We start from the raw sequence: 55,979 nt of genomic DNA on the forward strand, positions 1-55,979 counted from the left end.
CAGGCAATAAAAAGCCCCGCCGACCCCCCCCTGGTCGTCGGGGCTTTTTATTGCCTGCGTCTTTGCCGGCGCACAAGTGCGGCTAAGTGAAACCTTCTGCCCAGAGCCAGATCCGGCCATGAAAAACGCCGCGCTGGGCGCGGCGTCTGCTGATGGCGTGCGGTTGGGTGGCAATCAACCCAGCCAGTCCTGCGGGACCAGGTAACGGGCCAGGCGGGCCTCGTCGCTGCCGTCGGCCGGCTGGAAGCCGTATTCCCAGCGCACCCGCGGCGGCAGGCTCATCAGGATCGACTCGCTGCGGCCACCACTCTGCAGGCCGAACAGGGTGCCGCGGTCGTAGACCAGGTTGAACTCGACGTAGCGGCCGCGGCGGTAGAGCTGGAACTCGCGTTCACGTTCACCGTAGGGCGTGTCCTTGCGGCGCGCGACGATGGGCAGATAGGCGTCCAGGAAGCCCTGGCCGACCGCCTGCAGGTAGGCAAAGTCGGTGTCGAAGTCGCCGTGCAGGTCATCGAAGAACAGCCCGCCCACGCCACGGGTCTCGTTGCGGTGCTTGAGGAAGAAGTACTCGTCACACCAGCGCTTGTGTTCGGCGTAACGGGTCGGGCCGAACGGGGCGCAGAGGTCGGCGGCGACCTGGTGCCAGTGCTGGACGTCCTCGTCGAACGGGTAGAACGGGGTCAGGTCGAAGCCGCCGCCGAACCAGGACGCCACGATCTGGCCGTCACGCTCGGCCTGGAAGTAGCGCACGTTGGCGTGGGTGGTGGGCAGGTAGGGGTTGTGCGGGTGGAAGACCAGCGACACTCCGCAGGCGCGCCAGGTGGCGCCGGCCAGCTCGGGGCGGTGGGCCGAGGCCGAGGGCGGCAGGCGGGTACCGGCCACATCGGAAAAACCGATGCCGGCCTGCTCGAACACGCCGCCGTCGCGCAGGATGCGGGTACGCCCGCCGCCACCTTCGGCCCGCTGCCACAGGTCCTCGACGAAACGGGCCTTGCCGTCGGCGGTTTCGATGGCGGCGCAGATACGGTCCTGCAGGCCGGTCAGGTAGTCGCGTACGCGTTCAAATTCGTTCATGGCGCCACTTTAGCCGATGCACGGCCATTGGCCAGTAGGCGTTGCCGATCAGCCGAACAGGGCGCGCATATCGGCCTTGCGGTAACGCTGTGCGAGCCAGACATGGATGGCCGACAGGGCCAGGATCGGCAGTGAGGAGCTGACCCAGAGCATGATCCGGGTATCACGCAGCTCGCTTTTGATCTGGGCCAGATCGTCCTGGCTGCTGAACTCGCTGCTCTGCGCCAGCAGCATGTCGAGCATGCCCATCAGCAGGCGGTCCAGCAGCGGCACGGCGGCCAGGTTCAACAGTGCGGTAAGCAGCAGCAGGACGATGAAGCCGCGCCGGGCCCAGTTGCGCCCACGCAGCATGCCGGCGGCAATGGCCAGGCAGGGAATGCAGCTGAGCAGCTGCAGTGCGCTCAGGCCGGTGGCATGGGCGGCAATCCAGCCCAGCAGGCCGCTGGGCACCAGGTTGTAGGTGGCAAACCAGCTGCGCACATCCCAGGCTTCCAGCGCCAGTACCCCGACCAGCTGGAACACGCTCCAGACCAGGGTCAGCACGCTCAGCACCAGCAGGGTCCAGGCACAGATGCGGTTCAATTGCCCGGCCTGGGCGGAGTGGGTGAGCAGGGACATGGGCGATCCGGAATCAGGCCAGGCCGAGGACGGCGCGGGCGGCGGGCAGGATGTGCTGGCGGCTCAGCGGCGCCAAGGGGAAACCGGCTGGCGGGTCGATCGCAATCCAGGCCAGTTCGGCAATCTCGGCGGCGGCCAGCGGCATGCCGGTCACGCTGACCATGAAGGCTTCACCGCTGACGGTGAAGCCTGGCTCGTTGACCGCGCCGGCCTGGAATTCTCCCAGCCGGCGCGCACTGCCGGCATCCAGCGCCACGCCCAGTTCCTCGTCCAGCTCGCGGGCCAGGGTGGTCAGCGAATCCTCGCCGGCGGCACGCTTGCCACCGGGTTGGATGAAGGTGGACGAGCCGTGTTTGCGCACGACCAGCACCCGCTGTTGGTCATCAAGGATGACCGCGGCCACGGTGCGGATCGTGCGCGTGGTCTGGCTCACGGCTTCAGGGTCTGCTCGAACAGCTTGTGGATGCGGCGGTACTGGTCATACCAGGAGTCGGCACGGGTATAGCCGTGGCGCTCCAGCGGGTAGGCGGTCATGTACCAGTTGTCCTTGCGCAGCTCGATCAGGCGCTGGCTCAGGTTGACCGAGTCCTGGAAGAACACGTTGTCATCCATCATGCCGTGGCCGATGAACAGGTTGTCCTGCAGACCTTCGGCGTACCAGATCGGCGAGGAGGTGCGGTAGGCCTGCGGGTCGATTTCCGGGGTGTTGAGGATGTTGGAGGTGTAGGCGTGGTTGTACTGCATCCAGTCGCCGACCGGACGCAGGGCGGCGCCGGCCTTGAACGCACCCGGGGCACGGAACAGGGCCATGAAGGTCATGAAGCCGCCGTAGGAGCCGCCGTAGATGCCGGCCCGCTCGCGGTCACCCTGCTTGTTTTCCACCAGCCAGTCCAGGCCGTCCAGATAGTCTTCCAGCTCCGGGTGGCCCATGTTGCGGTAGATCGCGGTACGCCAGTTGCGGCCATAGCCTTCGCTGGCGCGGAAGTCCATGTCCAGCACGATGTAACCCTGCTGCACCAGCAGGTTGTGGAACATCTGCTCGCGGAAGTAGTTCGGGTAGCGCGCGTGCACGTTCTGCAGGTAACCGGCGCCGTGGACGAACATCACGATCGGGTACTGCTTGCCCGGCTCCATCACTTCCGGGCCGTAGTACTTGGCCCAGACCACGCCGGCACCGTGCTTTGAGGGCACCTGCACCATCTGCGGTTCGATCCAGTTGCGGGCCTTGAATTCGGCGCTGCGGGTGTCGGTGAGCTTGAGCGCCTGGCCGCCGGCGGCCGGGACCACGGCAATCTGCGGCGGGATATAGCTGTCAGACCAGCGCACCAGGACCTGCTCGCCATTGGGCGAGAGGCTGAAATCCTCGACCCCGTCCAGCGCGGTCACTTCGCGCACGGCACCGCCGTTGACGGAGACATTGCAGACCTCGTAATCCCCCGGCCAGGCCTGGTTGCACAGGAAGTAGAAGCTGCTTCCATCGTGGGACAGCACCGGCATCGAGGCTTCCCAGTTGCCGCCGGTCAGGGCCTTGGGGCGGGCGTTGCCGGCCTGGGTGTACAGGTGCGAGTAGCCGGACTGCTCGGACAGCATCCACAGCGTGCGGCCATCGGCCAGCCAGCCGAAATCGTTGTAGTTCCAGTTGATCCAGGCTGGATCGGTCAGGCGGTGGCGTGGAGACAGGGTGTCGCTGCCCGGGGTCAGGGTGGCGATCCAGCGGTCCTTGTTGTCCACCGAGCGCAGCATCACGGCGGCCTGGCTGCCATCGGCGTTCCAGACCATCGACGGGGCGCCGAAGCCGGCACCGACCTGGACATCACGGTTGCCCTTCAGTGCGTCCTTGCCGGCGGCCTTGCGCAGTTCGGCCAGCGGGTCGCTGGCGATGCCGGGCAGGGCGTCGAGGCTGACCTTGCTGGCCTTGCCACTGGCCAGGTCCACCTGCCACAGGGTCTGCGGGGCCGGGTCGTTGCGGCCGACACGGGTGCGCACGTTTTCAAATTCCTCGTAACCGGATTCGGTCACGTACAGCGGCATCTTGCCGCCCTGGCCGGTCTCGGCCTTCTTGCTGCGGGTGGAGACCAGCAGGTGGTTGGCATCGGGCGACAGGGCGCTGTCCACGATCACCACGTCATCGCCGAGGTAGACCGGCGCGGCCGCGCGGGTGGGGTCGGTGGCCCGCCACTGCTCGGCCTGCTCACGCAGCGCGTCGCGCTGCTCGCGGTCGCGGCGCAGGGTCTGCAGGGTGGCCATCTGCTGCTCGCGCAGGCCATCGGCCGCCGGTGCGGCATTGGGGTCCTTTTCCGCACGCAGGTTGGCCACCTGGCGGGTGCCGGCGGCCTGGGTCCAGTGGAACCAGGTGTGGTTGACGTGCCAGATCACCCCACCGTTGTGCGAGAAGCCCAGGCCGCGCGCGCGCTCGTTGCCGTGGCTGAGCTGGGTCAGGCTGCCGTTGCGCAGGTCGCGCAGGAACACGTTGCCATCGCGGACAAAAACGGCCTGGGTGTTGCTGGCGTTGTGGATGCGGCTGGCGGTATCCAGGTCGCCACGGGCGGCGCCCTCGATCCGGCTGGCCGGGCCGCCGCTGCTGGCGATCTGGAAGGTGTCGCGCACCGGGCTGGCATCACGCTTCTGGGTGTACTGCACCTGCTGGCCATTCCAGCTCCACCAGGCCGATTCGACCGGGTTGCCGATCCAGTCCGGCTCGGCCATCGCCTGTTCCAGGGTGATCGGGGTCGGGGCCGCCTGGGCGGCGCTGCCCAGGGCCAGCAGCAGGGACAGGGACAACAGTCGGGTCATGATGGTTTCCAGCAAGTTGATCCGTTCAAGCGTAGCAGCCTGCTGCCGTCCAGGGCCGGGCCACAGGTCATGGGCAGGCCCAGCGCCTACAATGGAGCCCCGCCGGGCGGCTTGCCCGCCTCTGTCGCTTTGCCGGTCTGTTGCCATGCCTGCTGCTGTTGCTGCCTCTTCCGCTGTTGCCTACCCGCTGCTGGCCGGGCCGTTGACCCGCCTGCTGGCGCTGGACGGTGAGCGCCGGATCGATGTAGCCGGGTTCCTGCGCCATGTGCACGGGGTGGCCGCGTGGCTACCCGAATCGGCCCATGTGGTGAACCTGTGCGAGGACCGTTACCACTTCCTGGTCCTGCTCTGCGCCGCGGCGGTGCGCGGCAAGGTGACCCTGCTGCCGCCCTCGCGTGCGCCGCAGGTGGTGGCCGACATCCAGGCCAGCCATGGTGGCTGCCCGGCCATCGGTGATCAGGCCCAGGAGGCCTGCGTTGCCGATTACCGCCTGCCCACACCGCTGCCCGAAGCGGACGGGCCGATGCCGCAGTTGCCGGCGCAGCAGCTGCTGCTGATTGGCTTCACCTCCGGCAGCACCGGCAAGCCCTCGGCCAATGCCAAGACCTGGGGCAGTTTCCAGGCCAGTACCGCGCAGAACATGGCGGCACTGCGGCCATGGTTCGGCCAGGCCAGCGCGTCGGTGGTGGCCACGGTGCCGGCCCAGCACATGTACGGCATCGAGATGTCGGTGATGCTGCCGCTGCTCGGCCCGGCCCTGGTCCATGCCGGGCGCCCGTTCTTTGCCGAGGACGTGGCCCGTGCGCTGGCCCAGGCCCCGGAACCGCGCCTGCTGGTGACCACCCCGTTGCATCTGGATGCCCTGCTGCGCTCGGGTGTGGCCATACCGTCAATGCAGGCCATCGTCACCGCCACCGCACCGTTGCCGGCCGAGCTGGCGCTGGCGGCCGAGCAGCAGCTGGGCTGTGCGGTGCAGGAAATGTTCGGTTCCACCGAGACCTGCATCATTGCCAGCCGGCGCACCGCGCACGAGTCGGCATGGACGCCCCTGCCCGGGGTGAAGCTGTTGCCGCAGCCCGATGGCACCACCGTGATGGCGCCGCACCTGGCCCAGCCGGTGGTGCTGGCCGACCTGGTCGAATGCGCTGACGATGGCCGCTTCCTGCTGCGTGGCCGGCGGGCTGACCTGCTGGAAATTGCCGGCAAGCGGGCCTCGCTGGGCGATCTGACCCGCCGCCTGCTGGCCATCGAGGGCGTGCAGGACGGGGTGATGCTGCAGCTGCCGGCCGAGCCCGGGCGTCGGGTCGGGCGCATTGCCGCCCTGGTGGTGGCACCGCAGCTGGACGAGGCAGCGCTGATGGCTGCATTGCGCCCGTTGATGGACCCGGTGTTCCTGCCGCGGCCGCTGCGTCTGGTCGGTGCGCTGCCGCGCAACGAGACCGGCAAGCTGCCGCGCGATGCCCTGCTGGCCATGCTGCAGCCCGCCGCCGGCTGAGCCGGGCAGGGCAGGCATCCGGGTCGGGCTCACTGCAGCTGCGGGATGTGGCTCAGCGGTGCCAGCCGTCGATTTCCACGTGCAGGTCGGGCCGGCAGACGCGGGCATGCAGGACCATGCGCGGCACCGCATCGGGCAGGTACTGGGGCAGGGCCTGCTGGATCAGGTCCAGTTCGCTGGCGTTTTCCAGGTAGACCTTGAGCAGGCTGCTGTCGTTGAAACGGGCCGGCAGCCGGGCCTGTTGCCGACGTGCGCTGTCGATCAGGGCATCGAAGTTGGCGAAGGTTTCCTGCAGCTGGCGCAGGGTCTGGCCGGCATGCAGGCTCTGGTGGCCGACCACGCTGGCGGTGCCGGAGAGCATCAGCGGCAGTGCGGAGTTGGGCGCCGGCAGCATCGCGCGGGCGAAGCTGGGCGGCTGCGGGCCGTACTGGCGCGGATAGTTGTAGGCGCTGACCTGGCGCGGGTTCTCCACCGGCTGGCCGGGTTCGCGCGCTGCCAGCCAGTACAGCTGCAGCACGCGTACCCCGTCGATGCGGCCGATCGCCGTGGCCGCCGGCAGGCGGGCATTGTCCAGGCTGCCCCAGCCTTGGGCCCGGCCCAGGCAGAACTGGCGGTAGCGTTCCTGGTCACCATCGCCGTCGACGATGCCGTCCAGGTAGTTCCAGATCCGTAACAGGTGCGGGTAGCCATGCCGGCCCAGGCTGTCCTGCATCAGGCGGTAGGCATGGGTGGCGGCCAGGGCGATGTCGCCATCGAAATCGGCCTCGTCCACCTGCAGCACGCCCAGTTGATGGGTGCCGTCACAGGCCCAGGCCAGGCCATCGGCATCCACCCCGTGCTGTACCGGGGCCGAGCTGCGCCACACTTCCAGTACCGGGCCATCCAGCGGTTGCAGGCCGACCTGCAGCCAGCGCGGGTCATCCTGTGGGCCGGGGCGGGCGCCGGCCGCAAAGCCGATCACGGCCAGGGTATGCGGGTCGTCGAGCAGGGCCTGGCGTTGTTGCGGCGGGGCAAAACCGATCTGCAGGGTGGTCGGTGCGGCTGCCACCATCACGCCAGCACCGCCGGCAGGGCAAGGCTGGATCGATGATGCGGGCAAAGGCAGGCAACAGACATGGCGCACAGATCTAGGTAAGCAGGCTGGCATGATAGCGTGCAGGCCGTCGCGCGGTTGTTGTGCCAGTTGCACTGGCGGCGCGAATGGCTGACTGTTGCGCCCATCGTGTTGTCCTGTCGGAAACCTACTTCTATGTCTACTGCGTCGCCTGCCGAACTTGAACTTGCCCAGCTGTTGATCGAAAGCCTGAACCTGGAAGACATCCAGGCAAGCGAGATCGATCCGGAAGCCCCGCTGTTCAATGACGGCCTGGGCCTGGATTCGATCGATGCGCTGGAACTGTCGCTGGCCATCGGCAAGCGTTATGGCTTCCAGCTGCGTTCGGACAACGAGGAAAACCGCCGCATCTTCGCTTCGCTGCGCGCCCTGAGCGCCCACGTCCAAGCCAACAAGACCCTGTAAGTATGGCCAGCGCGGCGCTGCCTGACGCGCCGGTGTCGCTGCGTCTGGGCCTGGTGGTGGCCTATCCCCTGTTGTGTCACGTGGCCAGCGTGGCCGCACCGGCCACGGCCGGGTTGTGGTCGGCGCTGACCCTGGCCAGCCTGCTGTTGTGGTGCCTGCTCGATGGCCTGTGGCAACGCCGGCTGTCGGCCTGGCTGTGGCTGCTGGCCAGTGTGGCGGGGCTGGTGCTGCTGGCCGGCAGCGCCTGGGCCTGGATGCTGTTGCTGGCGCCGCCGGTGGTGTTCCCGCTGTGGGTGGCCTGGCTGTTCGCGCGCACCCTGGCGGCGCGGCGCACGCCCTTGATCGCCCGCATCGTCGATGCGGTGCATGCGCGTGCCGGCATGCCGGTGGAACCTGCCCTGCAGGGCTATGTGCGGCGTCTGACCGCGGCCTGGGCACTGGTGCTGGTGCTGCTGGCGGCCATCAACCTGGTCCTGGCCTTGTCGGTGGTGCCCGGCGGGCTGTTGTCCGGCCTGGGCCTGCAGCCGTGGTGGCCGGTCAGTGCGGTGCAGTGGTCCTGGCTGGCCAATGTGGCCAACTGGGGCCTGCTCGGTGGTTTCGGCCTGCTTGAGTACGCCTGGCGCAGCTGGCGCTTTCCGGTGCGGCCGGACCGCAACCTGTGGCACTTCGCCCGCCTGATGGCCGGCCTGGGCCCGGCCTTCTGGCGTGACCTGCTGCGCTGAAGGCCGCATCATTGCCGTACTCGTTGCCCGATCGCCGTGCCCATGCATTTTTCCATCCCTGCCGACCATCCCTGCCTGCCCGGGCACTTCCCCGGTCACCCGCTGGTTCCCGGCGTGGTGGTGCTGGAGCAGGTGATCGCCGCAGTGGCCCGCCAGCACGGCCTGCCGGCCGGGCGTCTGCGCCTGCCCCAGGTCAAGTTCCTGGCCCCGCTGTACCCGCAGCAGCGCGCCGAAGTGGTGTTGCAGGGCCAGGCACCGCGCTGGAAGTTCCAGGTGCTCGGCCCGGCCGGCACCCTGGTGCGTGGCGAACTGGTCATCGATGCCGCAGATGTCTGAGCATCCGGAGCAATGGAAGCAGCGCCCGGAAGGCGGCGGCCGCTGGCCGATCCGCCTGATCGGCTGGATCAGCCGGCACTGCCCGCGTGCATTGACCGGGCTGCTGCTGTACCCGATCACCCTGTATTTCGTGATCGTGCGCGGTGCCGAGCGCCGTGCCTCGCGTGATTACCTGGGGCGGGTGTTCGGCCGGCCTGCCACGCTGTGGCAGGTGGCGCGGCATGTGCACACCTTCGCTGCCACCATTCTGGACCGGATCTACCTGCTCGGTGGCCGTGACCGGGGCTATGCCATCGACAGCCAGGGCACCGAGGTGCTGCTGCAGGCACTGGACCAGGGCCGCGGGGCACTGCTGTTCGGGGCCCACATCGGCAGCTTCGATGCCCTGCGTGCGTTTGGCCGGCAACGCCCGGACATCAGCATCCGGGTCTTGCTGGACATCTCCCACAACCCCTCCATCAGCGAGCTGATGGCCGAGCTGGACCCACAACTGGCCGCCGGCATCATCGATGCCGGGCAGGATGGGCCGGCCATCGTGCTGGCGGTGGCCCAGGCGCTGGAACAGGGGGCCCTGGTGGCCCTGCTGGTGGACCGTGCCGGGCCTGCCGAGGCCGGCGTGCAGGCCCCGTTGCTGGGCAGCCCGGCGCGCTTTGCGGCGATGCCGTGGCTGCTGGCGGCCAGCCTGAAGGTGCCGGTGGTACTGGGTTTTGGCCTGTACACCGGCTACTGTCGCTACCGCATGGTGTTCGAGCCGTTTGCCGATACCCTGCACATCCCGCGGCGCGAACGCAGCCAGCTGCTGCCGCAGCTCATCGCCCGTTATGCCGCCCGGCTGGAACATCAGCTGCGTCAACAGCCCTACAACTGGTTCAACTTCTATGAGTTCTGGCATGACCCGGTCAACCTTCCTGCTTCCGTGGCTGAGCACGATCGCGCTGATCAGCGGCCTGCTCGGCACTGACACCGCCCGCGCCGCTGCCCCGAGCCCGGCCCGGCTGGTGGCCAGGCTGGCCCAGCCGGTGCCCAGCCAGACCCCGTTTGTCGAGGTGCGCCAGTCGCCGATGCTCAAGCAGGCCTTGCAGGTCAGCGGTACCTACCGGCGTCCGGATACGGCCACCCTGGTCCGCCAGGTGCAGCAGCCCTACCAGGAGACCTCGACCATCGCCGCCGGCCAGGTGCGGGTGCAGCGTGCAGGGCGCAGCGAGCGGGTGTTTGCGATCAGCCGTGCGCCCGAACTGGCCAGCCTGCAGGACAGTTTTGCCGCCCTGCTGGCTGGTGACCTGGCTACCCTGGAAAAAGCCTTCACCCTGCGCAGCCTGGGCAATGACGGGCAATGGCAGCTGCAGCTGACCCCGCGTGCCCCGGCCGTGGCCGCACGCCTGCGCCAGCTGGTGCTGCATGGCAGTGGCGGTGACCTGCGCTGCATCGAAACCCAGCCGGTGCAGGGCCAGGTGCAGCGCACCCTGGTCGGTGGCACCGCCCAGGCGGCGCTGGCCGAGGGCGTGGTCGATGGCCAGGCGCTGCAGGCGCTGTGCCAGGGGGCCGCGTCCTGAACCTGTCATCGACCCAGCGCACGGCGCTGGCCCTGGCCTGGCTGGCCCTGCTGGCCGTGGCCGGTTGGCTGCTGGCCAGCCAGCTGCAGGTCAGTGGTGACCTGCGCAAGTTCATGCCCGAACCCCGCACCGCCGAGCAGAAGCTGTTGATCGAGGAGCTCGGTGACGGCCCCGGCTCGCGCCTGCTGATGCTGGCCATCCACGGCGGGGATGTGCCCGTGCTGGCCGCGCAGTCGCGCCAGCTGGCCAGCCAGTTGCGTGGCGATGAACGTTTCGAATGGGTGCTCAACGGCGACAGCCCGATGGCACTGGAAGACCTGCCTGATGCGCTGCTGCCGTACCGCTACCTGCTGGCACCGGTGGCGCCGGGGCAGCTGCAGGCCGATGGCCTGCGCCAGGCCCTGGACGAGCGCGTGGCCGACCTGGCCTCACCGGTGGGGGGGCAGCTGGAGGCCTTGCTGCCGCGTGATCCGACCCTGCAGCTGCTGACCCTGCTGGAGCAGCAACCGCGCACCCCGCCGGTGATCGAAGGCGTGTGGTTCACCGAGCAGGCCGACCAGGCCCTGCTGTTGCTGCAGACCCACAGCGCAGGGTTTGATCCGTCCGGCCAGCAACAGGCGGTGGATGCGGTCAATGCGGCCTTCGCGGCGGTCAGTGCCGGCACCGGTACCCAGCTGGAGATGACCGGCCCGGGCGCCTTTGCGGTGAAGATCGGCAACCAGACCAGCCGTGAGGCCAGCACCATCGGCAGCATCGATTCGCTGGGCCTGGTGCTGTTGCTGCTGCTGGCCTACCGCGGCTGGAAATATCCTTTGTTGGGCTTCCTGCCGCTGGCCAGTGCCGGCCTGGCCGGCCTGTGTGCGGTGGCCATCGGTTTTGAAGGCGTGCACGGCATCACCATCGCCTTCGGCTTCACCCTGATCGGGGTGGTGCAGGATTACCCGATCCACTTCTTCAGCCACCAGCGCCCGGGCCTGTCGCCGTGGGCCAACGTGCGCGCCCTGTGGCCGACCCTGGGCACCGGTGTGGTGGCCACCTGCATCGCCTACCTGACCTTCCTGTTCTCCGGCGTGGACGGCCTGCGCCAGCTGTCGGTGTTCACCATCACCGCGCTGCTCACCGCGGCCCTGGCCACCCGCTACCTGTTGCCGGCCCTGGTCGACCCGGCCCGCCGTGACATGGCCGACCAGGCCTGGCTGCAGCGCCTGTGGCTGGGCATCGAGCGCCTGCCGCGTCCACGCCACAGCCTGTGGCTGCTGGCCGTGCTGGCCGTGGCGGTGAGCGCACTGGCCCCCGGCGCGTTCTGGCAGAACGACCTGTCGCGCCTGACCCCGGTGGACCCGGTCGACCTGGCCCGTGATGCGCAGCTGCGCAATGCCCTGGGCGCGGCCGATACCCGTTACCTGATCAGCGTGGATGGCACCGATGCCGAGCAGGCCCTGGCCCGCTCGCAGGCGCTGCTGCCCCTGCTGCAGGCCCAGGTCCAGCAGGGCAACCTGGTCAATTTCGACATGGCCGCGCGCTGGCTGCCCAGCGCCGCGCTGCAGCGTGAGCGCCAGGCCGCACTGCCCGAGGCTCCGGCCCTGGCTGCGGCCCTGGCCGAGGCGGTGGCGGATTCGCCGTTCCGTGCCGATGCCTTTGCCCCGTTCCTGGCCGATGTGGAACGCGCGCGTACCGCGCCACCGCTGGGCGTGGCGGATATCCAGGGCACCCCCTTGGCCGGGGCGGTGCAATCACTGCTGATCCAGCGCCCGCAGCACACGCTGGCCCTGATCACCCTGACCGGGGTCGAGCAGCCCGATGCGCTGGCCGCCGCGGTGGCCGCCCACGGCGGCACCTGGGTGGACCTGAAACAGGCCAGTGAATCGCTGGTTGCCGCCTGGCGCGTGCGGGTACTGCTGGCCCTGGGCGTGGCGATGCTGCTGCTCACCGCCACCGTGTGGCTGGCCCTGCGCGACCGGCGCCGGGTCTGGCGGGTGCTGCTGCCGATGCTGCTGACCACCCTGGTGGTGCTGGCAGTGCTGCGTGGGCTGGGCATCGAGTTGAACCTGTTCCACCTGATCGGCCTGATCCTGGCCGCCGGCCTGGGCCTGGATTACGGCCTGTTCTTCGAGCATGCCGGCGACCAGCGCGCCGCCCAGCTGCGTACCCTGCACGGCCTGCTGGTGTGCAGTGCGATGACCCTGCTGGTGTTCTGCCTGCTGGCCACCTCGTCGATCCCGGTGTTGCGGGCAATCGGCAGCACGGTGGCCCTGGGCGTAGCCTGCAATTTCTTGCTGGCCCTGCTGGTATCGCGCCATCTGCACAAGGAAGTCGCCCATGCGCATTGAACGCGAACAACTGCAACAGCTGGTGCCGCACCAGGGCAACATGTGCCTGTGGGATGCGGTGCTGGCCTGGGATAACGAGAGCATCACCCTGCAGGCCGGCAACCATACCGATCCGCGCCACCCTCTGCGTCTGGGTGATGCGCTGCATGCGGTGCACCTGTGCGAGTACGGTGCCCAGGCCATGGCCGTGCACGGCGGCCTGCTGGCCGATGGCCAGCCCAGTGCGGCCGGCATGCTGGTGGCCCTGCGCGATGTGCAGCTGCACTGCGCACGCATCGATGACCTGGACGGCCCGCTGCTTGGGCGCGCCACCTTGCTGGCCGCCGGCGCAGGCAGCCAGCAGTACCAGTTTGAAATCCACCATGGCCAGCAGTTGCTGGCCCAGGGCAGGGCGGCGGTGATGCTGCAGCTGCCCAACGCGCAAGCCTGAGGAAACGCACATGCAAAAACAACGACGCGCCCTGGTCACCGGGGGCAGTGGCGATATCGGTGGAGCGATCTGCGTGGCCCTGGCAGCGGCGGGCATGGAGGTGATCGTGCATGCCAACGGCAACCTGGCCCGGGCGCAGACGGTGGCGGATGCGATCACCGCTGCCGGCGGCCAGGCCCAGGCGCTGGCCTTTGATGTCACCGATGCACAGGCCTGCGATCAGGCCCTGGCCGCGTTGCTGGAACATGGCCCGGTGCAGGTGGTGGTCAACAATGCCGGCATTCATGATGACGCACCGATGGCCGGCCTGGACGCCGCGCGCTGGGGCCGGGTCATCGATGTCTCGCTCAACGGCTTCTTCAATGTGACCCAGCCGCTGCTGCTGCCGATGGCGCGCACGCGCTGGGGCCGGGTAGTCAATATCTCCTCGGTGGCGGCGGTGCTCGGCAACCGTGGCCAGACCAGCTATGCCGCGGCCAAGGCCGGCCTGCACGGGGCGTCCAAGTCGCTGGCCCGGGAGATGGCCAGCCGTGGCATCACCGTCAACGTGGTGGCCCCGGGGGTGATTACCGGGCAGATGGCGGCCGAGGCCTTCCCGCCGGAGATGATCAAGCAGACCGTGCCGGCCGGGCGTGCCGGCAAGCCGGAAGAAGTGGCCGCACTGGTGGCATTTTTGTGCAGCGATGCGGCCGGCTACATCAACGGCCAGGTGATCGGGATCAACGGCGGCATGGCCTGAAGGCACGGCCGGCCCCGCGCCATCAGTTTTCGTTTGCGCTGCTGCGCCGGGCAGGCTCGGCCGCTGGTTGAGGGGCAGCCGGGCGGGCAGAGAACAGGCTCAGCAGCGGGCCGGTCATCACCGTGGTGGCAATGGCCATCACCAGCAGCAGGGTAAACAGCTCCTGGCCGATCAAGCCGGCATCCAGGCCCACCTTGATGACGATCAGCTCCATCAAGGCGCGGGCATTCATCAGCGAGCCCACGGCCAATGAATCGCGCCAGCCGAAGCCACTGATGCGGGCACCGGCCGCACCACCCAGCACCTTGCCCAGCACGGCGGCGGCCATGATCAGCGCCAAGGCGCCAAGGCCCGCACCGACAAAGGCATCGCCGGTGGTATTGAGCCCGGCCAGGGCGAAGAAGATCGGCATCAGCACGATGATCGCCACATGCTCCAGCCGCTCGATCAGGCTCTTGAGCAGGCGGTCATCGCGCGGCAGGCAGGCACCGAACAGGAACGCGCCGAACACCGGGTGCAGGTGCAACCACTGGGTGGTTGCCGCGCAGGCAAACACACCGATCAGCAAGGCCGCCAGCACCATGCCCGAGGGCTGCCCATCGCCGGCGTAGCGCCGCAGCAACCAGGCAAAGGCCGGGCGCAGGGCGCCGAACACCACCGCGCACAGCACCACCAGGCCGAGCGTGGTCTTGGCAAAGCCGGCATAGCCGTCACCCGAGCCGATCAGGGCCACCACCAGGGCGAGCATGATCCAGGCAAAGACATCGGCAATGGCGGCCGCCGACAAGGACAGCTGGCCGATGCGGCTGTGGGTCATGCCGCGTTCCTTGAGGATCCGCGCCATGATCGGGAAGGCCGTTATCGACATGGCCGCAGCCATGAACAGCGCAAAGGGCCAGAAACCCACCCCTTCGGGTGCCAGGGTGGGATGCAGCCACGGGGCGATGCCGATGCCCAGCGCCATCGGCGCCAGCACGCTGAGGATGCCGACCCAGCCGGCGCTCTTGAACTGCGCCCGCACACCCTGGGGGGCGCGTAGCTCCACCCCGACGATGAACATGAAAAGCACCAGCCCCAGCATCGACAGCGATGACAGTGCCGGCAGCGAGTCGGCCGTGAACAGCTCGGCATGGAACTGCGGGAACACGCTGCCCAGGATGATCGGCCCGAGCACGATGCCGGCGGCCATCTCGCCGATCACCGGCGGTTGGCCCACATGGCGCAGCAGCAGGCCGCACAGGCGTGCGGTTGCCAGGATCACCACCAGTTGCAGCAGGAGCGGGGAGTGCGACATGCAGGCCTCGGGGCAGCGGGTCAATCAGTGGCCGTACCAGTGCGGTTGCAGCAAGGGCGGTTGTGGCGGCGCATCGCTGCCGGCCAGACAGGTGTCCAGGCCGTGGCTGTCGATATCCGGGTGATGCAGTCGCGCCGCGGCCAGCAGTTCGGCTGCCAGTCGGCCCATGTGTTGCACGTTGCCGGTGATGCGTGTGCGCAGGGCATCGTCTGGATCATTGGCATTGAGCGCCTGGTTGAGCTGGTGAAACCAATCAATGCGGTACTGGTCCAGCAGGCGCTGGTCCGGCGGCCGTGGGCTGCCATTGCACCGGCCCCAGTCGCGCAGCAGGGCCTGCATGCTCCGGTTCAGCGTGTTGGCCTGCTCCAGTGCCGGGCGCAGCCTGCCCAGCAGGGCGATGTCGGTGAGCTTGTCGGCAAAAAACAGCGGTGCCAGCACGGACCAGTAATAGGTGTAATCCCAGATCACCTTCAACGGCATCACCAGGGCATCGCCGAACAGCGGGTACTGGTCCTGGTACAGCGTCAGCGTGTTTGCGTAGAAGGAAAAGTACAGCTGCTGGTAGATGTCGGCATAGGGCGCGAAGGACTTTCCGGCCCGGTCCTTGTCGATCAGGTCGCAGATGTAGCCGTTGCTGATGGCGATGAAATCGCTGCCCGGCGAGTAGAACGGGTCAAGAAACAGCCCGGCCTCGCCGGTCAGTGCCCAGCGATCGCTCGAGAACACCTGTTTGCAGCCATAGGAAAAATGGCGCATGGACATGAAATCCTGCAGCGCATGTGCCGGGGTGTCGATCGATGCGGCTACCTGCGGCTGATGCTGGCGCAGCCAGGCCATGGCCTTTTCATGCGTGTCCATGGTTTGCAGCGGGTGCAGCCGGGCGTCGCAGACGATGCCCAGCGAGTGCGCGCCCGAGCTCAAGGGGATCAGCCAGAACCAGTAACCCGGCCCGCACATGTGGTTGGTCGAGCGCCAGCGGTCCGGCGGGGTGCAGCGTGACAGCCAGGCCGGGTCACTGCCCCATTGGTTGGGATCCACATGGCCATCCACCCGCCACCACACCGCATTGACGTCGTGGTCGTTGGGCTGTGCCAGGTCGAACTTGCGTTTGATCAGCCCGGCACGTCCACTGGCATCCACCAGCCAGCGTGCCTGGCGGGCATGGCGGGTCCTTGCGCGGACGTACTGCAGTTGATGCAGGGCGCCATCGCGGCCGATTTCCAGCTCGCGGACCACGGCGTCATCGATGAACTCCACGTCCAGCGCACGCGCCTGCTCACCGAGGAAATTTTCGAAACGGCCGCGGTCCAGCTGCCAGGACGGGGTCGGCAGTATCTGGCTGACGCCGACTTCGGTGCAGGCCGGGATATCGGACTGGCCTTCGGAGAAAAAGAAGCGGAAGCCGAACTTGCGGATCTGCGCGCTTTCTAGGTGCCCGGCAAAACCCAGGGTATGGGCGAAATAATGTGCGCCGATTTCCACCGTGGACTCGCCCACCTTGAAGGCAGCTTCGCGTACCGGATGCTTGCGGCGTTCGATCACCGTGACCTGCAGGCCCGGGTCACGTTGCTTGAGCTGGATCGCCAGGCTGAGGCCGGCCAGGCCACCACCCATGATCAGTACATCGGTGGTGGTGGTTTGGCTCATGGCAGCGGCTTTGTCCTGTCAGACAGCGGTGGCTGGGAAAATTCGCCGGAAGGATCGTCGATCACGGCCGGATGGGCTTGGACCTGACGATACACCCCGTACAGCCCGCCACGTCGTACCGCCTGCGCGACAATATGGCTGGTGATACGCCACAGGTCGCGCAAGGGGCGGAAATGGCTGCGGCGGAACTGCTGCGGGGAGCTGGCCTGCGCATAGCGCGATTCAATCGGGACCGAGACACAGCCCATGCCCAATTGGCGCGCGGCGCTGATCACGATCTGTGCCTCGAACACAAAGTCTTCGCCGGGCACATCGGTCAAGGCCATCAGCGCGGCAGGATAGAAGCGCTGGCCACTCTGGCTGTCGGCCACCTGGTAGCCGGTGCCCCAGGCGATGCCCCAGTCACCGAATTCGTTGGCCATGCGCCGCAACGGTGGCTTGGCCGCACGGTTGCGCAGGCGTGCGCCGATGATGATGTTGCCCGGGTGGCGGTTGGCGCTGGCCAGCAGGCGCGGGATGTCACTGGCGCTGTGCTGGCCGTCGCCATCCATTGTCACCACCCCGGTCACGCCCAGTGACAGCGCATGGGCAAAGCCTGTACGCAGGGCGGCGCCCTTGCCCCGGCGCTGCGCATGTCGCAGCACGGTGACCGGCAAGCCCTGCAGGCAGGCCACGGTGTCATCGGTGGAACCGTCATCGACCACGATCACGGTGTCGCATTGCTGCAGGCACTCGCTTACCACCTCGGTGATGCGCAGCGCCTCGTTCAAGGCCGGGATCAACACCGCCACGGTGTCACGCCGGATCGGCAACTCAGGCTGCATGGTCGATCCCGACATGCAGGCTGTGGGCCGGGCCGGCTGCCAGCTGCAACTGGGTCTGGCCGCTGGCCAGGGCATCGAACAGGGCCAGCATCGCCGCGCCGGCATTGGCCTGGACACGCTGCTGCAGCGGGCCGGGTTGGGCCGGGTTGTCGGTCGGGCCCCATTGCACCTGCAGTGACGGCCCCGGGCCGTCGCGACCCAGCACCAGGGCGGTGCCAAGCAGCCCGGCGCTGGGCGCCTGGGTGGCCAGCGGGCCACTGGCTGCGCCGTCATAGCTGACCAGCAATACCTGCTGCGCGCCGTCAGCCAGCTGCACCAGCGCCTCGAGCAGGCCCTGGGCAAAACTCCAGGGACCGGCGCTCAGGGCGGTGGCCGGGGTGTGGGCACCGGCACCGATGGTCCAGTAACCGGCCGCCGCGTTGTGCACCGAGTTGTGGAAACGGGTCGGCGAGAGGCTGGCCGGGTCCTCGGCCAGGGTGCGGCACATGTAATCGGTGATGCCCAGTTCGCCATGGCATGAGGCAAATACCGAGGGCAGTTGCGCAGGGTCCACGCCGGCGGCATTGCATGCGGCCAGTGCCACATCCAGGGCCACGGCCACCGTATCCGGGGCACGGCGGCGCTCGTTGGCGGCCAGCAGCTGCGGGCTGGGGCGGCGTGCCGGTTCTGCCGGCAGCTGGCCGTCGGCCACGTACTGGCAGGCCGCCTGCCAGCTGTCCAGGCCATCGCTCCAGTAGGCGATGCCGTTGATGCGTGCGTGCAGAATGCTCATGCGGCCACCCCACGGGCGAACAGCAGCGAGCAGTTGTTGCCGCCAAAACCGAAGGAGTTGTTCATTGCGTACTGGATATCGGCCTGGGCCGGTTCAAAGCGGATCTGCGGCCCGCAGGCCGGATCGGGCTGGCTGGAGTTGAGGGTGCCGGGCAGAAGGCCGTGTTCCAGGGCGAGCAGGGCAATGACCGATTCGACGATCCCGGCCGCGCCCAGGGTGTGGCCGGTCCAGCCTTTGGTCGAGCTGGCATGCAGGCCGGCCGGGAACAGGGCGGCCACGGCGGCAGCCTCGATGCTGTCGTTGGCCGGGGTCGAGGTGCCATGCAGGTTGAGGTAGCCGACCAGGTCGGCGCCGATGCCGCCGCGTTGCAGTGCCTGCTGCATGGCCAGCTGCGCCCCCAGGCCCTGCGGGTGCGGTGCGGACATGTGGTGGGCATCGCTGGATTCGCCATAGCCACGCAACTGCAGGCCATCGCTGCCGGGTGCGGCGCGTTCGAGCAGGGCATAGCCACCGGCTTCGCCCAGCGACAGGCCGACACGGCGCGCATCGAAGGGCATGCACGGCTGTGGTGAGACCAGCTGCAGCGAATTGAAGCCGTAGATCACGCTGCCGCACAGGGTGTCCACGCCACCGACCAGGGCGGCATCGACCAGCCCGGCGTTGATCAGGCGTGCGGCCTGGGCAAACACCTTGGCACTGGAGGAGCAGGCGGTGGCCACGGTCAGGCAGGGCCCGGACAGGCCGGTGGCCGCCTGCACGAAGGCGCCCAGCGAATGCGGGGTATGGATCACCGGGCGGGCCAGCTCTAGCGGGAACCGGCCGTCATCGAGCTGGCGGTAGGCCAGCTCGGTTTCACCGATGCTGGAGGTGGAGGTGCCCATCACCACGGCGATGCGGTCATTGCCGTAACGCGCGCTGGCGGCCTGCAGCGCTGCGGGCAGGCCGTCCTGCTGCAGGGCCAGCCAGGCCAGGCGGTTGTTGCGTGATTCCCACTGCTGCAGGTGGGCCGGCAGGGCCGCGCCTTCCAGGCCATCGACGCGGCCGATCCAGCACGGTAGTGGTTGCTGGCCCAGGTCATTGCTGCGCAGCCCGCTGCGTTGCTTGCGCAGGGCATCGAGCAGGGCCTTGCGGCCGTGTCCCACCGCACTGGTGGCGGTATGAGCGGTTACCGCCAGTGGGGGGAGGAGGGCGCAGTCGGCTGCAGTCACGGCGGTACTCGACAATTATGTGGGGGCGATTATATCGGTCTGCCTGTGTAGTCACGGTCGCAGGGGTTGATCCTGAATGGCGACGTGGCTTTAACCGGGTGACACTTTGCGACACAATCATTTTTCCTGATCACCACACCGCGTTCTGCGCGGCAGCGCGAATGCACGCCTACATTTACCGAAGCAACCGCAAGACTGATACCTATCTGTACCTGGCCAACCACGATGATTTCGAGGTCGTGCCGGAGGCCCTGCGTACCTCGCTGGGCAGCCTGGTACACGTGATGGATCTGGAGCTGACCCCCACCCGCAAGCTGGCCTTGGCTGACCCGCAGCAGGTGCGCAAACAGCTGGCCGACGTGGGTTATTACCTGCAGTACCAGCCTGGCACCACCGGGCTGGTGCAGTTCAACGCCAGCCTTGCCGATGAGTGAGCGTTCCAACAGGCAACTGGCTGTTGCCGCGCTGCTGTGTGGCCTGGTCCTGACCCTGTGCAGTGCGCTGGGAGCTATCCCCGGCGTGGTCGCATTGTGCCTGGCCCAGCCGGCCTGGGCACTGGGCCTGCGCGGCTGGCTGGGGACCCGTTTGACCCCTGACGTACTGCGTCAGGATCTGCCCTTGCTGCTGGGCATGTGGGTCCTGGGTCCGGCCCTGCTCGGGCTGTTGGGGTACTGGCCGCTGTCGCGCCTGTTGGCCGGTGGCAGCCTGGGTTCGGCCTTGCTGCTGAGCGTGGTGGTATCGGCAATGGCGCTGTTGCTGTGGCGCAGCTGGCCGCTGTGGCAGGCGCTGGAAGCCGACGGCGGTCCGCTCGCCGCCCGCCGCCATCTGCCGGACAGCCTGCCGTGGTACCGCTGGCGTGGGCTGGGCATCGGTACCAGCCTGCTGGCCCTGTGTGCGCTGGTGTTGCTGCCGCTGTGGCCACAGGAGCTGTCTGCAGCAATGCGCTGGGGCATGGCCGCTGCTGCCGCGGTAGTGGCGCCCGTGCTGCACATGCTGATCCAGCGCCTGCGGGTGGAGGCGGCTGCCGCACCGGCGCCGGCTCCCAGCGGCCCGCTGGCCGAGGAATTGTTTGCGCAGGCGGCCTTGCCGCCGGCGCCGCTGGAACCGGTGGTGCCCGGCCAGCTGGGTATCGAGTTGTATGAAGCTGCCCGTGGCGGCCGGGTCGACCGGGCCCTGCAGCTGCTGCAGGCCGGTGCCGATGCCAACACCCTGCCGCCGGCCGAGGGCCGTGACCAGCGCCAGCTGACCGTGCTGGCTGCGGTGTTGCCCGATCTGCGCCTGCTGCGTGCATTGATTGCCGCCGGGGTGGATCTGAACCTGCAGCACCGTGGCATGACCGCCCTGCTGGCCGCCACCCGCGACAGCTGGCATGGCCGCCCGGAAGCGGTGATGACCCTGCTGGCCAACGGTGCGGACGTGCGCATCGTCGATGCCGACGGCAACACTCCGTTGCACTTTGCCGCGCGTACCTCCGACCCGGGCGTGGCCGCGCTGCTGCGCGATGCCGCCGCCGAGCTGGATGTGCTCAACAACGAGGGCTACAGCCCGCTGGGCATCGCCTGCCAGGCTGGCAACTGGCGCCTGGTGCGCTTCTTGCTCGAACGCGGGGCCAAGGCCGATGTCGACCAGGGGGTGCCGGCGCTGGTCGCCGCTGCCGCCGGGGAAGAGGACGATGTGGCCGGGGTGCAGCTGCTGCTCAAGCACAAGGCGCGGGTGGACGCGCGCGACCGCCGCCGCCGCAGTGCCCTGCACGAGGCCTGTGCGGCCGGCCATGTCGAGCTGATCCAGGCCCTGATGGCGGCCGGTGCCAACCTGGAAGCGCGTGACCAGGCCGGGCGCACCCCGTTCCTGGATGCCTGCGCCCATGCGCGCAGCGAGGCGGTGCAGGTGCTGCTGCCGCACCGTCCGGACCTGCACGCGGTGGATGGCAGTGGCTTGAATGCGATCTGGCTGGCCAGCGCCGCCGATGCTGCCCAGGTGGCCCTGGTGCAACAGTTGCTGAGCCTGCAGGTTGACCACCAGCTGGCCGACGCCCATGGCCGGCGCGCGCTGGACATGGCGGCCGCCGCCGGCCGCTGGGCCATCGTGGCGGTGCTGGACCCGGCCTATGAATTGCCGGCGGCAGTGAGCGAGCAGCTGGGCACGCGCGAGGCGGTCAGCATGCCCGCCCAGTTGCCTGACCGTGCCCCGCTGGAACTGCTGCGCGAGGCCCTGGGCTTTGGCAATACCCGCGGCATGGAAGCACTGGCGCGCCTGTGCAGTGCGGCCGAACTGGGCGAGCTGCTGCACGAGCAGGCAGTGCTGGAACAGCCCGATTCGGTGCTGTGGCTGCTGGAGCAGGGTGCGGATACCCAGCGCGGCAATGCGGCCGGGGACATCCCGGTGTTCGTGCTGCTGGACATGGGCGCCCGCGGCCTGCCGGTGCTGCAGCTGCTGGTCGAGCGGGGTGTCTGCCTGGCCGGCCGCGGTGGCCTGGCACGCTGGCTGCTGGCCTGTCAGGGCCAGGACAATGATGCCCGCGCGCTGGAGGCCTTTGCCCTGGCCCAGCTGGACAACGGCCTGGACAGCTATGGCAGCTCGGCGGCCGGTGATCCGCCGTTGTCGCTGGCCGTGCGCGTGGGCTGGCTGCAGCTGGCCCAGTGCCTGCTCGAACGCGGTGCCGACCGTGAGGCCCGCGACAGCCGCAATCTGACCGCCCTGCACCTGGCCACCGCGCTGGGCCGCGAGGCGGCAATCAAACTGCTGGTCAGCCATGGTGCCAGCCCGCAGGCGCGTACCCCGGACGGGCAGACCCCGCTGGGCGTGGCCCTGGCCAAGGGCCGCCGCGACCTGGCCGACTGGCTGGACTGGCGGGTATGGCCACTGCCGCGCCGCAAGCTGCGCGCGGCCGATGTGCCGGCCGCTGCCGTGGTGGGCGATGCCGACGCGGTACGCCGCCTGATCGACCTGGGCCTGCCGGTGGATGCAGTCGATGCCCAAGGCTGCACGGCCCTGCTGCGCGCTGCCGGTGGCGGCCACCTGGCCGTGGTCGACCTGACCCTGGCCCGTGGCGCCAACCCGCAGCATGCCGCCTTGAGTGGTGCCACCCCGCTCAGCGCGGCGGTGAGCATGCGCCAGCTGGACATTGTTTCGGCCCTGCTCGATGCCGGCGCGCCGATCGAACAGCGCCTGCCCGGTGGGGTCAGCGTGCTGATGCTTTCCGCGGCGCTGGGCCTGCCCGATGTGGCCGCGCGCCTGCTGGCCGCCGGTGCCGACGAGCTGGCGGTGGATGACAAGGGCCTGACCGCGCTGCACTGCGCGGCCCAGTACGGCTTTACCGCACGCGACCGTTCGCGCCTGCTGGCCCTGTATGACGGCCTGCTCCTGGCCGGCGCACCGGTTGACCAGGTGGCGGCAATGGAGCTGACCCCGTTGCTGCTGCAGCTCGGTGCCGGTGCCACTGCCGGCACGGCCTGCGACGAGCACGTGGTGCTGGCCGGTGTGGAGCGCCTGCTCGACGAGGGCGTGAGCATCGAGGCCCGCGATGCGCGCGGCTTCGGCCCGCTGCACCTGGCCGCCCTGCATGGCCTGCCGTTGCTGGTGCAGCGCCTGCTGCGTGCCGGTGCCGATCCGGACATGCGCGACACCCTGGGCCGCACCGCCCGCGAGATCGCCATCATGCGTGGCTTTGTCGACATTGCCGGCGAGTTCGAACCGACCGTGCCGGGTGTGACCTCGATGGCCCGTTTCCTGCGCGACAACGCCTGAGCGGCACGTTGTTTGATCCGGCGCATGGGCGTACACGCGTGTGGCGTGTACGCTCATGGCGGTTTGGGCAAGGCAGCGGCGCATGAGCATCTATCACCTGCAATCGGTCTTCCGTCCGCAATCGGTGGCGGTCATTGGCGGCAGCCCGCGTCCGCGTTCGGCCGGCCGGGCGGTGGTACGCAACCTGCGCGAGGGCGGTTTTGCCGGGCAGATCGGCTGGATCAACCCGCGCCATCCGCATATCGACGGCATCGGCACGGTGCGCCGCCTGCGTGACCTGGGCTGGGTGCCGGAGCTGGTGGTGATCACCGCCCCGGCGCAGATCGTGCCGCAGCTGGTCGTCGAAGCCGCCGAGCTGGGCGTGGCGGCGGCCATCATCCTCACCGCCGGCCTGGGCCATGGCCGTGGGTCACTGGCCGAGCGGGTACAGCACAGCGCCCGTGCCAAGGGCCTGCGCATCCTCGGCCCGCACTGCCTGGGTGTGATTGCCCCGCATGCGCGCCTGAATGCCTCCATCGCCGCACACACGCCGCAGGCCGGCGACCTGGCCCTGATTTCCGAATCCAGCGCGATTGCTGCGGCCCTGGTGGAGTGGGGGGTGGCCCGCTCGGTGGGTTTTTCGGCCGTGGTCTCGCTGGGCGAGAGCGTGGATGTGGACTTTGCCGACCTGCTGGATTACTTCGCCGCCGATTACCGCACCCGCGCCATCCTGCTGTATGTGGAAAACATCAGCGATGCGCGCAAGTTCATGTCCGCCGCGCGTGCGGCGGCGCGTTCCAAGCCGGTGGTGGTGGTCAAGTCCGGGCGTGCCCGGCCCGGTGCGGCGCCGCGCAGTGACGATACCCATGTGCAGTCACTGGCCAGCAGTGATGCGATCTACACCGCCGCCTTCAACCGTGCCGGCCTGCTGCGGGTGGGCGCGCTGGATGAACTGTTCACCGCCGCCGAGACCCTGGGCCGTCTCGGCGGTACCTTCCCCGGCCGGCGTCTGGCCATTGTCAGCAACGGCAGCGGGGTGGGGCGCCTGGCCGCCGACCGCCTGGCCATGCTCAAGGGCCAGCTGGCCAACCTGTCGCCGGCCACCGAAAAGGCCCTGGCCCAGCTGCTGCCCGACACCGCCCCGCATGCCAACCCGGTGGATCTGGTGGTCGATGCCGATGGCCAGCGTTATGCCAGCGCAATCGAGGCACTGCTGGCCGACCCGGAAAACGATGCCCTGCTGGTGGTCAACGTGCCCACCGCGTTCACTTCATCGGTGGACGCGGCGCGTGCGCTGACCCGTACCGTGGCCGCGCGCTCGCGGGCCGAACGCGACAAGCCGGTGTTTGCGGTGTGGCTGGGCAAGGACGAGGCGGCCACCACCGCCCTGCATTCGGCGCGCATTCCCACCTATGCCTCCGAGGCCGATGCGGTGGCCGGTTTCCAGCACCTGGTGCGTTACCGCCAGGCCCAGGCCGCGCTGATGGAAACCCCGCCCAGCCTGCCCGAAGACTTCCAGGTCGACCGCCAGGCCGCCCAGCAGGTAGTGGCCACGGCCTTGGCACGTGGCCAGCGCTGGCTGGACCCGCGCGCCACCCACGCGCTGCTGGCCGCCTACGGCATCGCCATGGCGCCGCTGCAGCTGGCCCGCGATGTGGCCGAGGTGCTGGAACTGGCCCAGCCGCTGCTGGAAGCCGGCAACACGGTGACCTTGAAGATCCACTCGGCCGACATTCCCAACAAGTCCGATGTGCATGGCGTGCGCCTGGACCTGGCCACCCTGGCCGCGGTGCGGACCGGGGCCGAGGCCATCCTCGACTCGGCCCGGCGCCTGCGCCCGGAGGCGTTGATAGAAGGGGTGCTGGTGCAGCCGACCATCGTCCGCGCCAAGGCCCGCGAACTGATCGCCGGCATCGCCGATGACCCGGTGTTCGGCCCGGTAGTGGTGGTCGGTCGTGGCGGCACCGCAGTGGAGGTGATCGATGACATTGCCCTGGGCCTGCCGCCGCTGGACCTGCGCCTGGCCCACGAGCTGATCGGCCGTACCCGGGTCTCGCGCATCCTCAAGGGCTACCGTGATGTCCCGGCGGCCGACGAGCGCGCGCTGGCCCTGTTGCTGGTCAAGCTGGCCCAGCTGGCTGCCGACATCCCCGAGGTGCGCACCCTGGACATCAACCCGCTGCTGGTCGATGCCGACGGGGTGATGGCACTGGATGCACGGGTGGCGATCACCCCGACCATCGGCCTGCACAAGGGCCGTGGCCATCCCCGTTTTGCGATCTTCCCGTATCCCACCGAGTGGGAGCGCAGCATCGACCTGTCCAACGGCGGCACGGCCTTCGTGCGCCCGGTACGGCCGGAGGATGACGGCCTGTTCCGCGCCTTCTTTGCCCGCGTCACCGACGATGACCTGCGCATGCGCTTCTTCCAGTCGGTCAAGCATTTCAGCCATGAGTTCATTGCCCGCCTGACCCAGCTGGACTACGCCCGATCCATTGCCCTGGTCGCGCTGGACCCGCGCAGCGGCGAGATGCTCGGCGCCGTACGCCTGCATGCCGACGCGCAATACGCCACCGGCGAGTACGGCATCCTGGTGCGCTCGGACCTGAAGGGCTACGGTTTGGGCTGGCGCCTGATGAAGATCATGATCGAGTACGCGGCATGGCTGGGCCTGAGCCAGGTGCAGGGCCAGGTGCTGCGCGAGAACAGCACCATGCTGGACATGTGCCGCCGGCTCGGCTTCAGCGTGCGCGTGGACCCGGATGATTCGACCCTGATGCAGGTCACCCTGCCGGTGGACGGGCGTGGCCTGGAAGGCTGAGCGGCAGGTGTGGTGTGGCTCGACGGGCTTTGTTGTTGCACTGCACAATAGGCGCTTGATGCCTTCGCTGAGCCTGCCATGACCACGCCCCTGCTGCTGTTGCCCGGTTTGTTGAACGATGCCGACCTGTGGCAGGCACAGCTGCGTGACCTGGCCGACATCGCCGATTGCCAGGTGGCCGACCTGACCACCCACGACGACCTGGATGCGCTGGTGCAGGCGGTGCTGGAGGCGGCGCCGGCACGCTTTGCCCTGGCCGGGTTCTCGCTGGGTGGCTGGATTGCCCAGCACATCCTGCGTGTCGCCCCGCAGCGGGTGCAGCGGCTGGCCCTGATCGGCACCTCCTACCTGCCCGATACCGCCGAGCGTGCCGCACAGCGGGCCAAGCAGCAGGCGCTGGTGGCGGTGGCCGGCAATTTCCACGGCTTCGGCAACAGCATGATGCGGCGCTATGTGGATGCCTCGCGGCTGGATGATGTGTCCCTGCGCGACACCGTGCGCGGCATGACCATGCGTCTGGGCGCGGAGGTGTTCCTGCGCCAGAACGCCTTGCCGCGACTGGACGGGCGTGATGTTCTGCAAGGCTATGCCGCGCCGTCGCTGGTGCTGTGCGGTGGCAATGACGGCATCACCCCGGTGCAGCGTTCGCGCGAGATGGCCGCGATGATGCCGGCCAGCGAGCTGGTCGAGCTGCCGGACTGCGGCCACCTGGCGCCGCTGGAACAGCCGCTGGCGGTAAGTGCGGCGATGCGCCGCTGGCTGCTGCGCAGCGCCTGACGTATCGCCCGGCGACCCGGAAGCGGATGCCTCCGGGTCGGGCCGGTCTTCAGCCGGCCTCGGCCTGCAGGGTGTGGTGCTCGGCGCTGGCCGCATCCAGCTGGGCCAGCTCGGCAGCGGACAGCTGCAGGCGGGCCGCAGCCAGCAGCTGCTGCAGCTGCTCCACGCTGGTGGCACTGGCAATCGGCGCGCTCACCGTGGGCTGGGCCATCAGCCAGGCCAGGGCCACCTGGGCCGGTTTGGCATTGTGGCCGGCGGCCACGTCATCCAGCGCCTGCAGGATGCGCAGCCCGCGCGGGTTGAGGTAACGCGCCACCACGCCCACACCACGGGCACTGCTTTGCGCCGCATCAGAGGCGCTGCGGTACTTGCCGGTGAGAAAGCCGCTGGCCAGGGCGTAGTAGGGCAGCACACCGAGCTGGTGCTCGCCGGCAATGGCTGCCAGCTCCTGCTCGTACACCGCGCGGTCGCACAGGTTGTACAGCGGCTGCAGGGTCTCGAAGCGCGGCAGGTGGTAATCGGCCGAGATCTTCAATGCCTGGCGCAGCGCGCCGGGGCTGAAATTGGAGGCGCCAATGGCCCGTACCTTGCCCTGTTCGACCAGGCGCGCAAACGCGCCCAGGCTGGCTTCCAGCGGCTCGGCCGGGTCCTCCTCGTGGGCCTGGTACAGGTCGATGACATCGGTCTGCAGGCGGCGCAGTGAACCTTCCAGCGCAGCGTTGATGTTGTCGGCCGACAGCCCGGGATGTTCGCCCCACTTGGCCACCTTGGTGGCAATGAGCACCTTGTTGCGCTTGCCGCTGGCCTTGAGCCAGCGGCCGATCAGGGTTTCCGATTCGCCGCCGGCATTGCCCGGGGCCCAGGCCGAATACACATCGGCGGTATCAATCAGGTTGAAGCCGGCATCGACGAAGGCATCGAGCAGGGCAAAGGTGTTGCGTTCATCCACACTCCAGCCAAAGACATTGCCGCCAAAAGCCAGCGGCGCGGCGTGGATGCCGGATCGGCCGAGTTCTCGGGTGGCCACCATGGGCATGTTCTCCTTGTCCTGGGCCCCCCAGCATAGACAAGCGCAGGTTAGGTTTTCGCTGTCGGCAGGTGCAGGCTGTGCGCCCGGTCGGGTTTTGCTGCGTCGCTGCCCGCCAGCGTGGTGGCGATGCTAGGCTCAGCGCCACCCTTTCGTAGCTGGAGATCACCATGTCCCATCGTCTTGCCCTGACCGGTTTGCTGCTGGTGGCCATGCCGCTTGCCCACGCCCACGATGGTCATGCCCATGGCCAGCAACACGACCATGCCGCGCACGCGGCGCAGGATCCGGCCGCGCATGCCGCCCATGCCGCCCAGGCCCTGGCCGCCGCGGTGGCCGACAGCCGCCGTGCACCGGCCAACGTCGCCCGTGATGGCTGGCGCCACCCGCAGCAGACCCTGGAGTTCTTCGGTGTGGTGCCCCACCACACGGTGCTGGAAGTGACCCCGGGCGGTGGCTGGTACACCGAGATCCTGGCCCCGTTGCTGGCCGAGCACGGCCAGTACATTGCCGCGATGGTGGACCCGGCCAGCCTGCCTGAAGGGCGTGGCCGCGAATACCAGCAGCGCAGCCTGGAGGGCTTCAAGGCCCTGGTGGCCGGTGATGCCGCGCGCTTTGCCAAGGTCAAGGTCAACACCTTCGCCCCGGCCGCACCGGTGTTTGCCGCGCCGGCGTCGGTGGATGTGGTGCTGACCTTCCGCAACGTGCACAACTGGCGCAGCAATGGCCAGGAAGCCGGCTACTTCAAGGGCTTCTTCGATGCGCTCAAGCCCGGTGGCGTGCTGGGCGTGGTCGAGCACCGGGCCAAGGCCGATGTGCCGGCCGACGACAAGAGTGGCTATGTCGGCGTGGACCAGGTGGTGGCACTGGCCACCGCCGCCGGCTTCGTGCTGGATGCCAGCAGCGAGATCAATGCCAATCCGGCCGACAGCAAGGACCATACGGACGGGGTGTGGATGCTGCCGCCGGGCAACCGCCATCCGGCCGCCGATGCGGCCAAGTACCAGGCCATCGGTGAAAGTGACCGCATGACCCTGCGCTTCATCAAGCCGGCAGGTTGACGCCGACGGTGGGACAATGGCGCACGTTTGATTGCGCCGTTGTCCCGCCATGCTGATTGCCCTGAACAAACCCTTCAACGTGCTGTGCCAGTTCACTGACCGCAGCACGCCGCCGCGCGACACCCTGGCCGGCTTCGGTCTGCCGGCTGACGTGTATGCGGCCGGGCGCCTGGACTACGACAGCGAAGGCCTGTTGCTGCTCACCGACGATGGCAGCCTGGCCAACCGCCTCACCGATCCCAGGCACAAGCAGCCCAAGACCTACTGGGTGATGGTGGAAGGCACGCCAACGGCAGAAAAGCTGCAGGCGCTGCGTGATGGAGTGGTGCTCAATGACGGCCCGACCCGTCCGGCCAAGGTACGCCTGATCGAGCCGGCGCCGGCGCTGTGGCCGCGCAATCCGCCGGTGCGTTTCCGCAAGAGCGTGCCCGATGCCTGGCTGGAAATCATCATCAGCGAAGGCCGCAACCGCCAGGTGCGGCGCATGACCGCCGCGGTCGGCCTGCCTACCTTGCGCCTGGTACGGGTAGCCATCGGCGGGTACACACTCGATGGCCTGGCCCCGGGGCAGTGGCGCCAGGTCGACTGACCCGGCGCCGTTGCTGTCTGTTGGCAGGGCGTGGGCTTATTCGCCCAGGTCGGCAGCGTCGTCGACGTGGCTGTGCGGACGGTCGGCGATGCGGCGGTTGTTTTCCAGCTGTGCGGCCGCTTCCTGCGCCTTCTTGCGCTTGCGGTAGGCGGCATAACCCAGCACGCCCAGGCCGACGGCGGCCACAGCCACGGCAGCCCCCGGGTTGCGACGCACGGCCTTGGTGGCCACCCGGCCGCCGGTCTTCAATGCGCCAATCGCCGCACCGGTCTTGAGCCAGTCGGCTGCATGGCTGCCGCCTTGCTTCAGCCCGCCACCGGCCTGCCCGGCCAGTTCCAGGACGCGTTCCAGTGCGGTATCGGTGATGTTGCTCAGCTTGCTCATGCTCAATCCTTGGGTGGCTGCAGGGGAAGGTGATTCTGGCCGATGCCATGTAAATGCGCTGTTGAGTGCTCATCGACAGGCAGTGCCGGCTACCAAATTATCGCCCAGTACCGCTCCTTCAGTGCATGGCCGGTGTGCGATGGGAGTGCTCATTGGCGGACTGTGCCAACAGATCTTGCTGCGGCGAGAGTGTGGCCACGGCCTGCTGCGCTTGGTTGAAGGCTTGTTCGAGCGGGGTGGAAAGTGCCGTTTGCATATCCATGCCGGCACGCAGGTGTGCAGGATTCTGTGGGCCGCCCTGTGCCGTTGAAATGCAGGAAATCTTTTTGAGGGTCTGCATTGGCCTTGTTAAAAATTGAATGTGGTCCGTATTTATTCGATTTCCTTCTTATCGCGCTACTTCAGCGATGTTGACTTCGGCTTCGCTTGTTTCTGGCGTGAGCATGTGTCCCGTCTTTTTTGTTGATCCTAATTGGTTTGAGCATGAGAGGATGATTCTTGGGCTCTCCCATCTGGATGTTTCGACTTTTCTACAATCTATTGTTGCTGGTGTCGCTTCTGCGTTCGATAGCTCGCGAGATCTTTTTTCGTCGCAGTTCGGAGAGACCGCCTTCGGAGGGCAGGTAGGGGAGTTGACAGGCTGCCGCAACCAGGTGCCATTCAACGTCGGGATGCCAGACCATTGGGTAGGAGGGGTGGTCGATCCGTGATCGTCGTCAACATATGCAATGGCATCTTCAAGGTGCCAATGGCAGCCGCCTGGTATTTCAGGATCAAGGTCCAGTACCGCGCGGTAACGGTTGCCGTCACGTTGCAAGGGCATGTCAATACGATGGACGGCCGGGTACGGCGTGTCCGGGCCGTCATGGTTCAGGCAGGCCGGCAACCGGGGGTCGACAGGCCGGTAGGTGGCGACCCAGCGCAAGCGAAAATGCGCCGGCACCGTGCCGTAGGCAATCACCTTGCCCGGGCCGGGTTGGAACAGATCACTGGTCTGCTGGGTTGTTTGTGCTGGTGCGGTATGGCTGCAGGCCACCAGGGCCAGTAGCGCAAAGACAGTGGATACGTGGTTTCGTTTTTTCATGGGTCTCCCGCAGCGACTCTTGGCCCTGTCTTGGTACACCAAAATGCTTCTTGCGTGTCGTCTTCAATGGGGCAGGGTTATGAGTATCTCTGTGGGATGGCGGATGTTTCATTGGCCTGAAATTAATTTGCCTGTTCGTTTTTATGCTCCACTTATATTTCGACGCCATGTAAGTATTTATTTGTATTAATTTTTATCTATTTATTTCGATCACATTGACTTCGGCCTCTCTTGTCTCGGGCGTAAGCATGTGTCCCTTTTTTTTGGGTTCGTCGAAGGCGCTTCCACAAGATAGATAGGTGGTGACTTTCCCGTTGCGGTTTATGGTGGATCTTCCGCATTCGATGGTGGCAGGCGTTGGCTCTGCGTTGGAAAGTATCCTGGAGCGTTCCTCGCTGCACTTTGGAGCAATTGGCTTTGGTGGGCAGGTAGGGGAGTTGACCGGGTTTATCAGCCAAGCCCCATTCAATGTTGCTATGCCGGATCCTTCCCCTGGCGGTCGGATTGATTCAGGGTCGTCGTCAACATAAGCCATGGCATCTTTCAGATACCAGCGGCAATCACCCGGTATTTCGGGGTCCAGATCCAGTACAGCGCGGTAGCGGGTGCCGTCACGTTGCACAGGCATTTCGATGCGATGGACGGCCGGGTATGGGGTGTTGGGGCCGTCATGGTTCAGGCAGGCTGGCAACCGGGGGTCGACAGGCCGGTAGGTGGCGACCCAGCGCAGGCGGAAATGCGCCGGTACTGTGCCGTAAGCAATTACCTTTCCCGGGCCGGGTTGGAATAGTTCACTGTCCTGCCCGGCTGTTTGCGGTGGTGCGGTATGGCTGCAGGCCGCAAGGGCCAGCAGTGCAAAGGCAGTGAATAGGTGGTCTCGTGCTTTCATGCTTCTCCCGCGGCTACTCGTCGGCCTGTAGAGGTATAGCAAAAGACCCCATGGACGTCGCTTTCACTGAATGGATTTTGTGATGGGGGCCGATTTTCTTTGTGCTGCGGTAGCCATCCTGCACGGCAGCGCTATGTCATTAACGGAACTTCTTCAGTGGGTAGCCAGTCGATATATATGCTGGTTTTCTGCTGGACTCATTGCCCCCGTGCTGCGGCAAACAGTTTGCTGGCATGGCATGCACACGCTTGCTGCCTGTGCTGGTCGCCATCAGCTGACATGCGGCTTGCGCTGGATGGCAGGACGCCCCAAGGCACATGCGGCCGGACACGCAGACAGTGGCCGTCGGGTTGACCATCATCTTCGCCACGAGCCTGGATCCAACACGTTCCGCGTGGTTTTGCCCGGTGGGTCGCGGTCGCACTCCAAGGATCATCCGGCCGCGCCATGCAGACAGTGGCAGTCCATTGATCGATCACCGTCGCCACGGGCCTGGATCCATCAGGTTCCGCGTGGTTTGGCGCGGTGCGTTGCCGTGGCGCTCCAGGGATCATCCGGCCACGGATGCCGGGGATACCGCCCCTTCATTTCCTTTTTCACCTCGGCATAGGTGTTTTCCCAGAAGTTGCGCAGGTCGGCGGTGACCTGCAGCGGTTTGCCGCCGGGTGACAGCAGGTGCAGAAGCAATGGCGTGCGGCCGTCGGCGATGCGCGGGGTATCGGCCAGGCCGAACAATTCCTGCAGCTTTACCGCCAGCACCGGCGGGCGCGGGCTCACGCCGTCATCGTCGATGGCGTAGCTGATGGCGCGCTCCAGCCCGGAGGGCACGGCGATGCGGGTGGGCGCGTGGCGGTCGATCAGCTGGCGCGCGTTCCAGTCGACGCCGGATTTGAGTGCCTCGCCCAGTTCGGCCTCGCTCAGCGCGTCGATGCGGGTCTTGCCGGCAAAGGCCGGGCGCAGCCACTCATCCAGCGTGGCCAGCAGGGTGGCATCGCTGACATCGGGCAGGCCGAGCTCGGGCATCCAGGCACGCAGACCCTGCACCCGGGCCTGCCACTGGCGCAGGGCATCGGTCCACGGCAGGGCGGCAATGCCGAGGTCGGCAATGGCCGCGGTGAGGGCCTGCGCGGCCATCGCCGGATCCACCTTGCCGGCGGGGCGGCTGTCGATGACGATGCGCGCAAAGCGTGATTCCCGGCGGGCTTCCAGCGCGCGCTTCTCGGCGTTCCAGCGCACCACGTCCTCGGTGACGAACTGGCTGGCCAGATGCTGGCGCAGGAAGGCTTCATCCACCGGCGCGGCGCGCAGGATCAGGCCATCGCGGCTGTCGGCGCGCAGCTCGCTGATCACCAGCCAGGGCTCGCCGCGCAGGTCGCTGGCATCGAGCAGGCGGGCGCTGCGGCCATTGGCCAGCTGGTAGCGCTGCATATCGGCCGGATGCACGCTGGCGATGCGGTCGGGGAAGGCAAAGCTGAGCAGGTCGCCCAGCTCGTGGGCCTGGATCTCGGCCGGCGGGTTGGCCTCGCAACGCAGGCGGCGGCGCCATTGTTTTGCTGCCGCATCGATGGCGGCCAGGGCACCACGGCTGCTGTTGCCCGGCACGTGGCCGGCGCGCATCGCGGCCAGTGCGCGCCAGCGGCTGGCCAGGCCGTCACCGCCATTGCGCAGTGGGTCGCGGGCTTCGATCAGGGCGGCCAGATCGGCGGCCAGGGCCTGCTGGCGTGCGCCCTGGGCGGCACTGAGCATGGCGGCCAGGCGGGGATGGGTGCCCATGGCCAGCAGGCGGCGGCCGAAGGCGGTCACGCCGGTGTTGCCGTGCAGGGCGCCCAGGCGCTGCAGCAGGTCGCGCGCGGCGGCCAGGGTGCCGGCGGGCGGGGCATCGACAAAACGCAGCTCATCGCTGCCCCAGGCGGCCAGTTCCAGGGCCAGCCCGGCCAGTTCGGTCTGGCTGATTTCGGCCCGGCGCTGGCTTTCCAGACGCTGGCTCTGCGGCCACAGGCGCCAGGCCCAGCCAGCGCTGACACGCCCGGCACGGCCGGCGCGCTGGTCGGCCGAGGCCTGGGCGATGGTCACCACGTCCAGGCGCGAAAAACCGCTGTTGGGATCAAAGCGTGGCTCGCGGGCCTGGCCCGAATCGATCACCACGCGCACCCCGGGCAGGGTCACCGAGGACTCGGCCACATTGGTGGCCAGCACCACCCGGCGCCGGCCGTCAGTGCCGGGGTTGAGCACGCGCTGCTGCGCTTCCACCGGCAGTTCGCCGTGCAGGGCCAGCACCTCCACATTGGCCGGCAGCTGGCCATCCAGCGCGGCCGTGGCCTTGGCGATCTCGCGCTGGCCGGGCAAAAACACCAGCACATCGCCGGGGTGTTGTTCGATGGCGGCCACCACCGCACGCCGGACCTGGGCTTCCAGCGCCTCGTCGCGGCGGGCGGGGAAGTGGGACACCTCCACCGGATGGCTGCGGCCCTCGCTGGTCAGGCGCGGCGCATCCAGAAAGCGGGCCAGGCGCTCGCCATCCAGGGTGGCCGACATCACCGCGATGCGCAGGTCCTCGCGCAGGCCGGCCTGCACGTCCAGGGCCAGGGCCAGGCCCAGGTCGGCGGCCAGATGGCGTTCGTGGAATTCGTCGAACACGATCGCGCCCACGCCTTCCAGCAGCGGGTCGTCCTGGATCAGGCGGGTGAGGATGCCCTCGGTCACCACCTCCACCCGGGTGGCCGCGCTGACCTTGCTTTCAAAGCGGATGCGGTAGCCCACCGTGTCGCCCACGTTCTGGCCCAGCTGGCGGGCCATGAACTGCGCTGCGCTGCGGGCGGCCACCCGGCGCGGTTCCAGCATCAGGATCTTTTGTCCGGCCAGCCACGGCGCATCGAGCAGGGCCAGCGGTACCTGGGTGGTCTTGCCGGCACCTGGCGGTGCTTCCAGCACCAGGCGCGGGTGGTTGGCCAGGCTGTCGGCAATGGCCGGCAGCAGCGGGGAGATCGGGAAAGCAGGGGCAGTCATCGCACAAGGATAAAGGCTGGGTTGGCCGCACAGCGCCTACACTGTGCGGCTTACCTGTTCACGCAAGACCTGCCGGCATGCAACTGATCGACATTGGCGCCAACCTCACCCACGAATCCTTCGAGCGTGACCGCGATGCGGTGCTCGAGCGTGCCCGTGCCGCTGGCGTGGTGCAGATGGTCATCACCGGTGCCAGCCGCGCCGAAAGCCCGCGCGCACTGGAACTGGCGCAGCAGCATCCCGGTTTCCTGTATGCCACCGCGGGTGTGCACCCGCACCACGCCATCGAATACACCGCCGAGTGCGATGCGCAAATCCGCGCCCTGCATGCACATGCCGAGGTGGTGGCGGTGGGCGAGTGCGGGCTGGATTTCAACCGTGATTTCTCCCCGCGCCCGGCCCAGCGTCGCGCCTTTGAAATGCAGCTGCAGATCGCCGCCGACCTGCACGCTGCCGGCCGCAGCAAGCCGTTGTTCCTGCACCAGCGCGATGCACACGATGATTTCCTCGCGGTGATGAAGAACTTCGACGGCCAGCATGGCCCGGCGGTGGTGCATTGCTTCACTGCCGAAAAGCGCGAGCTGTTCGATTACCTGGACCGCGACTGGTACATCGGCATCACCGGCTGGTTGTGCGACGAGCGCCGTGGTGCCCACCTGCGCGAGCTGGTCAAGCACATCCCGCACGAGCGGTTGATGATCGAGACCGACTGCCCCTACCTGCTGCCGCGCAACCTCAAGCCGGCACCGAAGGACCGCCGCAACGAGCCGGCCTTCCTGGCCCATATCGTGGAGGAAGTGGCACGTGACCGTGGCGAGGACGTGGCCCTGACCGCGGCCCGCGCCACCGCCACCACGCGTGGTTTCTTCGGCCTGCCCACGCTGGGCTGAGGACAACATGGGGCGGGCTGGACATCGCGTTCAGGCCCGGAATCGGCACAATGGGCGCCTTGCCGCCCAGTGAGGGGCGGCCTTGCCAGGACGCACCGCATGCTGCCCCGATTCCACCACCTTGCCCTGACCCTGCTGGCCGCACTGAGCCTTGTTGCCTGCGCCAAGGATGAGGCAGCGCCCCCGCCGACCAGCCTGGCCGTGAGCCTGGTGCCGGTCACGGACAGCGTGATCGAGCGCAGCGTGGTGGTTTCCGGCCCGGTCACCGCCTGGGAGGAAATGCAGCTGGGGGTGGAGCTGAGCGGGGTACGCATCACTGCCCTGCATGTGGATGTGGGGCAGAAGGTGAAGCAGGGCGAGGTCCTGCTGGAACTGGATGCACGCAGTGCCACGGCCGACCTGGCCCAGGCCGATGCGTCCCTGGCCGAGGCCCAGGCCTCGCTGGAACTGGCCCGCGCCAATGTGCGCCGGGCCGAGCCGCTGGCTGCCCAGCAGTTGATCAGTGCGGCCCAGCTGGATGAACTGCGGGCCCAGCGCAGCAGTGCACAGGCCCGTGTCGGCACCGCCCAGGCCGCGCGCGACAACGCCGCCCTGCGCCGCGACTTCGCCCGCCTGCGCGCCCCGGCCGACGGCATCATTTCCAAGCGTCTGGTCCAGCCCGGGCAGATTGTTGCTGCCGGCAGCGAGCTGCTGCGGCTGATCCGCGATGGCCGCCTGGAATGGCGTGCCGAACTGGCCGAAGCCCAGCTGGCCCAGGTCAGCGTCGGAGATACGGTGACCCTGCCCGGTCGCGAAGGGCCGGTCAGCGGCAGCGTGCGCGCAGTCAGCCCCGGGGTGGATGCGCAGACCCGCACCGGCACCGTGCACGCCGACCTGCCCGCGCCGGGCAGCCTGCAGCCGGGCAGCTATGTGGAAGGGCGGATCAATGTCGGCCAGGGCCATGGCCTGACCGTGCCCAGCGCCGCCGTGGTACTGCGCGATGGCCACCCGTATGTGTTCACCGTGGATGCGCAGGGCGTGGCCCGCCGGGTGCGGGTGCAGACCGGGGCCAGTGTGGATGGCCGTACCGAAGTGATCGACGGTGTGGCGGCAGGGCAATCGGTGGTGCTGGAAGGGGCCGGTTTCCTCGGTGATGGTGACAAGGTGCGGGTGGTGCAGGGCAGTGCACCCGCACCCTCACCCGCTGCCGGTAATGCAGCGGGCAAGGCAGGCGGCGCATGAATTTCTCCGCCTGGGCGATCCGGCGGCCGCTGCCGTCGCTGATGCTGTTCTTCATCCTGTGTGTGGCCGGCTTGTGGTGCTTCCAGCACCTGTCCATTGCCCGTTTCCCGGATGTCTCGCTGCCGATGACCACGGTCAGCGTGTCCCAGCCCGGCGCCTCGCCGTCGCAGCTGGAGGCCGAGGTCACGCGCAAGGTCGAGGATGCGGTGGCCACCATTCCCGGGATCAAGCGGGTGATGTCCTCGGTGGACGAGGGCATGAGCACCACCATGCTCGAATTCCACATGGATACCGAGCTTTCCGAGGCGCTGGATGACACCCGCGATGCGGTCAGCCGCATCCGCATGGACCTGCCGCAGGACATCCAGGAGCCGGTGGTGTCCAAGGTGGACATCGGTGGCGCCCTGCAGACCTGGGCGGTGGTGGCCGATCACCTGCAGCCGGACGAACTGAGCTGGTTTGTCGACCGTGATGTGACCCGGGCCATGTACGGCATTGCCGGCGTGGCCCAGGTCAAGCGCGTGGGCGGCATCGAACGCCAGGTGCGGGTGGACCTGGACCCGGCCGCGTTGCAGGCCTGGGGCATCACCGCCGGCATGGTCAGCCAGCAGCTGGCGCGCTTCCAGGTGGAGCAGGCCGGCGGCAAGGTCGAGCTTGATGGTGGCCGCCAGGTGATCCGCACCGTCGGCACCCTGGCCACGGCGCAGGAGCTGGCCGGTTACAGCATCGCTCTGGCCGATGGGCGCAGCGTGCGCCTGTCCAACCTGGCCACGATCACCGATGGCGCCGCCGATACCGAGCAGCTGGCCCTGCTCGATGGCAAGCCGGCGGTGGCCTTCTCGGTCTCGCGCACGCGCCAGGCCAGCGAGCTGGAAGTGGCCGACAAGGTCGAGGCGGCGGTGGCAAAGCTCAAGGCCGACAACCCCGGCATCGACATCCGCATGGTCACCGACATGGTCGAGGAGACCCGCACCTCGTATTCGTCCTCGATGATGATGCTCTACGAGGGCGCGCTGCTGGCGGTGCTGGTGGTGTGGCTGTTCCTGCGTGACTGGCGGGCGACCTGGATCGCTGCCGTGGCCCTGCCGCTGTCGATCATCCCGACCTTCGCGGTGATGTACTTCTTCGGCTTCTCGCTCAACATCCTCACCCTGCTGGCGCTGGCCGCGGTGGTGGGCATCCTGGTCGATGACGCGATCGTGGAGATCGAGAACATCGTGCGCCACCTGCGCATGGGCAAGACCCCGCTGGAAGCGGCGCGCGAGGCGGCCGATGAAATCGGCATGGCGGTGGTCGCCACCTCGGTGACCCTGGCCGCGGTGTTCATCCCGGTGGCCTTCATGCCCGGGGTGGCCGGCAAGTTCTTCCGTGAATTCGGCTGGACCGCGGCCACCGCAGTGCTGTTCTCGCTGCTGGTGGCGCGCCTGCTGACGCCGATGATGGCCGCCTACGGCCTGAAACCGGACAACCGCGAACACCGCCAGGGCAAGGTCATGACCTGGTACCTGGGCTGGGTGGACCGCGCCCTGCGTCATCGTGCCCGCACCCTGTGGATCGCCTTCGGCCTGTTTGTCGGATCGATGGCCCTGGTGCCGCTGATCCCGGCCACCTTCATTCCGTTCACCGACCTGGGCCGCAGCAACCTGTCCATCGAACTGGCCCCGGGCAGCTCCATCGAGCAGACCACGGCGGTGGCCGAACGTGCCCGCGCGCTGCTGGCCGACATCCCCGAGCTGAAGCAGGTCTACACCACGGTGGGCGGGGTGCTGGACAATGGCGACCCCACCGCCTCGCCGGTGGGCGAGGTGCGCAAGGCCCTGCTGACCCTGGACTGGGGCCCGGGCGAGGAACGCGAACGTGACCAGAAGGTGCTCGAACGCCTGGTACGCGAGCGCGTGGCCGACCTGCCGGGTGCGCGCCTGAGCTTCATCTCCAACGAGCCGGGCGAGAAGATGCAGCTGGTGCTGGCCGGTGATGACCCACAGCGCCTGGGCATTGCCGCCGAGGCGCTGGAGCGTGACCTGCGCAGCCTGCAGGGACTGGGCTCGATCCAGTCCAGCGCGGCCCTGTTGCGCCCGGAAATCGTGGTCAGCCCCGATCCGGCACGTGCCGCCGACCTCGGCGTAGCCACCGCCGATATCGCCGAAGCGGCGCGTATCGCCACCAGTGGCGATTACACCCAGCGCATGGCCAAGCTCAACCTGCCCGAGCGGCAGATCCCGATCCGGGTTGGCCTGGCCCAGAGTGCGCTGGACAACCCGGCCCTGGTCGGCCAGCTGCGGGTGCCGGCGCGCAATGGCGCGGTGCCGCTGGCCGCCGTGGCCGATGTGCAGGTCGGCAGCGGGCCGTCGACGATCTCGCGCTACCAGCGCCAGCGCAGTGTGACCCTGACCGCCGAGCTCAATGGCCGCCCGCTGGGCGAGGTGATGGCGCAGGTCAACCAGCTGCCCAGCCTGCAGCAGCTGCCCGACGGCGTGCAGTTCATCACCGCCGGCGATGCCGAGGTGTTTGTGGAGATGTTCACCGGCTTCGCCCTGGCCATGCTGGCCGGCATCATCTGCATCTACATGGTGCTGTTGCTGCTGCTCAACCACCCGCTGATGCCGGTCACCATCCTCGCTGCAGTGCCGCTCAGTGCCGGTGGCGCCTTCGGCGCGCTGCTGCTGACCGGCAACATGCTCTCCCTGCCCAGCCTGATCGGCCTGCTGATGCTGATCGGCATTGCCACCAAGAACTCGATCCTGCTGGTGGACTACGCGGTGATTGCCGAGGACGAGCACGGCCTGAGCCAGCATGACGCCCTGATCGATGCCTGCCGCAAGCGCGCCCAGCCGGTGATCATGACCACCCTGGCGATGGGCGCGGGCATGCTGCCGATCGTGTTCGGTTTCTCCGGTGATTCCAGCGTGCGCGGGCCGATGGCGGTGGCGGTGATCGGTGGCCTGATCACTTCCACCGTGCTCAGCCTGGTGGTGATTCCGGCCACCTATACCGTGCTGCATGACCTGGGCGACTGGATCGCCCGGCGCTTTGGCCGCGGTGGTCGGCCGCAGCACGGCCAGCAGGCCTGAGCCGGCGGCAGGCCATCGGCAGTGTGCCGGTGGGCCTTGAAGCAGCGATCAGCAGGTTGCGGTGTAGCCCTGCAGGGTTACCCAGATGGCCTGCAGGCGCGGCACCGTCACACCCAGCGAGTGCGCACGGTGGACCAGGTCGCCGATCAGGTGCGCGGCCTCGATCGGCTTGCCGGCTTCCAGGTCACGCAGCATCGAGGCCTTCATCGGCGAGCCGGGCTGGGTCAGGCTGGCGCGGGCAATGGCGATGGCCTTGTCCGGCACCGGGTGGCCGCTGGCAGCGGCTACGGCCAGGCATTCCTCGTGCAGGCCGCTGATGAAATCCAGCCCGCCCTCGCGGGCAACAATGCCGCCGATGTCGCTGCGCTGCAGGCAGGTGGCCCCGGCCAGGCTGGCCAGAAAGCTGTACTTGATCCACTGCTCGCCTGCAATGTCGGTGCTGGCCACGTGGTCGATGCCGGCCGCGCTGCAGGCTGCGGCAAAGGCCTGTACCCGTGGGCTGATGGTGGCACTGTCGCGCTCGCCGAAGGTCAGCCTGGCCGGCTTGTCCAGGTGGTGGATGGCGCCATCGGCGGCCAGCACCGCGGAGATGAAGCACAGCCCGCCCAGTACCTGCTCACGGCCAAAACGGGCATCCAGCAACGGGTAGTGGGCCAGCCCATTGAGCACGGGCAGCACCGTGGTGGTGGCGCTCACGGCCGGGGCAATGGCCTCGATTGCGCTGTCCAGGTCATAAGCCTTGCAGCTGAGCAGGACCAGGTCGAACGGCGGGGCATCGGCCAGCTGGTCGGCGCTGAGCACCTTGGCTGCCAGCTGCACATCACCCAGCGGGCTGCGCACGCACAGCCCGTGTTCGCGTATGTGCCGTGCACGGGCCGGGCGCAGCGCGAAGCTGACGTCCACCCCGGCCTGGGCCAGGCGGGCGCCGAAATAACCGCCGGTGGCACCGGCACCAAGGATCAGGATGCGCATGGAGGCAATCACAAATGGGATGTGCATCAGGATACGGCGCATCGGCGTGGGCGGCGGCGCTTGCCTGCATGTAGTTTTCCAGGATGCACTGGAACGTTCCCAAGGAGGCCTGTGATGAAAAAGCCCGCATTGATGCCCCTGGTGGTCTGGCTGTTGCTGTCCGGGTGTAGCTACGGCAGCGATGACCCGCATCCGGCTGCCGTTGGCGATCAGACCGGAGATGGCCACACCAGGGCGATGACGTCCGACGCCGTGGCTGCAGTGGACAGCGCCCCGGTGCCGGTGCCGCGTGTGGACAACGTGCTTTCCCTGATCAGCGATGTGGACGGTGACGGCACGCTGTCCTATGCGATCGCCAACGGGGCGACGATCAATTACTGGCATGGCCAGCAGTTCGTGCTGCAGGGAAAGTCGTACTACACCGGGTTTGCCTGGCTCTCGCCCGCAGTGTTCGGCGAGCAGGAAGATGAGTATCCCGATCCGGGGCAGAAGGCGGTGCTGGCCCAGGCGACCTTCGTGCTGGGCAGCGATGCCCAACAGCCCTGGCATTGGGAAGGCAGCGAGCTGGATATCGGTCAGTTCGGTGCTCATGGCCAGGGCAGCGCGGTGGACAGCGCACGCCAGGTTCAAACCTGGGCCATGCACAACGGTGACCTGTTGCTGGCCGTACCCACGCGCTATGACACCCCCGGTGCCACCGGTCGTGCCGTGGAAATCCTGCATTTCAGTGCGACCCTGCCGGCGCAGGCCGATGACAGGCGCTGGCGTCATCTGGGTACGCTGGAGGCCGGCAGTGACAACTCGGCCAGCTGTGGCGAGGCCAACCCACGTATTGCCTGCCGCGATGTCAGCGCGCACCTGCGCTTTGAGCAAGTGTCCGGGCAGCAGTTTCCGCTGCTTTGGCTGGACTTCGCGCAAGCCTCGGAGTCGTCGCTGCGCTATCGCTATGAGGCGCCGAGCAGAACCTACCAGCCCATCTGACCTGGCCCGGGCAGATGGGCACGGATGTAGCGGTTACCGGGCAGCACGGCCGCTGCTGCAGCAAAGATCAGGGCTGGTGGGCCAGTAACAGGATCTGCCCCGGAATGCTGGCTGGCGGGAAAGCCGGTGACAGGGCAGATGCAACCGCAGGTGGATGGCAAGGTGTGTTGCTGCCAGGCCCTTGCAGGATCAGCGCAGGTTGTTCTGCTCGTAGACCGGGCTTTGCATGCGCACTTCGGCACTGCTGACCAAGGGCAGGCGGTAGCGTCCACTGATCAGGTCGCGGCGCAGGCGGGTATCCGGGCCTTCGCTGAGCAGGCGCGAGGCACCGACGATGACCCGGTCGACAAACGGCACGATCAGCGGGAAGTCGTACTGGGCCTTGATCCGCAGCACGTTGGCATCCTGGATGTGCACATTGGTCTGGGCGTTGATCGCCCGGTTGCGGTATTGCAGGGTGTCGTTGGGCAGGGCCAGGCGGCCGTCGTACTGGCGTTCGCGGAACTGGTTCCACATCTGCTTGGTCGGGCTGATCACTTCCAGGGTGGCGTGGCCCAGAAGCACCTCGGTTTCGGTCTTGGCCCGCGCTGCCGCCACACCGCCCAGATCCGGGGAGTGGGTCCACAGTGGTACCAGACCGGTGGCCAGACGATCGCGCATTTGTTTGGGGTCGGCGCCGTTGACCGCGCCGGTACGCGCGGCCTGGAAGGTGGCGTAATCCAGGGTCGATTTGGCCCGGTAGATCAGCACCATCTGCAGGATCAGCAACAGCAGGAACAGGAACAGCGGCACCACGATGCAGAACTCGACCATGGACTGGCCGCGCTGGTGACGGGCAAGGCGACGATGCAGGTTCATGGTGTCTCCATGTCGGTGGCGTCGGTCGATGGCGCTGGCGGGGAGGGCTGCCAGTGCAGGGCCTGGCCGATCTGCAGGCCCAGGCCGATCAGGCTGCCGGCCGGCAGTTCCAGGGTGGCATGGGCGCCGCGCAGGCCGGCGGCGCGCCACGGCGGCAGGTTTTCGCGCCAGCCCAGTACCCGCTGCGCGCGGTCCAGGAACACCAGATCCAGCGCATAGCCCATGAAGCAGGTATGCACGCTGGCACAGGGTTCAATCAGCAGGCCCTGCCCGGGCTGCAGCGGCGCGCGCAGCAACAGGCCACGGGCACGCTGGTGCCAGCGCCGGGCATGGCCGACATCGGCCAGCAGGCAGTGACCTTGCCGGTACAGGGCCAGGCGCTGCATTACAGCAACCCCTGGCGGCGTGCTTCGCTGAAAATGAAATAGCCCAGCACGAAGAACACCTGCGGGAAGAAGAACACCACCAGCGGGAACATCATCTTTACCGGAGCTTCCAGGGCCAGCTTTTCTGCCTGCAGGAAGCGCTCCTCGCGCCGCTGCATAGCCTGGGCACGCAGGGATTCGCTCAGGTTTGCACCGACCTTGTCGGCCTGGATCACCGCGCTGGCAAAGCTGGTGATCTGCGCAATGTCCATGCGTTCGGCCATACGCCGCAGTGCCTCGGCGCGGGGCAGGCCGGCGCGCAGGTCACGCAGCATGCGCGCGAATTCCTGCCCCAGCGGGCCGGGTGGGCCACGCAGCACCGCCTGCTCGATGGCCCCGGTGATGTTCAGGCCGGCCTCCACGCTCATGGTGATGAAGTCCAGGAAGGTCGGCAGGTCACGCACCACCTGCTTGCTGCGCAGCTTGCGCCGCTCACCGATCCACATCAGCGGGTACAGCCAGCCCAGCGGCAGGCCGAAGGCAAAGCACATCAGCAGCAGGACCGGCTCCAGCTTGCCCATCACCAGCGGGAACAGCATCAGCAACAGGCCGATGCTGATGGCGGCCACCACCCGGGTGCCATACAGCTCTTCCGGGCTGAGCACGTAATCCTGGCCTGCCGCCTGCAGGCGCTTGTGGGCACTTTCCAGCTGTGCGGCCGACAGCCGCGGGCCGATCAGCTGGGTTGCCGCCTGCACCAGTGGCCAGAGCAGGCGCAGCACCGGCGGCAGTGGGTCCTGATAGTTGCGGTCCACCACCGGCACCGCCTGCAGCAGGCCGCGGATGCCCAGCAGGGTCAACACCACGGTGGAGGCGGCGGCCAGGCCGACCAGTACGAGTATCCAGGTCATATGTCGATCGCCATGATCTTCTGGCAGAACTTGTAGCCGATGAATTCCAGCACCGAGCAGATTGCAATCAGGCCCCAGCCGATCGGCTCGTGCAGCAGCCCGCCCATGGTTTCGGGGTAGGCAAAGTACAAAAAACCACCGATGCCGACCGGCAGCAGGGCCATCACGATGCCCTGCAGCTTGCCCTGCGAGGTCAATGCCTTGACCTTGCCTTCCATCATCAACTTGCGGCGCAGGGTATCGGCCAGGGTGGCCAGGGTTTCGGCCAGGTTGCCGCCGACTTCGCGCGAGATGCACACCGCCGCGACGAACAGCTTCACATCGGGCAGGGGGACGCGTCTGGCGAAGTTTTCCAGCGCTTCTTCGGTACGCACACCCATGTGCTGCTCGCGCAGGATCAGCGACAGCTCCTGGGCCAGTGGTGGCACCCCGTCCTTGGCCAGGGTCTCCAGCGCCGGGTTGAAACCGACACCGGCGCGCAGGCTGCTGGCCAGCATCATCAGGCCATCGGGCAGTTGCTGCTGGATCTTGTTGATGCGGCGCTGGCGCAGCACGCGGTAGGCATGGCGCGGCACCGTGGCCAGGAACAGCAGGGCCACCGCGGGCAGGAACCAGCCACCGCTGAGCAGCCACAGCAGCAGCGGAATGCCCACCACCGCCACCGCATAGCTGACAAACAAGGCCCCTTCATTGACGAACAGGAACATGTCGGCCAGGTTGAGCTTGGCCTGGTCCATGAAGCTGGCCCGGTAGCGGGCCATGAAACGGTCGCCGGCCTGCACTGCAACCACGGCCAGCAGGCTGACGCTGACAAAGGCCATGGCGGCCACCAGCCACAGCATCATGGGCCATTCTCCGGGTTGCGGAAGATGCCCATGTCCACCGCCACGCCGCGGTTGGCCAGTTCCTCGTAGAACTCGGGCACCGCACCGGTGGCGCGGAACTCGCCGACCACCTTGCCGTCGGCGCCGGCACTGGCGCGGGTCTGGAAGGCGAAGATGTCCTGCAGCTGGATGGTGCCGCTTTCCATGCCGGTGATTTCGGAAATATGGGCCACCTTGCGCGAGCCGCAGGGGAAACGCTTCTGGTGCACGATCAGGTCCACTGCCGAGGAAATCTGCTCGCGCACCACGGTCATCGGCAGCTCCATGCCGGCCATCATCACCATCACCTCGATACGCGAGATCGCCTCGCGCGGGCTGTTGGCGTGGGCGGTGGTCAGCGAGCCCTCATGGCCGGTGTTCATCGCCTGCAGCATGTCCAGCGCCTCGCCACCACGGCATTCGCCGACCACGATGCGGTCCGGGCGCATGCGCAGGGCGTTCTTGACCAGGTCGCGGATGGAGATGTGGCCCTTGCCTTCCATGTTCGGTGGGCGCGCCTCCAGGGCCACCAGGTTGGGCTGCACCAGCTTCAGCTCGGCCGCATCCTCGATGGTGACCACGCGGTCGGTATCGGGAATGAAGTTGGACAGGATGTTGAGCAGAGTGGTCTTGCCCGAGCCGGTACCACCGATCACCACGATGTTCTTGCGCTCGCGCACGGCCATGATCAGAAACTGCAGCATCGCCGGTGACAGCGAGCCGAAGCGCACCAGGTCTTCGCCGACCAGCTTGTGCTTGGGGAATTTTCGGATCGAGATAGACGGCCCGCGCAGGGCCACCGGCGGGATCACCGCATTGACGCGCGAGCCGTCCTTCAGGCGCGCATCGACCAGGGGCGAGCTTTCATCGATGCGCCGGCCCAGCGGCGTGACGATGCGCTCGATGGCCGACAGCACCGCGCGGTCATCGGTGAAGTTGACCGCCGACTTCACGATCTGGCCGCCGCGTTCGATGAAGATCATGTCGTGCGCGTTGACCATGATTTCGGTCACCGTTGGGTCATCGAGCAGGTCTTCCAGCGGGCCCAGGCCGATCGCCTCGTCCAGCACCTCCTTGGCCAGCCGGCGTGGATTGATGCTCTTGGGCAGGTCGGAAAACTCCCGGCTCATCACATCATCAATCAGCTTGATGGTGGTGCTGCGCAGGGTTTCATCGTCCATGCCGCGCACATCGACCCGGCGCAGGTCCATCTGCTTGACCAGGGCCTTGTGCACGCTGGCCCGGTAGCTGGTCATGTCCGCTGGCAGCTCGCCGGGATGGGCGAGCTGCTGGCCGGTGTCCGGTGGCGATGGTGGCGCAGGCGGTGGCGGGCTGTGCGCCGGGGAGGGCATTGCTGCCGCAGCTGCCTGGGCCGCGTGCACGGCAGGTGCCGGTGCCGGCGGTGCTTCGTCGATGACCTGCAGGCGATAGTCGCCGATCTCGATGCGGTCACTGTCCTGCAGCGGCCCCTGCAGGCCGTTGACCCGCTTGCCATTGAGGTTCAGCGCCGCGCGGCCTTCCAGCTGTTCGATGTGCAGGCCATCGGCAAGCCGGCGGATCAACGCATGCTGCTGGCCGATGCTCCAGCCCTGCAGCATCACCAGGTTGGCATCACCGCGGCCGATGCCGCACTCGTTGTGCAGGCAACGGATCTGGCGTTGTTCGCGGTTTGGGGTGTCGACAAGGATCCTGAACATGGTTACGGCACGAACTGCTGCTGGCGCGGCGGCAACTGCTGCAGGCCCTGCTGCCGGTAGGACTCGCCCTGTTCGATCATCTGCTGGTTGAGCTCCGAGCCCGGGGTGATGATGCGCGGGGTGACGAACATCACCAGCTCGGTCTTGTTGCCGCGGAAGGCATCGGAGCGGAACAGCTTGCCCAGCACCGGGATGTCGCCCAGCAGCGGCAGCTTGTCCACACTCTGCGCGGCCTGGCTGTCGACCAGACCGGAAATGACGATGGTATCGCCGGCGCGTACGTTGAGTTCGGATTCGCTGCGGCGGGTCAGGAAACCGGGCACACCCATCGCGCTGACGCTGGGGTCGACACGGCTGACTTCGGCCAGCAGGGTGGTGGAAATCTCCTCGCTGCCGTTGACCACCGGGGCGATGTCCAGCTTGATGCCGTATTCCTTGAATTCGATCGCATACTGGCCAAAACCCTGCGGAATCGGGATCGGTACCTCGCCACCGACCAGGAACTTGGCCGAGCCGCCGGAGCGGGCGCTGAGCTTGGGGCTGGCCAGCAGCACGGCCTTGCCCTGGTTCATCATCAGGTTGATCTGCGAGGTGATCGAGGTGGCAATGCCGAAATAGCCCAGGGTGCCGGGCAGGCGGCTGGGCAGGTCCTGCAGATTGTCGAACGGGGCAGCGCCGGGCAGCAGGCGGAAGTAGTCATTGCGCTGCATGTCCTTCAGCCAGGCCCCGCCGGGGCCGTTGATCACGTTGTCCCACTTGATTCCCAGTTCTTCCAGGGCGGTGGTGTTGAACTCCATGATCTGCACATCCATCATCACCATCGGCCGCATGCCCACCGGGTCGGCCGAGGTGAAGTCCAGCAGTTGCGGATAGATGTCCTTCAGGTCCTTCAGGCGGGTGGACAGGGCCGGGTGCACATCCTTGCCGGTGACCACCACGCGGTCGGCGATCACATGCACCTCGATGTTGTCCATGTCCGCCAGCAGCATGCGCACGGTATCGGCCACCGCATGGGCATTGGCAGTGCCGACCACGATCGGCACGCTGTACTGGCGCCCGTCTTCCATCCACAGGTGCAGGGTGCTGTTGCCTTCCTTCTTGGCAATCACCACCACCTCGTTGCGGCCGATGTTGGTGACATCGACGATCTCGCCGTTGCCCACTGCCACCCGCTTCAGCGAGCCGCCGATGCTGTGCACCGCAGTTTGCCCGGGGAACAGGTTCAAACGGGCCGGCAGCGGCTGCACGCTGCTGGCATGGGCCTGGCGTGACTGTGCGGCGCTGGCCGGGGCCGGGAAGCTGCGGGCCGGCACCAGGGCGTTGTTGGCGGCCGGTGCGCTGGCTGCCGGTGCGGCGGGCAGGGCGAATACGGCCATGGGCTGCACCGCCGAAGGTGCGGTGGCCGGGGCAGGAAGCTGTTGTGCGTGGGCAGCAGAAGCGACACAGGCAAGCAGGCAGGCGACGCTACGCAGTCGCTTGGCGTTACGGTTGGACATGACTCAGTTGCTTCCTCCAAGGATGTACTGCACGCCAGCCTGGTCATCATCACCAGCGCCCAGCAGTTGTTTCTGGGTGACCTCGTCGAGCAGGAACGGCCGCCGGTCTTCGCTCTGGCGCAGCATCACGCGCAGGCTGCCGGCCTTGTCGGCCACGGTCAGGCGCTGGGCATCGGCAGGGGTGAGCTCCAGGCTGACGCTGGCATAGCCGGCATTGGATTCATCCAGCGGGGTCTCGCCGACGCGGGTGCCGGTGGCCAGAACCAGCACGTTTTCCAGCAGCGGCATCACCCGCGCACCGTGCTTGTCATCATCAACGGTGAGCAGGATGTCGACATGGTCACCGGGGATGACCATGCCGGAGATCGAATTGTTCTCGTCCACACTCAAGGTGTAGGCCACATTGCCCTTGGCAATCACCGCGGAAAACTGCTCGTACAACGGCACCAGGGCGGCGGCGCTGATCGGCGCGCCCTGGCGGATCGGTGCGCGCAGCATGCGGCCCAGGTGCTGTTCGTAGTTGTCCGGGGTGATCACATCGGCCGGCACCAGGTCCGGCGCCACCGGGCGCACGGCCAGGTCGTCAGGCTGCAGGATCTGACCGGCGGCAATGTCGCGGGTGGGCACGGCCACGGACATGGTGATTTCTTCGGGCACCGCGGTGCGGGCGCTCACGGTGCGTTGCACATAGCTCACGGCCAGTACCGCGGCCAGGATGCCGATCAGCACGGCGACCAGCAGGAAGACCAGATTGCGGTTGAGTTGCAGTTTTACGGCTTTCATATCCATCCAAGCGACAAGGCGTAAGTGAAACTGGTGTAGGCATCGCGCAGGGCATCAATCAGCTGGGCAATGACGTTGGGCCGAGCCAGCAGCACCAGGGCGGCGAGGGCGGCGACGATGCAGTACTCCACGGTGGCGGCGCCGTATTGGCGACGGTTGATCGGAGGCATGGCGTTACCTGCGCATCTGGTTGGCGACGATTTCGGTGTGCTGGGCGGCGCGGTTGAAGGTCATGCTGAGCACCTCGCTGCCGCGCTGGTAGCCGGCCTGGCACTGCACCGCCATGACGCTGCAGCGGTGCTGGCCATCGTCTTTCCAGCCTTGTTGCTGCAGGCGGGCGCGGTACCACTCCCAGGCCTGGTAGGTGGACTGCGGTGATTCCAGCGCAATCGTGCGTCCGGGGTTGTCGTGGTAGCGGGTGTCGGAAATCACCTGGCTGCGCTCCGGCTGCGGGAAGCCATGGCCGGGTGCATGTCCCGGTTCACGGCCGAGCAGCTCGGTGATGCCCAGCTGCACCTGGCTGCCACTACTGCCGCCGCGCACGTCCAGAGTGATGAAGTGACCGCCTTGCTGGTAGGCGATGATCTGGCGGTCGCCGAATTCGGTGACCTTGGCCTGGCCCTTCCAGTGGCGTTGATAGAAGCCGATAACCTGGGCCGGGCTCATCCCGGTGTGGAAACGCGAGACCCGCATCGGCACGTTGTTGTGGACCATGTGGCTGGACACCAGCTCGCCCTGGGCGTGCTCCGGCAGGGGCACGCTGGGCCAGTTGCCGGCATCGGCGGGCTGCGGGGAAAGTAGCCAGGCCAGCAACAACGGCAGGCTGAAAGTGAAGGATCGAACCATGCCGGGCCGCTTATTGGGCCGGCGCATTGCGCGGCAGTTTGTCGGTCGGGGTCACATCCGGTTCCACCAGGCCCACATCCAGCTCGCCAATCACGCCGAAGATCGGCAGGGCGCTGACAAAGTCCAGCTCGGGCACATACTCGGCCAGGGCCGCGGTCGGGCTGAGCGAGCGCACCTGGCTGACCACCGAGCGCCGCAACGGGTTGCGGTCATTCCAGCGCCCCGGGCCGGAGGCATTCCATGCATCCACCAGCAGGGTGCTGCGGGTGTCGATGCTGACCTGCATGCTGTCAAACGGGTTGAGGAAGCGGTTGGTTGTGCCGCTGCGGTAGCGCAGCTGGTCCGGCTTGACCTGGCTGTGGGCGGTCACCAGGCCATTGCGGTTGGGCGGAAAATCGCCCGGGATCACCCCCATCAAGGCGCCCAGGTTGCCCATGAAACCGCTGTCGGCGGCATTGGCATAGCGCTGCAGTACGATGCCATCGGCGTTGAGCAGTGGCCGGTTGGAATAGGTGTTGAGCATGGCATCGTCAAGCCGGTTGCTGCCGCTGGTGGTGCTGATGCGCGAGTCGACCACCGCGTCCGGGCCGGCATGGAAGCGCCCCAGCAGGCGCTGGCGCATCTGGTTGCTGTCCGGCACCGTGCCCGGATCGGCCACACTGGCTTCCCAGACCGCGGCGCGGGTCATTTGTGCGGCGGTGTGGCGCATGTAGGCGTACTTGCCCAGGATCGGTACCAGCAGCAACAGCGGCACCACCACCAGGCAGGCGATGGCCACCTCGACCAGGCTCTGGCCGCGTTGGCGTGCGGGTGTGGTCCTTGCCGGATGCTGGCTCACGGCATGGCCCCGAGCAGGCGGGCAATACCGGTGGGGGTTTCCACCAGGCGTGCCTGCCAGTACGGGTTGAACAGGTTGCCGACCTCCAGCTTGCGGTCACCGCGGGCAAAGGCGGTCAAGGCGAAGGGACGGTTGAAGTAGACCTGGGCACTGGCCAGGGCGCTGACATCGCCACCATGGGTCTTGTCGGTCAGCGCCATCTGCCCGGCACCCATGCCGTCGATGTGCGGGCTGGTGCGCGACATGGCCTGGGCCGACTGCACGTGCAGGGTGAACACCGGGCCGACCGTGTCCTTGTCGGCGTTGTTGTTGCGCGGGTCGTTGTTGCTGGCCGTGCCCTTGCCATCGGCCACATCGTAGTAATCGCGCAGGCCGTCATAGCCGGTGAAGAAGCTGCCGCTGCGGTTGCCGCCCACATTGGGGTCGCGGTTGGCATTGCGCACCAGGGTGCGCCCGGTCTGGCGGCGGGCATCGCCGTAAGGGCGATGCAGGCGGTTGTTGTCCCAGCCATCGCGCCAGCCGTTGCCGTTGTTGATGCCCCACAGGAAGGTCTGGTTCTGGTAGTTCTTCACTGCCTGCGCACCGCCCCAGCCCAGCGGGAGGTCCAGATCGTCCATCGGCCAGGGCAGGCTGACCTCCAGCGACAGCGTGTCCACCGCTGCCCACTGGCGATAGCCGACCATGTCGGTACCGCCGGCCTGGTTCAGGCGCAGCGGCCACAGGCCGGCGTCCTTGTCGCGGGTGCGCGAGAAGCGGTCGCGTGACTTCATCACCACGTTGCGGAAGCGGTCGGCGCCGGTGGCGGTACCGGTCTGCGGGATGCGGTGCAGGGTGGTGAAGGTATTGAAGGCCTGGTGCAGCTGGGTGGTGAGCTGGGCACTGCCGGCGGCACTGAGGCGTGCACCGGGGGCGTTGGCTTCCACGATCTGGCCGGCGAACTTGATCGCATCCACACTGCGGGTGGCGGTGTTGAACAGCAGCCGGGTGCCATTGGCCAGGGTGCCGTTGATCAGGTCCAGGCCGTTGATGGCCAGCTGGAAGGCCTGGCGGATCAGCGGGCGCACCTGGCCCAGGGCCACATCGATGGCCTGGAACACACGCGCCAACACCGCCGCAACCTGGCCGATATAGGGCACCCACGAAATCATGTTGAGGGTGGTCTTGATGTTGCGCGAAGTCTTGTGCACCTGGTTGAGCCAGGAATACATGCCCACCATCTGCGCCACGGCCACTTCGTTGGCCACGCGGGCGCGGTTGCCGTAGGCGGCGAAGTTCAGGGCACGTGCCTGCTGCACGGCCACACTGTAGGCAGCAGCATCGGCGGCATTCACCAGCTGGGTTTTGCGGGCCAGGCTTTGCTGGTTGCTGAACATCACCAGCACGCCCACGCTGAGCACGGCCAAAAACGCCACCGACAGGATCAAGGCCTGGCCACGTTGTTTGCGGGGATGCTGGGACATGCGGGTTGCTCGATTGATGGGCATGAACGCGCTGCCTGCTGGAGTGCCACAAGGGAATGCCCTTGCTGACCTTCATCGAGAAGGACAGCAGGGGCCGGGGCGGTGATTACTTCGGCTCGTTGCCGTTGTAGGAATTCAGGCCCTTCTTTTCCTTGGCCTGTTCTTTGGCGAAGTTGGATTGGTTGTTGGCGTGTCCAATCATTTCGCGTGAGCTGTTGGCATCGCCGGCAAGTTCGTTTGCCATGCCGGCAACCTGCGAACGCACGGTGCCGCCGAAGAAGGTGAACACGCCGATCGCGGCGATCGCGATCAGTGCCACGATGATGATGTACTCGGTCATGCCCTGGCCACGCTGCTTGCGGCCCAAACGACGATTGATGCTCATGCTGGTTCTCCTTGTGCCAGTACGGCTGTGGCTGTCACCAGCCTGTATCCCCCTGGCGTGGTTGGACGTGCGGGATGCCGCCGACGAGCGTTTCCTTGTCGCGACGGCCGGCAGCGTATGAGTCGCAAATGAACGATTCAATACAAAACGCCAATCAATTGACGTTCCTGTGATTCGGTTTTGGAATTGCCGGTGAGGCCGATCACACTTTGCTGGATCTGTTTTTTCAGTTGCCGACGCATGCTGTCAGTGTGCCGACGCTGTTGGTCAGCACAAAAAAAGCCACCGCAAGCGGTGGCTTTCGATCAACACGCGCGGGTCTTTTATTGTTTGACCAGCTCGACCCGGCGGTTCTTTGCCTTGCCCTCGGCGCTGCTGTTGTCGGCCAGCGGGCGGCTGTCGCCAAAGCCCTCGGCACTGAGTCGGTCAGCGTCAATGCCGGCCGCCACCAGGGCGGCCACCACGCTGGCGGCGCGTTGCTGTGACAGCTGCAGGTTGTGTGCGCTGTTGCCGCTGTTGTCGGTATGGCCGTTGATGGCCAGGCGCAGTGCCGGGTCGGATGCCAGCAGCTGGCTGACCTGGGCGATCTGCGCCTGCGAAGCGGGCAGGATCTGCGCGCTGTCGGTGGCGAAGTTGACCTGGATGTCGACCTTGCCGGTTTGCGCCAGTGCCTGCTGCAGGGCATCGGTGGGCAGCAGGCTGGCGGTGATGGACACCGCCTGGCTCTCCACGATGGTCAAGCCACCGGAGAAGCCTGATCCACCCAGGTAGACCCAGATTTCATGCTCGGGCCGGCGGATGACCCAAGTGCTGATGGTCTGGCCGAAGATGCCCGACAGCCCGGCGTTGTAGTTGACCAGGATCTGCCCGGGAGCCTGTTCGATTTCCTTGATGGCGGCTTCCGGCACCACCGAACGGGTGACCAGATGACCGCCTGCCTGGGCGATCACGGCATCCAGGTTGGCCTGCAGTTCGAGCAGGGAGAAATCATCGGTCTTGGCCGGCGTATGCACATCGGCTGACCACACCTTGCCCTGTACCCATTGCAGGTGGTCACCGGTCCAGAACGGCAGACGATCAAAGCGCTTTTCCTGCAGTTTGCGTACCTGGTAGCCGCTGGGCAGCTGCAGGTAGGGGAAACTTCCCAGCGCTACTTCGCTGACGGACAGTGCGTTGATGTCAAACTCCGGCGTCATGGTCGCGGCAGCAGCGGGCTCCGGGCCTTGCGAGGCATTGTCGGCAGCGGCACGCTCTGCTGGCAGTGCGGCTGCCCCAGCCGTTGCGGTTTCGGGCTGCCCACCACCGCAGGCGCTGAGCAGGAGGACGGGAACAAGCAGGGCAGAGGCTGCCTTGATGGCGGAGTTCTTGTGCACAGGGGGACTTCCTCGGGATGTGAGCCATGGCTGCCACAACGGCAAAGGGCGGCAGACGGCGGGGAATCGGCGCGCAATCATGGCCGCCAGCGGTATCACGCCAGCGGCCGATGAGTGATCAGGCAGGCTCAGAGCGCCTGCCGCAGGCGCTGGGCCAGGCCCTGGCAGGTGGCCTGGTCGGGCTTGAGCTGCTGCTGGTCGCGCACGACCTGCATGTGCTGGCTGCCCAGTACGAAGCCCTGGTCAAAGCGCTGGCCGGCACCGGCCTGGCCGCCGGCATCGCTCAAGGCCTGGCGCTTTTCGTGGTTGTAGAACACGGTCAGCGGTTGTTCGCCGGCACCGCACACGCGCATGTTGGCCACCAGGGCCGCGGTGACATAGCCCTGTTCGGCGAGCGCATCTTCGGGGACTTCGAAGCTGGCCGAATCCACCGGGGCGCTCGTATCCGGGTTGGCGTTCTGGGCGCTGGCGGTGCCGCCGGCGAGCAGGCCGGCCAACAGCAGCAGAGCGGTACGCAGGATCATGCTGTTCATTCCTTTGCAGAGCAGAAGCGGCAATGCCGCGGCGCTGGCGAGCATAACAACAGAAAAAAAGCCGGGGCCCTCGCAGGCCCCGGCTTTGCTTTCACTCTGTGACCCAGCTCACGTCAGCTGCGCATGCCGGTACCGCGGCCCAGCAGCCACAGCGAGACCGAGGCCAGGGCGGCGATGAAGGCCAGCATCAGCGCATAGGCCACCCACAGCGGCACGTCCGAGGTGCCCAGCAGGCCGTAACGGAAGGCATTGACCATGTAGAAGATCGGGTTGGCGTGGGTGGCGGCCTGGGCCCAGCCCGGCAGCAGGGTGATCGAGTAGAACACGCCGCCGAAGTAGGTCAGCGGGGTCAGGATGAAGGTCGGCACGATGGCGATGTCATCGAACTTCTTGGCATACACCGCATTGAGGAAGCCGGCCAGGGCGAAGATGGTGGCACCCAGCAGCACCGTGGACAGGGTGATCAGCGGGTGGGCCACACGCACATCGGTGAACAGACACGCGATGACCATGACAATGCCGCCGACCATCAGCCCGCGCAGCACCGCACCGGCCACATAGCCGGCCAGGATCACCCAGTTGGGCATCGGGCTGACCAGCAGCTCCTCGATGTGGCGGCCGAACTTGGCGCCGAAGAAGGAGGAGGCGATGTTGCCGTAGCTGTTCTGGATCACGCTCATCATCACCAGGCCGGGGACGATGAACTCCATGTACGAGTAGCCGCCCATCTCACCGATGCGGCTGCCGATCAGGCCACCGAAGATCAGGAAGTACAGGGTCATGGTGATGGCCGGCGGCACCAGGGTCTGGCCCCAGATGCGCAGGATGCGGTTGACCTCGCGGCGGATGATGGTGCCCAGCGCGACCAGGTTGGCGCGGCCGGTGGAAACGGTGGTGGTCATCGGGTCAATCCTTCTTGCCGGTCAGGCGCACGAACAGTTCTTCCAGGCGGTTGGAGCGGGTCCGCATCGAGCGCACCTGCACCCCGGCCTGGCCCAGGGCGGTGAACACGCCGACCAGGTCCATGGCGCGAGGCTTGTCCAATTCCAGGGTGTGGGCATTGCGCACCACCAGGCTGGCGCCCTCGATCAGCGGCAGGTCGGCCGGCAGATCGCCGTCGGTGTCGAGCACGAAGCCTTCCACGTCCAGGGTGGCCAGCAGCTCGCGCATCGGCGCCTGCTGCACGATCTGGCCGCGGTCGATGATGGCCACGTTGCGGCACAGCTGTTCGGCTTCTTCCAGGTAATGGGTGGTCAGGATGATGGTGGTGCCATCGCGGTTGATCTGCTCCAGCACCCGCCACATGTCGCGGCGGATCTCGATGTCCACACCGGCGGTGGGTTCATCCAGGATCAGCAGCTGCGGCCGGGTCATCATCGCGCGGGCAATCATCAGCCGGCGCTTCATGCCGCCGGACAGCGTGCGGCTGATCATGTGCGCCTTTTCCCACAGGTGGGCGCGCTTGAGCTCTTCCTCGGCGCGGACCAGGGCAGTGGCGCGGTCAATGCCATAGAAGCCGGCGTAATTGACCAGGATGTCGATCGGCTTTTCAAACAGGTTGAAGTTGATTTCCTGCGGCACCAGGCCGACCAGACGCATGGCCGCACCGCGCTGCTGCTGCAGGTCCACCCCGAACACTTCCACCGAACCTTCGCTCAGGTTCACCAGCGAGGAGATGATGCCGATCATGGTCGACTTGCCGGCACCGTTGGGGCCGA

52 protein-coding genes (1 of these 52 running past the window's edge) are annotated in these 55,979 nt (G+C 67.3%); 19 read left to right on the top strand and 33 right to left on the bottom strand.

The window, feature by feature from the left end:
* Window positions 1–174: 174 nt before the first annotated feature.
* From hemF to ABB30_RS11370, 4 genes are read right to left on the bottom strand one after another with little or no spacing between them, the layout of a single operon-like run.
* Window positions 175–1,074, bottom strand: coding sequence for an oxygen-dependent coproporphyrinogen oxidase (gene hemF, locus ABB30_RS11355; RefSeq protein WP_057638432.1), 900 nt, complete (start codon window positions 1,072–1,074; stop codon window positions 175–177).
* A 48-nt stretch (window positions 1,075–1,122) separates the two neighbouring features.
* Entirely contained in the window at window positions 1,123–1,692 is a 570-nt protein-coding gene (locus tag ABB30_RS11360; protein ID WP_057638433.1) for a hypothetical protein, read from the bottom strand.
* A 13-nt stretch (window positions 1,693–1,705) separates the two neighbouring features.
* On the bottom strand, window positions 1,706–2,125 hold the full coding sequence (locus ABB30_RS11365; RefSeq protein WP_057638434.1) for an NUDIX hydrolase: 420 nt from the start codon (window positions 2,123–2,125) through the stop codon (window positions 1,706–1,708).
* Entirely contained in the window at window positions 2,122–4,485 is a 2,364-nt protein-coding gene (locus ABB30_RS11370) for a S9 family peptidase (RefSeq protein ID WP_083489849.1), read from the bottom strand. The genes ABB30_RS11365 and ABB30_RS11370 overlap by 4 nt, the downstream gene beginning before the upstream one ends.
* A gap of 145 nt (window positions 4,486–4,630) precedes the next feature.
* Between ABB30_RS11370 and ABB30_RS11375 the strand changes: the two genes are divergently transcribed.
* Window positions 4,631–5,980 (top strand): AMP-binding protein, encoded by a 1,350-nt coding sequence (locus ABB30_RS11375; RefSeq protein ID WP_057638435.1) that lies wholly within the window; start codon window positions 4,631–4,633, stop codon window positions 5,978–5,980.
* A gap of 52 nt (window positions 5,981–6,032) precedes the next feature.
* On the opposite strand, the gene ABB30_RS11380 is transcribed toward ABB30_RS11375, so the two are convergent.
* Window positions 6,033–7,031, bottom strand: a complete 999-nt coding sequence (locus ABB30_RS11380; RefSeq protein ID WP_057638436.1) for a chorismate transformation FkbO/Hyg5 family protein — start codon at window positions 7,029–7,031, stop codon at window positions 6,033–6,035.
* Window positions 7,032–7,205: 174 nt separating this feature from the next.
* On the opposite strand from ABB30_RS11380, the gene ABB30_RS11385 reads away from it, so the two are divergent.
* The 8 genes from ABB30_RS11385 to fabG are packed head-to-tail and all read left to right on the top strand — an operon-like array spanning window position 7,206 to window position 13,609.
* Window positions 7,206–7,499 carry a phosphopantetheine-binding protein gene (locus ABB30_RS11385; protein ID WP_425477409.1) on the top strand — a complete coding sequence of 98 codons (294 nt, stop codon included), beginning with the start codon at window positions 7,206–7,208 and terminating at the stop codon, window positions 7,497–7,499.
* 2 nt (window positions 7,500–7,501) lie between these two features.
* Entirely contained in the window at window positions 7,502–8,221 is a 720-nt protein-coding gene (locus ABB30_RS11390) for a hypothetical protein (protein ID WP_057638438.1), read from the top strand.
* Between the two features lie 42 nt (window positions 8,222–8,263).
* A complete protein-coding gene (locus ABB30_RS11395; RefSeq protein ID WP_057638439.1) occupies window positions 8,264–8,557 on the top strand; it encodes an ApeI family dehydratase in 294 nt (97 codons plus the stop codon).
* Window positions 8,550–9,518 (top strand): lysophospholipid acyltransferase family protein, encoded by a 969-nt coding sequence (locus tag ABB30_RS11400; protein ID WP_057638440.1) that lies wholly within the window; start codon window positions 8,550–8,552, stop codon window positions 9,516–9,518. Before ABB30_RS11395 ends, ABB30_RS11400 begins: the two co-directional genes overlap by 8 nt.
* Window positions 9,448–10,110, top strand: coding sequence for a LolA-related protein (locus ABB30_RS11405; RefSeq protein ID WP_152980717.1), 663 nt, complete (start codon window positions 9,448–9,450; stop codon window positions 10,108–10,110). Before ABB30_RS11400 ends, ABB30_RS11405 begins: the two co-directional genes overlap by 71 nt.
* Window positions 10,089–12,440: an MMPL family transporter gene (locus ABB30_RS11410; protein WP_245626500.1), complete on the top strand. Its 2,352-nt coding sequence runs from the start codon at window positions 10,089–10,091 to the stop codon at window positions 12,438–12,440. Before ABB30_RS11405 ends, ABB30_RS11410 begins: the two co-directional genes overlap by 22 nt.
* On the top strand, window positions 12,430–12,870 hold the full coding sequence (locus tag ABB30_RS11415) for a hotdog family protein (protein ID WP_057638441.1): 441 nt from the start codon (window positions 12,430–12,432) through the stop codon (window positions 12,868–12,870). The genes ABB30_RS11410 and ABB30_RS11415 overlap by 11 nt, the downstream gene beginning before the upstream one ends.
* A 10-nt stretch (window positions 12,871–12,880) precedes the next feature.
* Entirely contained in the window at window positions 12,881–13,609 is a 729-nt protein-coding gene (fabG, locus tag ABB30_RS11420; RefSeq protein WP_057638442.1) for a 3-oxoacyl-ACP reductase FabG, read from the top strand.
* A 22-nt stretch (window positions 13,610–13,631) separates the two neighbouring features.
* Here the strand turns inward: fabG and ABB30_RS11425 are convergent, their stop codons facing one another.
* From ABB30_RS11425 to ABB30_RS11445, 5 genes are read right to left on the bottom strand one after another with little or no spacing between them, the layout of a single operon-like run.
* Window positions 13,632–14,903 (bottom strand): cation:proton antiporter, encoded by a 1,272-nt coding sequence (locus tag ABB30_RS11425; RefSeq protein WP_057638443.1) that lies wholly within the window; start codon window positions 14,901–14,903, stop codon window positions 13,632–13,634.
* Window positions 14,904–14,927: 24 nt separating this feature from the next.
* On the bottom strand, window positions 14,928–16,550 hold the full coding sequence (locus ABB30_RS11430) for an NAD(P)/FAD-dependent oxidoreductase (RefSeq protein ID WP_057638444.1): 1,623 nt from the start codon (window positions 16,548–16,550) through the stop codon (window positions 14,928–14,930).
* Window positions 16,547–17,374: a glycosyltransferase family 2 protein gene (locus ABB30_RS11435; RefSeq protein ID WP_057638445.1), complete on the bottom strand. Its 828-nt coding sequence runs from the start codon at window positions 17,372–17,374 to the stop codon at window positions 16,547–16,549. The genes ABB30_RS11430 and ABB30_RS11435 overlap by 4 nt, the downstream gene beginning before the upstream one ends.
* The gene (locus tag ABB30_RS11440) at window positions 17,364–18,140 is read right to left on the bottom strand and encodes a beta-ketoacyl synthase chain length factor (protein WP_057638492.1); all 777 of its coding nucleotides are present in this window, start codon (window positions 18,138–18,140) and stop codon (window positions 17,364–17,366) included. Before ABB30_RS11440 ends, ABB30_RS11435 begins: the two co-directional genes overlap by 11 nt.
* A gap of 2 nt (window positions 18,141–18,142) precedes the next feature.
* Entirely contained in the window at window positions 18,143–19,354 is a 1,212-nt protein-coding gene (locus ABB30_RS11445; RefSeq protein ID WP_057638446.1) for a beta-ketoacyl-[acyl-carrier-protein] synthase family protein, read from the bottom strand.
* 161 nt (window positions 19,355–19,515) lie between these two features.
* Here ABB30_RS11445 and ABB30_RS11450 point away from each other — a divergent pair, with 161 nt between their 5' ends.
* The 4 genes from ABB30_RS11450 to ABB30_RS11465 all read left to right on the top strand — a co-directional run bounded on the left by ABB30_RS11450 (window position 19,516) and on the right by ABB30_RS11465 (window position 26,678).
* The gene (locus tag ABB30_RS11450) at window positions 19,516–19,788 is read left to right on the top strand and encodes a YcgL domain-containing protein (RefSeq protein WP_057638447.1); all 273 of its coding nucleotides are present in this window, start codon (window positions 19,516–19,518) and stop codon (window positions 19,786–19,788) included.
* Window positions 19,781–23,101: an ankyrin repeat domain-containing protein gene (locus tag ABB30_RS11455; RefSeq protein WP_057638448.1), complete on the top strand. Its 3,321-nt coding sequence runs from the start codon at window positions 19,781–19,783 to the stop codon at window positions 23,099–23,101. Before ABB30_RS11450 ends, ABB30_RS11455 begins: the two co-directional genes overlap by 8 nt.
* Before the next feature lie 82 nt (window positions 23,102–23,183).
* Window positions 23,184–25,901 (top strand): bifunctional acetate--CoA ligase family protein/GNAT family N-acetyltransferase, encoded by a 2,718-nt coding sequence (locus ABB30_RS11460; RefSeq protein WP_057638449.1) that lies wholly within the window; start codon window positions 23,184–23,186, stop codon window positions 25,899–25,901.
* Between the two features lie 78 nt (window positions 25,902–25,979).
* Window positions 25,980–26,678 carry an alpha/beta fold hydrolase gene (locus ABB30_RS11465; RefSeq protein ID WP_057638450.1) on the top strand — a complete coding sequence of 233 codons (699 nt, stop codon included), beginning with the start codon at window positions 25,980–25,982 and terminating at the stop codon, window positions 26,676–26,678.
* Between the two features lie 49 nt (window positions 26,679–26,727).
* Here ABB30_RS11465 and ABB30_RS11470 read toward each other — a convergent pair whose 3' ends face one another.
* Entirely contained in the window at window positions 26,728–27,708 is a 981-nt protein-coding gene (locus tag ABB30_RS11470; protein ID WP_057638451.1) for an aldo/keto reductase, read from the bottom strand.
* 167 nt (window positions 27,709–27,875) lie between these two features.
* Here ABB30_RS11470 and ABB30_RS11475 point away from each other — a divergent pair, with 167 nt between their 5' ends.
* Window positions 27,876–28,766: a class I SAM-dependent methyltransferase gene (locus ABB30_RS11475; RefSeq protein ID WP_169788486.1), complete on the top strand. Its 891-nt coding sequence runs from the start codon at window positions 27,876–27,878 to the stop codon at window positions 28,764–28,766.
* A gap of 49 nt (window positions 28,767–28,815) precedes the next feature.
* Window positions 28,816–29,355 carry a pseudouridine synthase gene (locus tag ABB30_RS11480; RefSeq protein ID WP_057638452.1) on the top strand — a complete coding sequence of 180 codons (540 nt, stop codon included), beginning with the start codon at window positions 28,816–28,818 and terminating at the stop codon, window positions 29,353–29,355.
* A gap of 36 nt (window positions 29,356–29,391) precedes the next feature.
* Here ABB30_RS11480 and ABB30_RS11485 read toward each other — a convergent pair whose 3' ends face one another.
* The 5 genes from ABB30_RS11485 to hrpB all read right to left on the bottom strand — a co-directional run bounded on the left by ABB30_RS11485 (window position 29,392) and on the right by hrpB (window position 34,718).
* Window positions 29,392–29,739, bottom strand: a complete 348-nt coding sequence (locus ABB30_RS11485) for a hypothetical protein (protein ID WP_057638453.1) — start codon at window positions 29,737–29,739, stop codon at window positions 29,392–29,394.
* Window positions 29,740–29,857: 118 nt separating this feature from the next.
* Window positions 29,858–30,079 carry an XVIPCD domain-containing protein gene (locus tag ABB30_RS11490; RefSeq protein ID WP_057638454.1) on the bottom strand — a complete coding sequence of 74 codons (222 nt, stop codon included), beginning with the start codon at window positions 30,077–30,079 and terminating at the stop codon, window positions 29,858–29,860.
* A gap of 48 nt (window positions 30,080–30,127) precedes the next feature.
* Window positions 30,128–30,823: a hypothetical protein gene (locus tag ABB30_RS16300; RefSeq protein WP_152980719.1), complete on the bottom strand. Its 696-nt coding sequence runs from the start codon at window positions 30,821–30,823 to the stop codon at window positions 30,128–30,130.
* A 193-nt stretch (window positions 30,824–31,016) separates the two neighbouring features.
* Window positions 31,017–31,712 carry a hypothetical protein gene (locus ABB30_RS16305; RefSeq protein ID WP_152980720.1) on the bottom strand — a complete coding sequence of 232 codons (696 nt, stop codon included), beginning with the start codon at window positions 31,710–31,712 and terminating at the stop codon, window positions 31,017–31,019.
* Between the two features lie 501 nt (window positions 31,713–32,213).
* Window positions 32,214–34,718: an ATP-dependent helicase HrpB gene (gene hrpB, locus ABB30_RS11500; protein WP_057638456.1), complete on the bottom strand. Its 2,505-nt coding sequence runs from the start codon at window positions 34,716–34,718 to the stop codon at window positions 32,214–32,216.
* Window positions 34,719–34,795: 77 nt separating this feature from the next.
* Here hrpB and ABB30_RS11505 point away from each other — a divergent pair, with 77 nt between their 5' ends.
* From ABB30_RS11505 to ABB30_RS11515, 3 genes are all read left to right on the top strand, one after another.
* Window positions 34,796–35,608 carry a TatD family hydrolase gene (locus ABB30_RS11505; RefSeq protein WP_057638457.1) on the top strand — a complete coding sequence of 271 codons (813 nt, stop codon included), beginning with the start codon at window positions 34,796–34,798 and terminating at the stop codon, window positions 35,606–35,608.
* Window positions 35,609–35,707: 99 nt separating this feature from the next.
* Window positions 35,708–36,829, top strand: a complete 1,122-nt coding sequence (locus tag ABB30_RS11510; RefSeq protein ID WP_057638458.1) for an efflux RND transporter periplasmic adaptor subunit — start codon at window positions 35,708–35,710, stop codon at window positions 36,827–36,829.
* Window positions 36,826–39,900 (top strand): efflux RND transporter permease subunit, encoded by a 3,075-nt coding sequence (locus ABB30_RS11515; protein WP_057638459.1) that lies wholly within the window; start codon window positions 36,826–36,828, stop codon window positions 39,898–39,900. Before ABB30_RS11510 ends, ABB30_RS11515 begins: the two co-directional genes overlap by 4 nt.
* A gap of 48 nt (window positions 39,901–39,948) precedes the next feature.
* On the opposite strand, the gene panE is transcribed toward ABB30_RS11515, so the two are convergent.
* Entirely contained in the window at window positions 39,949–40,872 is a 924-nt protein-coding gene (gene panE, locus ABB30_RS11520) for a 2-dehydropantoate 2-reductase (protein ID WP_057638493.1), read from the bottom strand.
* A 114-nt stretch (window positions 40,873–40,986) separates the two neighbouring features.
* Here panE and ABB30_RS11525 point away from each other — a divergent pair, with 114 nt between their 5' ends.
* On the top strand, window positions 40,987–41,853 hold the full coding sequence (locus tag ABB30_RS11525) for a hypothetical protein (RefSeq protein ID WP_057638460.1): 867 nt from the start codon (window positions 40,987–40,989) through the stop codon (window positions 41,851–41,853).
* Window positions 41,854–42,042: 189 nt separating this feature from the next.
* Here ABB30_RS11525 and ABB30_RS11530 read toward each other — a convergent pair whose 3' ends face one another.
* The 16 genes from ABB30_RS11530 to ABB30_RS11600 all read right to left on the bottom strand — a co-directional run.
* On the bottom strand, window positions 42,043–42,711 hold the full coding sequence (locus ABB30_RS11530; RefSeq protein WP_057638461.1) for a TadE/TadG family type IV pilus assembly protein: 669 nt from the start codon (window positions 42,709–42,711) through the stop codon (window positions 42,043–42,045).
* Complete coding sequence (locus tag ABB30_RS11535; protein WP_083489845.1) at window positions 42,708–43,097, bottom strand: DUF192 domain-containing protein; 390 nt, start codon at window positions 43,095–43,097, stop codon at window positions 42,708–42,710. The genes ABB30_RS11530 and ABB30_RS11535 overlap by 4 nt, the downstream gene beginning before the upstream one ends.
* Window positions 43,097–43,987 carry a type II secretion system F family protein gene (locus ABB30_RS11540; protein WP_057638462.1) on the bottom strand — a complete coding sequence of 297 codons (891 nt, stop codon included), beginning with the start codon at window positions 43,985–43,987 and terminating at the stop codon, window positions 43,097–43,099. The genes ABB30_RS11535 and ABB30_RS11540 overlap by 1 nt, the downstream gene beginning before the upstream one ends.
* Window positions 43,984–44,832, bottom strand: a complete 849-nt coding sequence (locus ABB30_RS11545) for a type II secretion system F family protein (RefSeq protein ID WP_057638463.1) — start codon at window positions 44,830–44,832, stop codon at window positions 43,984–43,986. Before ABB30_RS11545 ends, ABB30_RS11540 begins: the two co-directional genes overlap by 4 nt.
* Window positions 44,829–46,547 carry a TadA family conjugal transfer-associated ATPase gene (locus ABB30_RS11550; protein ID WP_057638464.1) on the bottom strand — a complete coding sequence of 573 codons (1,719 nt, stop codon included), beginning with the start codon at window positions 46,545–46,547 and terminating at the stop codon, window positions 44,829–44,831. Before ABB30_RS11550 ends, ABB30_RS11545 begins: the two co-directional genes overlap by 4 nt.
* 2 nt (window positions 46,548–46,549) lie before the next feature.
* Window positions 46,550–48,043 carry a type II and III secretion system protein family protein gene (locus ABB30_RS11555; RefSeq protein WP_057638465.1) on the bottom strand — a complete coding sequence of 498 codons (1,494 nt, stop codon included), beginning with the start codon at window positions 48,041–48,043 and terminating at the stop codon, window positions 46,550–46,552.
* Between the two features lie 3 nt (window positions 48,044–48,046).
* Window positions 48,047–48,826 carry a Flp pilus assembly protein CpaB gene (gene cpaB, locus ABB30_RS11560; protein WP_057638466.1) on the bottom strand — a complete coding sequence of 260 codons (780 nt, stop codon included), beginning with the start codon at window positions 48,824–48,826 and terminating at the stop codon, window positions 48,047–48,049.
* Window positions 48,823–48,996: a hypothetical protein gene (locus ABB30_RS16625; RefSeq protein ID WP_169788487.1), complete on the bottom strand. Its 174-nt coding sequence runs from the start codon at window positions 48,994–48,996 to the stop codon at window positions 48,823–48,825. The genes cpaB and ABB30_RS16625 overlap by 4 nt, the downstream gene beginning before the upstream one ends.
* A gap of 4 nt (window positions 48,997–49,000) precedes the next feature.
* Entirely contained in the window at window positions 49,001–49,672 is a 672-nt protein-coding gene (locus tag ABB30_RS11565) for a hypothetical protein (RefSeq protein WP_152980721.1), read from the bottom strand.
* Between the two features lie 10 nt (window positions 49,673–49,682).
* The gene (locus tag ABB30_RS11570; RefSeq protein WP_057638468.1) at window positions 49,683–50,510 is read right to left on the bottom strand and encodes a hypothetical protein; all 828 of its coding nucleotides are present in this window, start codon (window positions 50,508–50,510) and stop codon (window positions 49,683–49,685) included.
* Window positions 50,507–51,970, bottom strand: coding sequence for a pilus assembly protein TadG-related protein (locus tag ABB30_RS11575; protein ID WP_057638469.1), 1,464 nt, complete (start codon window positions 51,968–51,970; stop codon window positions 50,507–50,509). The genes ABB30_RS11570 and ABB30_RS11575 overlap by 4 nt, the downstream gene beginning before the upstream one ends.
* A 106-nt stretch (window positions 51,971–52,076) precedes the next feature.
* Complete coding sequence (locus ABB30_RS11580) at window positions 52,077–52,355, bottom strand: hypothetical protein (protein ID WP_057638470.1); 279 nt, start codon at window positions 52,353–52,355, stop codon at window positions 52,077–52,079.
* A 323-nt stretch (window positions 52,356–52,678) separates the two neighbouring features.
* Window positions 52,679–53,551 carry an OmpA family protein gene (locus tag ABB30_RS11585; protein ID WP_057638471.1) on the bottom strand — a complete coding sequence of 291 codons (873 nt, stop codon included), beginning with the start codon at window positions 53,549–53,551 and terminating at the stop codon, window positions 52,679–52,681.
* Between the two features lie 305 nt (window positions 53,552–53,856).
* A complete protein-coding gene (locus ABB30_RS11590; protein ID WP_152980723.1) occupies window positions 53,857–54,252 on the bottom strand; it encodes a hypothetical protein in 396 nt (131 codons plus the stop codon).
* Between the two features lie 122 nt (window positions 54,253–54,374).
* Entirely contained in the window at window positions 54,375–55,163 is a 789-nt protein-coding gene (locus tag ABB30_RS11595) for an ABC transporter permease (protein ID WP_057638473.1), read from the bottom strand.
* A 4-nt stretch (window positions 55,164–55,167) separates the two neighbouring features.
* On the bottom strand, window positions 55,168–55,979 hold the 3' portion of the coding sequence (locus ABB30_RS11600; protein WP_057638474.1) for an ABC transporter ATP-binding protein. Its footprint extends 136 nt past the window's final position; only the last 812 of its 948 coding nucleotides appear in the window; its start codon lies off the right edge, out of view; its stop codon occupies window positions 55,168–55,170.

This window comes from Stenotrophomonas ginsengisoli, from assembly GCF_001431485.1.
Classification (GTDB): Bacteria; Pseudomonadota; Gammaproteobacteria; order Xanthomonadales; family Xanthomonadaceae; genus Stenotrophomonas; species Stenotrophomonas ginsengisoli.

Coding starts and splice junctions, on each gene's coding strand:
- hemF (WP_057638432.1), bottom strand. CDS start 1,074: ATGAACGAATTTGAACGCGTACGCGACTACCTGACCGGCCTGCAGGAC.
- ABB30_RS11360 (WP_057638433.1), bottom strand. CDS start 1,692: ATGTCCCTGCTCACCCACTCCGCCCAGGCCGGGCAATTGAACCGCATC.
- ABB30_RS11370 (WP_083489849.1), bottom strand. CDS start 4,485: ATGACCCGACTGTTGTCCCTGTCCCTGCTGCTGGCCCTGGGCAGCGCC.
- ABB30_RS11375 (WP_057638435.1), top strand. CDS start 4,631: ATGCCTGCTGCTGTTGCTGCCTCTTCCGCTGTTGCCTACCCGCTGCTG.
- ABB30_RS11380 (WP_057638436.1), bottom strand. CDS start 7,031: ATGGTGGCAGCCGCACCGACCACCCTGCAGATCGGTTTTGCCCCGCCG.
- ABB30_RS11390 (WP_057638438.1), top strand. CDS start 7,502: ATGGCCAGCGCGGCGCTGCCTGACGCGCCGGTGTCGCTGCGTCTGGGC.
- ABB30_RS11395 (WP_057638439.1), top strand. CDS start 8,264: ATGCATTTTTCCATCCCTGCCGACCATCCCTGCCTGCCCGGGCACTTC.
- ABB30_RS11400 (WP_057638440.1), top strand. CDS start 8,550: ATGTCTGAGCATCCGGAGCAATGGAAGCAGCGCCCGGAAGGCGGCGGC.
- ABB30_RS11405 (WP_152980717.1), top strand. CDS start 9,448: ATGACCCGGTCAACCTTCCTGCTTCCGTGGCTGAGCACGATCGCGCTG.
- ABB30_RS11415 (WP_057638441.1), top strand. CDS start 12,430: ATGCGCATTGAACGCGAACAACTGCAACAGCTGGTGCCGCACCAGGGC.
- fabG (WP_057638442.1), top strand. CDS start 12,881: ATGCAAAAACAACGACGCGCCCTGGTCACCGGGGGCAGTGGCGATATC.
- ABB30_RS11425 (WP_057638443.1), bottom strand. CDS start 14,903: ATGTCGCACTCCCCGCTCCTGCTGCAACTGGTGGTGATCCTGGCAACC.
- ABB30_RS11430 (WP_057638444.1), bottom strand. CDS start 16,550: ATGAGCCAAACCACCACCACCGATGTACTGATCATGGGTGGTGGCCTG.
- ABB30_RS11435 (WP_057638445.1), bottom strand. CDS start 17,374: ATGCAGCCTGAGTTGCCGATCCGGCGTGACACCGTGGCGGTGTTGATC.
- ABB30_RS11450 (WP_057638447.1), top strand. CDS start 19,516: ATGCACGCCTACATTTACCGAAGCAACCGCAAGACTGATACCTATCTG.
- ABB30_RS11455 (WP_057638448.1), top strand. CDS start 19,781: ATGAGTGAGCGTTCCAACAGGCAACTGGCTGTTGCCGCGCTGCTGTGT.
- ABB30_RS11460 (WP_057638449.1), top strand. CDS start 23,184: ATGAGCATCTATCACCTGCAATCGGTCTTCCGTCCGCAATCGGTGGCG.
- ABB30_RS11465 (WP_057638450.1), top strand. CDS start 25,980: ATGACCACGCCCCTGCTGCTGTTGCCCGGTTTGTTGAACGATGCCGAC.
- ABB30_RS11470 (WP_057638451.1), bottom strand. CDS start 27,708: ATGGTGGCCACCCGAGAACTCGGCCGATCCGGCATCCACGCCGCGCCG.
- ABB30_RS11475 (WP_169788486.1), top strand. CDS start 27,876: ATGTCCCATCGTCTTGCCCTGACCGGTTTGCTGCTGGTGGCCATGCCG.
- ABB30_RS11480 (WP_057638452.1), top strand. CDS start 28,816: ATGCTGATTGCCCTGAACAAACCCTTCAACGTGCTGTGCCAGTTCACT.
- ABB30_RS11485 (WP_057638453.1), bottom strand. CDS start 29,739: ATGAGCAAGCTGAGCAACATCACCGATACCGCACTGGAACGCGTCCTG.
- ABB30_RS11490 (WP_057638454.1), bottom strand. CDS start 30,079: ATGCAGACCCTCAAAAAGATTTCCTGCATTTCAACGGCACAGGGCGGC.
- ABB30_RS16300 (WP_152980719.1), bottom strand. CDS start 30,823: ATGAAAAAACGAAACCACGTATCCACTGTCTTTGCGCTACTGGCCCTG.
- ABB30_RS16305 (WP_152980720.1), bottom strand. CDS start 31,712: ATGAAAGCACGAGACCACCTATTCACTGCCTTTGCACTGCTGGCCCTT.
- hrpB (WP_057638456.1), bottom strand. CDS start 34,718: ATGACTGCCCCTGCTTTCCCGATCTCCCCGCTGCTGCCGGCCATTGCC.
- ABB30_RS11505 (WP_057638457.1), top strand. CDS start 34,796: ATGCAACTGATCGACATTGGCGCCAACCTCACCCACGAATCCTTCGAG.
- ABB30_RS11510 (WP_057638458.1), top strand. CDS start 35,708: ATGCTGCCCCGATTCCACCACCTTGCCCTGACCCTGCTGGCCGCACTG.
- ABB30_RS11515 (WP_057638459.1), top strand. CDS start 36,826: ATGAATTTCTCCGCCTGGGCGATCCGGCGGCCGCTGCCGTCGCTGATG.
- panE (WP_057638493.1), bottom strand. CDS start 40,872: ATGCGCATCCTGATCCTTGGTGCCGGTGCCACCGGCGGTTATTTCGGC.
- ABB30_RS11525 (WP_057638460.1), top strand. CDS start 40,987: ATGAAAAAGCCCGCATTGATGCCCCTGGTGGTCTGGCTGTTGCTGTCC.
- ABB30_RS11530 (WP_057638461.1), bottom strand. CDS start 42,711: ATGAACCTGCATCGTCGCCTTGCCCGTCACCAGCGCGGCCAGTCCATG.
- ABB30_RS11535 (WP_083489845.1), bottom strand. CDS start 43,097: ATGCAGCGCCTGGCCCTGTACCGGCAAGGTCACTGCCTGCTGGCCGAT.
- ABB30_RS11540 (WP_057638462.1), bottom strand. CDS start 43,987: ATGACCTGGATACTCGTACTGGTCGGCCTGGCCGCCGCCTCCACCGTG.
- ABB30_RS11545 (WP_057638463.1), bottom strand. CDS start 44,832: ATGATGCTGTGGCTGGTGGCCGCCATGGCCTTTGTCAGCGTCAGCCTG.
- ABB30_RS11550 (WP_057638464.1), bottom strand. CDS start 46,547: ATGTTCAGGATCCTTGTCGACACCCCAAACCGCGAACAACGCCAGATC.
- ABB30_RS11555 (WP_057638465.1), bottom strand. CDS start 48,043: ATGTCCAACCGTAACGCCAAGCGACTGCGTAGCGTCGCCTGCCTGCTT.
- cpaB (WP_057638466.1), bottom strand. CDS start 48,826: ATGAAAGCCGTAAAACTGCAACTCAACCGCAATCTGGTCTTCCTGCTG.
- ABB30_RS16625 (WP_169788487.1), bottom strand. CDS start 48,996: ATGCCTCCGATCAACCGTCGCCAATACGGCGCCGCCACCGTGGAGTAC.
- ABB30_RS11565 (WP_152980721.1), bottom strand. CDS start 49,672: ATGGTTCGATCCTTCACTTTCAGCCTGCCGTTGTTGCTGGCCTGGCTA.
- ABB30_RS11575 (WP_057638469.1), bottom strand. CDS start 51,970: ATGTCCCAGCATCCCCGCAAACAACGTGGCCAGGCCTTGATCCTGTCG.
- ABB30_RS11580 (WP_057638470.1), bottom strand. CDS start 52,355: ATGAGCATCAATCGTCGTTTGGGCCGCAAGCAGCGTGGCCAGGGCATG.
- ABB30_RS11585 (WP_057638471.1), bottom strand. CDS start 53,551: ATGACGCCGGAGTTTGACATCAACGCACTGTCCGTCAGCGAAGTAGCG.
- ABB30_RS11590 (WP_152980723.1), bottom strand. CDS start 54,252: ATGATCCTGCGTACCGCTCTGCTGCTGTTGGCCGGCCTGCTCGCCGGC.
- ABB30_RS11595 (WP_057638473.1), bottom strand. CDS start 55,163: ATGACCACCACCGTTTCCACCGGCCGCGCCAACCTGGTCGCGCTGGGC.